Genomic DNA, 56449 nt, shown 5'->3' on the forward strand with positions numbered 1-56449 from the left:
AACCTCGGTTAAGCCCACTTCGGCTTCGGCCTGCATGCGCCGCTGAAGCTTCTCAGGCACAAAGTGGCCAGCTTCAACGGAGTCGCGGTTCAGCCGCTCCGCAGCTTCGATGAGGCTGCGCTGCCGGGCGTCAGGCGTGAATCCAACTCCAGGCTGCTGTCCGGCCGGCTCAGTTGGGTCATCCTGTGTTGCCATCAGCGGTCTCCAGCTGTGCTTCACTGCGCATGGTTCATCGCGGCCTGGACAGCGGGTTCCATACGCTGCGTGGACCAAACGGCGTTCGGATGGCAGCACGCGCCGCTTCCAACAAGCCGTCGTGAAAACCCACGCCTTCCCTGCATAGCAACACGTGACCCTGCCGCATCCACTGCGTCTCCACTAGCGTGGCTCCTGAACACTCATCGTCGAGGATGAGGAAGCTCTCGCCACGACTGTGCTTGGCGAACCAACGCTGTATCGACGCCCCGCGGCCAAGGCCGTACAACTCTGGCGTGCCCCAGACCGGATGAAGGTCGGCGGCCCCGATGCGGACGCCACCAAGCTCGAACAAGGACAGGAAGCCGTTTCTCTCGACGAGGCGAAGCCACGACGTCGCAAGCACCACGCGAGGCCGGAACTCGGACATCAGCTGGTTCAACGCTGCGACAGCATGCCGCGCAAACAGACGTTCGTGAAAGTCCGCCGGCACCTTCGCAGGCTGATTGACTGCCCGCGCCGCGTCGCGCCCGTTGTAATGGGTGTTGAGTGCGAGGACGTCATCCAAATCCAAGAACAGCAGCGGCGAGGCTGGCGCCTTGACTATCGCTCCGCCGTCAACCGTCGACTTCATTCCACGTCGCCTCCAGCACCTGCCTCAACCGTTTAACCACGCTAGGGTCGGACAGACCCATTGCCGGGTCGCACTTCACCAGGCGCGCGCATGACCTTGTCGTACTGCCAGCCCTCGTCGTCATCATCCAGCGCGGCCCACCATCGCAGGCAGTGCGTCTTGACGTAGTTGCGAACGACACCGCAGCTTGAGTTCAGCTTCCGCGACTCGTAGAGGGTGAGCCAGACGATGGTGTCCCCTGTCGCGCCCACGATTCGCGCTTTCAGCCAATCGGGCGCTATCGCCTTGACCTTCTCAAAACCCAGAACCATCGTTGCAGAGGTGCGGAGAACCACGTCTGCATTCAGCTCTTCGACCACCGGCTGAAGAGCACCGACCCATTCGAAGGGCTTGGGGACACCCGGGCCGGAGATGCCCATTGGCAGCAGATACGCCATCTCTGCCCGATGGGCCACTCCATCCAAATTCAAGAAAAGGGTGGGACGCTCCTCAGCGCTCATGACCCGCCTCCGTCAATCGGCGGCTCGCCAGGCCTCCGCCCGATAGAGAGACTCGAGCCCCTTGAGCTGAGAGACCTCAACCGAGTTGTCTTGACACCCGACAGTCACGGAAACCCCGCTGCCGAACCGCACGACGAAGACCTCGACACCGGTGAATCGCAGCACCTCGACGACCTCACCAAACAAGTAGCCAGGAGTGGCCTTGGGGGTGAAAACGCCGACGAATAGCGAGAAACGGACGACGCCGTCTCCGCGGCCAAAACGCAGCGCTTCGATGAAGTCACGCGTGAGCCATTGGCGGGTCTCGTACTCCCCGTTGGCACCCAACTCAGTGCGTCGCGCTTGAATCCAATGCCTTGCCGGCATTTCGACGGCTGACCATCCACGTTGCCCACGGGCATCTGGGACGCCAGGACCAGCGAGTTTGATTTCATCTCGGATGGCAGTACGAAGGGCGTGACTGGGCATGACAGCTTGAATCTGCAGACAGTGAGAGGGGTAGCGCGGCGACACCCGAAGAGCAGGCCTACTGGCGGACGACCTCGGATTGCTTGCGGTTCCCGGGAACCACGACGCGGCACGGCGGAAATAGATGTCACTCGTATCGGCGCGAGAGGAGCGGTCAGTTTTCTAGCGCCTTTTGCGACAAAAGCTTGCGTTAAATGCGTTCAGAATTGCGGCAATTGGTGTCCTGCACACGTCACCCGCACTGCCCCACGAACCCGCACGCCGTGCAGAACTCGCAGCCATCCCGATGGATCAGCGTGGAGTTCCCGCATTCCGGGCAGCGCTTGCCGGCCATGGCCGGGACCCCGGTCGGCGGGGCCGCGGTGCGGACCTTCGCCGCCGGCGCCTGTTGCAGCAGGCCCATGTCGACCAGCGGAAAGCCCTGTTCGTCGAGCACGCCCAGCATCGCGTAGCGGTGGATCACCAGCCGCGCGACGTAGGCCACCGTGGACGGCCACACCTGTTGGCGGCGCTCGCCGGAGAGCGTCGGCACCGGCGCCATGAAGTGGCCCAGCGGCTCGCCGACGTTGAGCAGCTTGCGCAGCTTCATGCCGATCCAGCCCGGGTCCAGCACCCGCATGTCCAGCGACAGCAGGCGCGCCAGACCGTCGAAGGCGCGCGGGTAGTTGCCCGAGAACCCCATCGCGCACGGCCGCGTGACGCTGCCACCGTCCGGCGTGGGCAGGCTCACCTCCTTGAGCGTCAGCGTGAACAGCTCGCCGGTCGCGGGGTTGTCGACGTCCACCGCCCAGGCCAGGGTGCCGGCGGTGCCGGTGCGCGGCTCCTCGCGCGAGAACATCGCGTCCAGCACCGGCGTGGGCCCGCCTTCCTGCAGCGCGCCGAGCTGCTCGCAGCGCCAGCGGATCACCGCCGCCGTCGCCGCGACCACGCCCGGGAACAGGCGCGGCTCGCCCTGCGGCGGCATGGGCATTTCGAAGGACCGTTCCTCGGCCACCGTCGCCAGCGCGTCCAGCTTGAGCCTCAGCCAGGCCGCGTCGTTGGCGCGCAGGTCCATCGACAGCGTCTTGGCCATCGCGCCCAGACCGCGGGGCTGCTCGGCGCCGTTGACCCAGACCTCGAAGGGCAAGGTGCGGCCGAAGAGCCCGGCTTCCGGCCCCTCGGCCGGCAGCTCCCCGACGAAGAGCGCGAAGTCCCCATGCGGGTGCCGGATCATGGTCGACCAGGCCGGATTGCCGCCGGGCAGCTCGGGCCGGCTGGGCCAGCGCAGCGAGGCCAGCACCGGCTTGGGCACGCGCTCCACGCGCAGCCGCTGGTTGGGCCCGGTGTCGGGCTTGAGCGGCTCCGGCCGGGCGACCGGCTCGACGCTCAGCACCGCGCCGAGCACGCTGTTGGGCCGGTAGGTCGCGAGCCCCTTCAGCCCGCTCTTCCAGGCCCAGGCGTACAGGTCCTGGAAGTCGGCATAGGGATAGTCGGCCGGCACGTTGACGGTCTTGGAGATCGAGGTGTCGACATAGGGCGCGACCGCCGCGACCATGGCCTCGTGGTCGGCCGCGCGCAGCTCGAGCGCGGTCACGAAGGCCTCGGTCAATGGTGCGTCGGCGCCGAACAGATGCCGATACAGCCGCCACGCGTGGTCCTCGACCGCGTACTCCTTGAAGCTGTTGTCGGGCATGCGCTTCTTGCGGGTGTAGCTCCAGGAGAAGGCGGGCTCGATGCCGTTGCTCGCGTTGTCGGCGAAGGCCAGCGAGATGGTGCCGGTCGGCGCGATCGACAGCAGATGCGAGTTGCGCAGCCCCTGCGCGCGGATCTTGTCCTTGAGCCACGGCGGGAGGCGCGAGGCGAAGTTGCCGCCGGAGAGATACAGGTCCGCGTTGAAGAGCGGGAACGCGCCGCGCTCGACCGCGAGATCCGCCGAGGCCTCGTAGGCGGCGTCGCGCATGAGCTCGCTGATGCGCCGCGCCATCGCGCGAGCGGGCTCGCCGTCGTAGCGCAGCCCCAGCATGACGAGCGCGTCGCCCAGCCCGGTGAAGCCGAGCCCGACGCGCCGCTTGTTGGAGGCCTCGAGCGCCTGCTGCGGCAAGGGCCATGGCGTCACGTCGAGCACGTTGTCCAGCATGCGCGTGGCGACCTTGCAGACGTCGATGAAGCCTGACTCGTCGAACGTCGCCTTCGCGCCGAACGCGTCCTCCACGAAGCTCGCCAGATTGACCGAACCGAGGCAGCAGCACCCGTAGGGCGGCAGGGGTTGCTCGGCGCAGTTGTGGACCATGAGGCCATTCGCGTCGAAGGCATGCACCTGCTCGACGGTCACGTCGTAGACCGGCTCGACGCCGTCGGCCTCGACCGAGGCGACGGTCGCCACGAAGCGCTCGCGATTGGGCGCGCGCTTCTGGGCAGCCAGTCGATCCGCGAGACGCCGTGCCTTCGCGGTGTCGGCGAAGCCGATGCGATCGGCGAAGACCTGCAGGTTGTCGCGGGCGATAACGAGGTCGTGGAGTGCCTGGTGCGGATACTCCCGCATGCCACCTCGCCCGTCAGGCAGGGGGCGGACACCCGCGCCCCGCCGGTCCGCATAGATCGTGGCAACGATGCCGAAGCGCAGCAGCATCCGCTGGACGGCTTGCAGCACGCTGAGGTCGACCTGCGTCAGGCGCACGCTCACGCCTTTGTCCTGCGTGCCCTGCACGGAGCCATCCGCATCGAACAGCCCTCGCAGGAAGGCGCTCTGGAACTCGGACGATGCCGATTCGATGGCCGGAGTGACGCCCTTGCCGCCAACCCCGGACCGAAGGCCCAGACGCAACGCCAGGTCGCGCAGCGGAGCCGAAGCCATGCGCATGGAACCCTGGCGAGCGATTGGCTTCTGCCATCCACGGAAATCCGCGCGATGTGGCAGGGTGGCGATCGCCTCGGAGATCGCCGCCGCGATCCCCTCCGCCGAGTGGGCGGGAACCTCGCCATTGGCGGCCAGCTTCAACTCAGGCGCCCACACCGTGAGAAGCGCCTTCTCCTGCTTGATATGACCATCGCCGAGCAGCGCGCCGATCAGATAGCCCTCGGCCGCCGTGAATGGCCCCGACCATCCTTCGAAGGACCGATGGTCCTGCAGCACCACCTCGTCCCCGGGCTGCAATGCGCCGGCGGCGACCCAAGCGGTCTCGGTGACGTAGCGAGTACGTTTGAGGACTCGCCGGACCGGATGGTCTGCCGTCAGCCGCAGCGCATGGCCCTCCTTCGTCTTCAGCGCCAGCACGGGCTTGATGCCCGTCGAGAAGAAACCGGCGGACTCCGTGCGATAGGCCTTGCCATCCACGATGGCCAGGAACGGCATGCCGATCAGATCGCTCACCTGCCGCGGCCCGTCGGCCGTCAGCACCCACGTGTCCGCCGTGACGCACGGATTCGTCGCGCTGATCGTCTCGCAGTAATGGAGGTTGTTGTCGGCGTTGATGCGGTCGAGGAAGAGCACGCCCGGCTCGGCGTGGTCGTAGGTGGAGCGCATCACCAGGTCCCACAGCTTGCGCGCGCGCATGCGCCGGTAGATCCACAGCCCGTCCGCCCGCTGCACGGCACCGGCCGCGCGTTGTTTCTCGCCTGGCATCGCCTTGTGCACCAGCTCGAAATCGGCGTCCGCCTCCACCGCCTGCATGAACCCGTCCGTCACGCCGATCGAGATGTTGAAGTTGCGCAGATCCCCCTGGTCCTTGGCGTGGATGAAAGCCTCGATGTCCGGGTGGTCGCAGCGCAGCACGCCCATCTGCGCGCCCCGCCTGGAGCCCGCGGACTCCACCGTCTCGCAGCTGCGGTCGAAGACGCGCATGTAGCTCACCGGGCCCGACGCGCTCGATTGCGTCGACTTCACGTACGCGCCCTGGGGCCGGATCCGCGAGAAGTCGTAGCCCACGCCGCCGCCGCGCCGCATGGTCTCGGCCGCCTCCGTCAGCGCGGTGTAGATGCCGGGATGGCCGTCCTCCTCTTCCGCGATCGCGTCGCCCACCGGCTGCACGAAGCAGTTGATCAGCGTGGCCGACAAGCTCGTCCCCGCGGCCGACGCGATCCGACCCGCCGGCACGAAGCCGCGCCGCTGCGCGTCCAGGAAGCGCGCCTCCCAGTGCGCGCGCTGCTCCGGCGACTCCGCCGCCGCCAGCGCCCGCGCCACCCGCGCCCGCACCTCCTCCAGGCTGCGCTCGCCCCCCTTGGCGTATTTCTCCAGCAGCACCTCGGCGCTGATGTCCTGCGCGGGGAGGCTCTCCACGCCCACCCGCGCGGGCGTCGCCGAGGACGACGAACTCTGGGACGACTGGGAATCGGTCGAGGGATTCATGCGCCACGCCTCCTGCAACGCCGGCCCCGGCCGGCGACGAACACCCGGGAACGGACCATCCTAGTCCTGACCTCCTCGCGCCGCCGGACGGGTCCCTCGAATCCGTCATCCCGTCATCACGGGCCCGCCATCACGGCGTCATCGGCCCTCAGGCTCCGTGAGCGCGCACTTGCCGCGCAGGCGTTGCCGCGCATCCGGCTCGCCCCGCCGTTCATCGGTTTTCCCACTGGTAAGCCCGCATGGGATGTCCGGATCTCGGACGCTATCCTTTTCCGCCATGAACCTTGACAAGGTCTTGCGTGCCAGCCCCGGAACCCTGGGCGATCTGGAACAAGGCTGCGCCGATGCCCGCCGTCTGATCGTGGACGGCCAGATCGACGCGGCCCGGGCTCGCCTGGACGAGCTGCGCAAGACCCATGGCGACGACCAGGCCCCGCTGCAGGAAGCCCTCAGCGCCGCGGCCGAGGCGCAGGGCGATCTCGCCGCCGCGCTGTCGCATCACAAGCGTTTCCACGCGCTGGCCATGGCCGCCGGCGCCTCGTCGCCGCTGGCCTCGCGCGACCAGTTGCTCGCGCGGCTGGTCGAGCGCCAGCAGCAGAACTCCCCCGACATGGCCTGGTGCCTGGTGGCGCTGGCCGCCGCGCGCGCGCCGGCCGGCGCGCTGCCGCACATGCTGCGCCAGCAGTGCCGCGCGCAGGACGTGCTGGCGCTGGGTCAGGGCGAGGCCATGCTCATGCTGCTGCATGACGTGGACCTGCCCACCGGCCGCAAGGTCTGCGAGCGCTTCCGCGCCGTGTGGATGCAGCAGCAACCGATCGCCGGTCCGCTCAGCATGGGCCTGACCGCCTGGCGCGGTCCGGGCGACACCGGCAGCGGCCTGCTCGGCCGCGCGGAACACGCGCTGGCGCGCAGCCAGCGCGAAGGCGCCCCGCTGCGCACCGGTTGAGCGCGGCCTCCCGCCGCGCCCCCTCCGCCTCGCCCTCGTCCGACGAGCCCCGCTCGCCGGACACCGTCGGGGGTCCGGATCGACCGGATCGCCCGATCAGAACGGGTTGATCGTCTTCTCGCGGCGATAGTGGATATAGCCCACGCTGGCCCCGGCGCGCAGGCCCACGCCCAGGCGGATCGGCGCCAGGGTGATGCCGTTGGCGCGCTGGTAGTTGATGCCGGCGCCGCCGATGTAGTACAGGCTGCCGTCCACGCCGGGGAAGCGTCGATAGATGGCGCTCGGCTTGGGCAGCTTGTAGACCAGCGTGAACACCTTGGACGCGTTGCCGCCGATGTCGAACCCGATCGACGGACCGGCCCAGTAGACCTTGGCGGCGCCGCCGTGCTTCATCAGCAGGTCGCCCTCGCCGTAGCGCAGGCCCACGGTCACCGCGCCGCCGGCCTCCTGGCCCTTGATGTAGGCGTTCGGGCGGCCCTGCTCCTTGAAGGCCTTCTCGATCACCTTGGCCAGGCCCTCGGTGGTCTCGCCGAAGAAGTCGGTCGCGGCCTTCAGCACGGAGTCCTGGTCGTAGGTGTCGTCCTCGTTCTCCGCCGCCAGCGCCGGCAGCGCGCCCAGCCCCGCCGGCAGCACCAGGCCCGCGGCCGTGTATCGGCCCAGGCGGCTCAACGCGTCGCGGCGCGCCAGCAGCGGCTGGCCGTCCAGGTCTTGCAGGTCGGTCGATTCAGTCATCTCGGTCAGGGGCACTTGGCGGTTCATGCGGATCTCCGGGTTAGTCGGAATGGCGTCGGGTTCAGCCCGTCAGGCAATCGGGGTGCCCGCTCTCCGAACAGACGAATGCTACGCCGCCGAGTGACGGACGGCATGGCGGATCGACAGGTCGCGCCTATACACTGCGCGAACGCCGAGACAGAGGGATCCCCGAAGACCAACAAGGAGCGGCGATGCATGCAAACAGCAGTCGTGACAAGAGTGCGTCAAGGAGGACATGCAGTGAGCAGTGACCTGCCCCGTCTGGCCCGAGCGCTGGAGTATCTGGACATGGCGTCCGCGCTGTACCTGGCCGGCGGCGCCGACCATTCGGCGCAGTTGCTGGCCGCCGCGGGCGAACGCCTGCTCGGCGACCTCGCCCGCCTGATCCAGTCGCCGGAGCACGGCGCCGAGGTCCAGCAACTGCTGGCCCGCCTCGCCCAGCACCACGTCAGCCAGCCCGTGCCGGACGTTCCCGGCCACAACCAGTCGCGCCAGCTGCAAGCCATGCTGTCGCGCCAGGAATCGCCCGAGGCGACCGAGCTGCGCCAGGCCACGTCCGCGCTGCTGCGCGCCGCCTGGTACCTGCTGGAGACCATGGGGCTGGAACCGCTGGCCCCCTCGCGTTTGCATCAGGCCATCGAGAAGAGCACGATCTACGCCGAGCTCTGATCCGAGCCCACCGCGCCGCGGCGCCCGATCTGGTGTCGGACCCGCGAGCTCCCTCCACGCCGACCGCCGCGAGCCCACGCCCATGAGCACCACCGACTCCGAACGCCGTCATTTCTCGCGGATCGCGTTCGCGGGTCCGGCCCAGCTCGTCTCGGTCGAGCAGCGCCTGCCGGTGCAGGTGCTGGACCTGTCGCTCAAGGGCGCCCTGCTGCTGCTGCCCGAGGGGGCGGCCATCGAGCCCGGCGCGCTGTGCCTGCTGGATCTGCCGCTGGCCCCGCATGAGGGCCGCATCACGATGGCCGCCCAGCTGGCCCATGTGAACGGTGACCGCGCCGGTCTGCTGTGCCTGGGCATCGACATCGAGAGCATCACCCACCTGCGCCGCGTCATCGAGCTCAACCTCGGCGACGCCACGCTGGCCGAGCGCGACCTCAAGGCGCTGGCCGCGCTCTGACGCGGCACCCGCCGCGCCGCCTCGGGCGAAGGGGCCGGCCGGCGCCCGCCCCGCCCCCCGCGGTCACTCGGCGATGAAGCGCCGCAGCACCGCGAACGCCGCTTCCGGATCGTCGCGCCAGGCGCCATGGCCCACGCCGGGGAAGCGCGCCAGCTGACGCCATGGCTCCGGCAGCGCCGCATGGATGTCCAGCGCGTCCTCGAGCGGGCACACCGGGTCGTCCTCGCCCACCATCACCAGCACCGGGCATTGCGCCTTCTCCAGGCCGCGCAGCAGGCCCAGGTCCTGCTTCTCGCCCGCCACGAAGTGCAGCAGGATGTCCAGGTTCACCAGGGTGCGCGAACCCGCTTCCGGATCGGCCGCCGGCTTCGTGTTGTAGAGGTGGCGCACGCCGGACCAGTAGGCATCGAAGGTCGCCCGGGACGGGCGGGCCCAGAAGTCCTCCGCCAGCCGGCGGGCCTCGGGACCGCCGCGGCGCTCGAAGGCGGCGAGCTTGCGCTCCAGGCCCATGTGGTGCGAGGTGCTGGACAGGATCACCTTGGACGCATGGCCAGGATGCCGCGCGATGTAGCGCTGCGCGACGAAGCCGCCGAAGGACTGGCCCAGCACGATGGGCTTCTCGATGCCCAGCGCGTCGCACAGGCGCACGATGTCGTCGGCCCACATGTCCAGGGTCCATTCGGACGACGGCCGCGGATCGCTGCGGCCGTGTCCGCGATGGTCGTAGTAGACGATCTGCGCCAGGTCCGCGAGCCGGCTGAAGGCCGGCTTGTAGGCCGAGTGGTCGAAGCCCGGCCCGCCGTGCATGCAGATCAGCGTGGGTTTTTCCCGCATGGTCGCGCCGTCCGGCACGAGGCCCGGCCCTTCCACGTCCACGAACAGGCGAGCGCCGCCACCGAGATGGATCTTCATGGCCGGCGAGTATGCCGCCCCGCTCCGCCCGCGCGGTGGCGTCCCGGCGACGGGCGGGCGATGGGCGGGACGACGCGCCCCCGGACCCTCGGTCCCCCGAGGCCCGGACTCGTCCCGCCCTGGGCGGCTTCGTCGCATGGGCGGTGGCGACCCGGTCGGCAGGCGGACAGAATGCCGCCCATGTCCGATGAGTCCTCGTCCCCCGCGCTCGCCCCGAAGGCGCCGGTCCGCCCCGCGCGCGAGGCCGCCCTGCAGCTCTTCAACCTGCGCATGATCGCCGCGGCCTTCTACTTCTGCCTGGCGATGGCGGGGGCGCGCTCGCTCACCTGGATGACGCAGACCGACGGCCTGTTCGACTGGATCCTGGAGTGGGCCACCTTCACCCGCCAGACCTTCCTGACCGCGCTGAGCGTGCTGGCCATGCTGGCCTTGGCCGAGGCCTGGCTGGTGCGTTCGCCGCGGGCGCCGGTGGTGGTGCGCGGCGCCGCCATCGCGGTCGGGGCCGCGGTCGGCACGCTGCTGCGATTCAAGGTCGCCAACATGGGCGATCCGCAGGCGCCGCTGCATTGGGCCTGGCTGCTGTCGACCACGCTGCTGTGGCTGCTGCTGGGTTGCCTCTTCAGCGCGCTGCTGCAGACCCTGCGCGAGGAGCGCCGCGCCCAGGCGCACCTGGTGGAACTGGCCCGCCAGCACGACCGCCTGCAGGCGCAGCAGATGGAGGCGCAGTTCTCCGCGCTCAACGCGCAGATCGAGCCCCACTTCCTGTTCAACACGCTGGCCAACGTCAAGCGTCTCTACGAGACGGCGCCCGAACGCGGCCGGGACATGCTCGCCAGCCTGATCGCCTACCTGCGCGCCGCGCTGCCCAGCATGCGCCAGGGCATGTCGACGCTGGGGCAGGAGCTGGAGCTCGCGCGCAGCTACCTGACCATCCTGCAGATGCGCATGGGCGACCGGCTGCGCTTCGACATCGTGGCCGACGCGGCGCTCTTCGCGACGCCACTGCCGCCCATGGTGCTGCCGACGCTGGTGGAGAACGCCATCAAGCACGGCCTGTCGCCGCTGCCCGAGGGCGGCCGCATCGACATCAGCGCCCATCGCGAGCCCGGCGGCGAGGGACTGACCCTGGAGGTGCGCGACACCGGCCAGGGCTTCGCCGCCAGCGGCGGGAGCGGGGTCGGCCTGGCCAACACGCGGGCGCGGCTGAGCGCGATGTTCGGGCGCGACGCGTGGCTGGAGCTCGAGGCCGCCGCGCCGCGCGGCGTGGTCGCGCGGGTGCGGGTGCCGCTGCGGGACGCGCGCCGCCCGGTCGGCCGCGCCGTGCCGGTCGACGCCCGGGCCGCCACATGAGCGCGGCGCCGATGCCCCCCGTCGTCCGCTGGTCCGCCCTGCCCGCCCATGCCTGGCGCTCGTGGGGCTCGCTGCGTCGCGAGGAGCTGACCTGGTTCCTGCTGATGGGCGTGTTCTACGGCCTGGTGGACGTCACGTCGATCGCCTACGTGATCGACAACCCGCGCTGGCCGGCGGCGCTGGCGAATCAGCTGCTCACGCCGCTGCTGGTGGCGCTCGTGATCCTGATGGCCTGGCTGCCGGCCAACCGCAGCGCGGTCGACAGCCCCTGGCGCGTCGCGCGCCTGGCCGCGGCGGTGCTGCTGGGCGCCGTCGCGGCCAAACTGCTCTACGACTGGCTGATGCCGCTGCTGCACCTGCCGTCCATCGGCGACCTCGCCCGCGAGCGCAAGGGCGAGATGCCCTATGAGCCTGTGCACTGGCTCAACTTCATCGGCGAATGCCTGTCCATCTGCGTCACCGCCAGCCTGTCGGTGGCCTGGTACGAGGCGGTCCTGCGCCGGCGCCGCACCCGGGCCCGGCTGGAGGGCCTGCTGCGCGAGCAGAGCGCCATGCAGCGGGACGCCGCCGCGGCGCGCCTGGCCACCCTGCAGGCGCAGGTGGAGCCGCAGTTCCTCTTCGACACCCTGGTCGACATCGAGCGCGCCTACGAGCACGGCGAGCACGAGGCCGCCGAGCAGATGGAGCGGCTGATCCGCCACCTGCGCGTGGCCCTGCCGCGCTTGCGCGAGAGCGGCGTGACGCTGGAATCGGAGGGCGCGCTGCTGGACAGCTACCTGGCCGTGGTGGCGGGCCGGCAGCGGCGCGCGCTGACCCTGTCGACCGACTGGCCGGCCTGGCTGTCCTCGCGGCCGGTGCCGCCGATGCTGCTGCTGCCGCTGGCCCAGCTGATGCTGCGCGACGCGACCCGGCTGCCGACGCAGGCGCGCCTGAGCGCCAGCGAGACCGCCGGCGGCGGCCTGCGTCTGCGCCTGGCCTTCGACCGGGGCGGCCTGATCGGCGAGGATGGCGCCCTGCGCGCGCTCGGCGAGCGGCTGGAGCGCCTGGAGCGCGCCAGCCCTGTCGAGGGCGTCGCGCGCCTGCATTGCCGCAGCAATGCCGACGACACCGAATTCACCCTGGAGTTGCCCGCATGAGTCCGAATCCCGCCGCCCCGACCGCGGTCGTCGCCGAGGACGAGGCGACGCTGCGTCACGAGCTGATCGAGCGCCTGTCCCAGCTCTGGCCCGAGCTGAGCGTGGTCGGCGAGGCCGCCGACGGCGTGCAGGCGCTGCGGCTGCTGCACGAGTGCGAGCCCGACGTGCTCTTCCTCGACATCCAGATGCCCGGCGCGACCGGGCTGGAGGTCGCGCGTCAGGTCCGCGGCCGCAGCCACGTGGTCTTCGTCACCGCCTACGACCAGTACGCGGTGTCGGCCTTCGACGAGGGGGCGGTCGACTACCTGCTCAAGCCCTTGGAGCCGGCGCGCCTGTTCACCGCGATCAACCGCGTCAAGCAGCGTCTGGCGGGACCGCCGGTCGACCTGGGCGCCGTGCTGAGCCAGCTGGGCGCGCACGGCTCGAGCGCGGCGCCACGGCAGTTCCTGCGCTGGATCAACGCGTCGGTGGGGCAGTCGCTGAAGCTGATCACGGTCGACGAGGTGCTGTACTTCCAGTCGGACAACAAGTACACCCGCGTCGCCACGCGCCAGGGCGAGGCGCTGATCCGCAAGCCGCTCAAGGAACTGGTGGACGAGCTCGACCCGCAGCAGTTCTGGCAGATCCACCGCTCGACCCTGGTGAACGCCGCGGCCGTGGCCGGCGTGTCGCGCGACTTCCGCGGCCGCATGCAGGTCAAGCTCAAGGAGAGCGACGACGCACTCATCGTCGCGGAGAGCTACACCCACCTGTTCCGGCAGATGTAACGCGCCGACGCTCGAGTCGCTCGAGTCGCTCGAGACGCGCGCTGGCCCGCGCCGCAAGCGCCGCAAGCGCCGCAAGCGCCCGAGCGCCCGCGTGCCCGCGTGCCCGAGTGCCCGAGTGCCCGAGTGCCCGAATGCCCGAGCGATGGTGCCCCCTCTCCCGCTGCGCGGGAGAGGGCTGGGGTGAGGGCCGTGGCACACCAGAGCCTCCCCTGTCGCCTACATGACCACGGCCCCTGGATCGTCCTCCCACAATCGCCGGCATTCCCGGCACCCCGGGACCGACGAGAGGGGGAGACCGCCATGGCCACCGACGCCACAGCCGACCGCAGCGACACCGGCGAGCAATCGCACTTCCGCATCTGCCCGCTCTGCGAGGCCTGCTGCGGCCTGGAGATCCGCACCCGCGAGACCCCGCAAGGCCGCGCCATCGTCTCCATCCGCGGCGAGGCCCGCGACCCCTTCAGCGGCGGCTACCTCTGCCCCAAGGGCGTCGCCCTCAAGGACCTGCACGAGGACCCCGACCGCCTGCGCCAGCCGATGAAGCGACGCGCCGATCGCAGCGGCTTCGATCCGATCAGCTGGGAGGACGCCTTCGCCGAGGTCGCCGCGCGCCTGCCCGCGCTGCGCGAGCGCCACGGCAACGACGCGGTCGCGCTGACCATCGGCAATCCGGCCTCGCACAAGATCGGCCTGTTCAGCTACTTCCCGCATCTGGCGCGCGCGCTCGGCACCCGCAACCTGTTCTCCGCGTCGACGCTGGACCAGATGCCCAAGCAGCTGGCCTGCGGCCTGATGTACGGGCACTGGCTCAGCGTGCCGGTGCCGGACCTGCCGCGCACCGACCTCCTGATCGTGCTGGGCGCCAATCCGATGGTGAGCAACGGCAGCATGTGGACCAGCCCCGACTACCGCGGCAAGGCCAAGGCCCTGCGCGCGCGCGGCGGCCGCATCGTCGTCATCGACCCGCGACGCAGCGAGACCGCGCAGGCCGCCGACGAGCACCTCGCCATCCGTCCCGGCGGCGACGTCTTCCTGCTGCTGGGGCTGCTGCACACGCTGTTCGACGAGGACCTCGTGAAGCTCGGCAAGCTGGCCGACCACGTCGACGGCCTCGACGCGCTGCGCGCCGCCGCGGCGGACTTCCCGCCGGAGCGCTGCGCCGCGCATTGCGGCATCCCGGCCGACGCGCAGCGCCGCCTGGCGCGCGAGTTCGCGACCACCGAGCGGGCGGTGCTCTACGGCCGCATCGGCACCTGCACGCAGCGCTTCGGCTCGATCAACAGCTGGTTGATCGACGCGCTGAACATCCTCACCGGCCATTTCGATGTCGAGGGCGGGCTGATGTTCCCGAAGGCGGCGGCCTTCGCGGCCAACACGCTGGGCCGTCCCGGCCAGGGCAAGGGCGTGAGCACCGGGCGGCGCCACAGCCGCGTCAGCCGCGCGCCCGAGGTCATGGGCGAGCTCCCCATCAGCTGCCTCGCCGAGGAGATCGAGACGCCCGGCGAGGGCCAGGTCCAGGCCCTGATCACGATCGCCTGCAACCCCGTGCTGTCGTCGCCCAACGGCGAGCGCCTGGCACGCGCGCTGGACTCGCTGGACTTCATGCTCAGCCTGGACCCGTACATCAACGAGACCAGCCGCCACGCCGACCTGATCCTGCCGCCGCCCTCCCCGCTCGAGGACTGGCACTACGACATGGTGTTCGCGCAGCTGTCTTGGCGGAATCACGCGCGATGGTCCGGCGCGGTCATTCCGACCGGATCCTCGATCGCCGGGAAGCACGATGAACACGGAGATCCCGTCGATCCGCGCGATCCCGACGAGCGCATCGGCGACGAGCGGACCGTCTCCCCGGCGCCGCATCCCGAGTGGCGCACGCTGCTGCGGCTGGCCGCCATCCTCAACGGCCTGCCGCACGACGCCGACCTGCAGCCGATCGACGACGCCGCGCTGATGGCCGAGCTCAAGCGCCAGGCCGGCGATCGCGCCGAGGTGCTCTTCGCGATGCTCGATGGCGACGAGGGGCCCGCACGCTGGCTGGACCTGGGCCTGCGCGCCGGCCCCTACGGCGATGGCTTCGGCGCGCGGCCGGACGGTCTCTCGCTGAAGAAGGTCCAGGCGGCGCCGCACGGCATCGATCTGGGAGAGCTCCGGCCCCGCGTGCCCGAGCTGCTGCGCACGGCCTCGGGCCGCATCGAGCTCGCGCCGCCGCCGCTGCTGGCGGACCTCGCGCACGCCGAGGCCGCGCTGCGCCTGCCCCCGGGCGACGAGCTGCTGCTGATCGGCCGCCGCGAGACCCGCAGCAACAACAGCTGGATGCACAACCTGCCGGTGCTGGCCAAGGGCCGCGAGCGCTGCACGCTGCTCGTGCATCCCGACGATGCGGCGCGCGCCGGTGTCGCCGACGGCGAGCCCGCGCGGCTCAGCAACGCGCGCGGCAGCCTGATCGCGCAGATCAGCATCAGCGCCGACATGCGTCCCGGCGTGGTCAGCCTGCCGCACGGCTGGGGCCACGACCTCGCCGGCAGCCGGCTCGGCGTGGCCGCGCAGCACCCGGGCGTCAACATGAACCGGCTGCTGGACGAGGAAGCCCGCGATCCGGTCTCCGGTACCTCGATCCTCAGCGGGATTCCCGTCCGCCTGAGCGCGACGACCCCAGCGCCGGGCGCGGCGCCTCACTGACCGACAGCCCGGGCGGCGGCGACGCCGTACGCCCGAGCAGGTCCTCCGGCACCCGCGCGGGAAAGGCGCCGGCGAAGCGGCCCGTCAGCAGGCCGCTGACCAGCTCGAGGTGATGCATCACCTCCCACTGCTTGCTCAGCGCGCGCGAGGGCGGCGTCGTCGTGATCATGCTGCCGAGGTAGCGCCGCACCGCCTCGGTCGGACCGAAGGAGGCGTCGGGCCGGTCCAGCGATTCGCGGAAGCCCTGCAGCGCCTGCCGGAATCGGCCGCCGGCGCCGAGGTCCTCGGCGCCGCGCGGGCCGGTGAAGTGCTCGGTCCAGATCGAGTCGCCGGCCAGCTTGTCGTGATGGATGAAGCTCATGCGGAAGCACTCCGCCCGCGGCGTCGGATCGGGCGCGTCCGGGCGTGACGGCAGGGTCGTGTAATCCGAGAAACCCGCGAACCCCTCGGCGCGGTAACGCAGATGCCGGTCGGAGAACGGATGGCGGTCGCGCTGGCGCAGGTCGGCGGCCTCGGGCAGCCGGCGGTCCTCGACCCAGACGCAGCCGGCCGGTCCGGCCGCCGCGCGTGCCTGGGGCGCGGGCTCCGCGTCGCGGAAGAAGACCCGCCGGACATCCACGCCGCCCAGCAGCGCCATCACGTCGTGCAGCGGCGGCGCGTCATGGCCGACGACCAGCCCCACCGGCCGCGTGCCGAAGACATGGGCGAAACGCCGCACCGCGTCCGGCGTCAGCGCCGGCCCCAGCATCAGCACCGGATGGATCCATTGACGCGCCGGCAGCGAGCCGTAGAAGTGGCGCCCCCATTCCATCGCCTGCGCCGGTCGCAGCGGCTCGAAGTCCTGCCGCATCGGGTTGATCACCAGCCAGACCTGGAGCCGATGCGCCTCGCAGGCCTCCAACGTGTGGCGCAGCGAGGTCGCCGCCTGCCGCATCGGCTCGATCACCGGCTGCACGACGGCTTCCGTGCCGAGCAGGGGCGCGAGGTGCCGCAGCGCCAGCACCTCCTTCTGTTTGCCATGGAGATAGGGGTGGTACATGGTGGGGACCTCTGCGCGATGCATCCGGGAAGGGGCGCCGATGATGCGCAGGCCCTGCCCGTTCGTCAGCAGCGATCGCGGTCGTCCCTGCGGCAAGTCAAAGGATCCCGAAAAATCGGACAGCCTCCCGCTCGGCCGCCGCACCAGCCCGGCGACCCGAGGCACTGATCCGCCCCCTCGCGAATCCCGCCCGCCCGTGCCGCCTCGGCGCATGGCGTCCTGGCCGATGCGGGCTGGTCAACGCAGGCTGTTCGGCGAGGGGGGCCGCGGACGCCCAAATGACAACGGCGCCGGCCGCTGTCGCGAACCGGCGCCGTGAAGCGTCGACGGATCGAGCCGTCGATCAGGAGGGTTGACGCGAGGCGTCCTGTCCGCCGCCCAGCACCTTGTAGAGCTGCACCTGGTTCTGCAGCTGCGCCAGGCGCACCTGCAACGCGGCCTGCTGGGCCGCGAAGCTGGAACGCTGCGCGTCCAGCAGGTCCAGCGTGGACGCGGCGCCGTTGCGGTAGCTCAGGTCCACCAGCTGCAGTCGCGTCGCCTCGGCCGCGGCCTGCGCGTCCTGGGCGCGGAGCTGCTCGTCCAGCGTGGCGCGACCGGCCAGCGCGTCGGCGACTTCCTTGAAGGCCGTCTGCACGACCTTCTCGTACTGCGCCACCGCGATCTCGCGATTCGCCTTCGCCGCCGCGACGTTGTTGCTCACGCGGCCCGCGTCGAAGATCGGCATCAGCGCCGAGCCCGCGATGCTCCACGCGCTCTGGCTGAACAGATCGCGCAGCGCGCTGCTCGCCGTGCCCACGCTGCTGGTCAGCGTGATGCTCGGGAAGTAGGCCGCGCGGGCGACGCCGATGTTGGCCTCGGCCGACACCAGCTGCTGTTCGGCCTGGCGCACGTCGGGACGACGCACCAGCACTTCCGACGGCAGGCCCGCCAGCAGCGCGCCCATGGTCTGGTCGCCCAGCTTCCGGGCCGCGGGGAGCGACTCCGGCAGCGGCTGGCCGACCAGCAGGGTCAGCGCGTTCAGGTCCTGCTGGCGCGTGCGCTCGGCCTGGGCCAGCGTCGCGCGCGCCGACTCGTACGAGGACTTGGCGGTGCTCAGGTCCAGGTTGGACGCGGCGCCGTTGTCGAACTTCAGCTGCATCAGCTTGAGGCTGTCCTCGCGCGTGGCCAGCGTCTGGCGCGTCAGCGCCAGCAGTTCCTCGTCGGCCTGCACCGCCAGATAGGCGGACGCGACGCCCGACACCAGGCTGATCTGCGCCGAGCGCGCCGCCTCGCCCGTGGCGAGGTAGGTCGCGAAGGACGCGGCGCTCTGGTTCTTCACGCGGCTGAACAGGTCGATCTCGTACGAGGTCACCTGCAGGCCCGCCTGATAGACGCTGACGACCTTGTTGTCGCCGTTGCTGGTCGTCTGCGGACCGCGCTGGGCCGACAGGCCCAGGTTGACCGTCGGCCAGCGGTTGGCGGCCGTGACGTTGGCCTGCGCCCGCGCCACGTCCACGTTCAGCAGCGCGATGCGCAGGTCGCGGTTGTTCTTCAGCGAGAGATCGATCAGCTGCTTGAGCCGGTCGTCACGGAAGAACTGCTGCCATTGCAGCTCGGTGGCGACCTGGGCGTCGGCGGCTTCCGCGCCGGGGCCTTGCGGCCACTGCGGGGACACCGGCGCCTCCGGGCGCTGATGCTCGGGCGCGAGGTTCACGCAACCGGCCAGCAGCGCGACCGTCGCGGCCGCCGCGGCCATCACAGAGAGTTTTCTTTTCATCATCGTCAGACTCCGTCGGCGTTCTTGGCGGCTTCGATCGCCTTGGCCGGACTCGGGCCGTCCAGCTCATGCGTGTACATCTTGCGCTGGCGTTCGCTGCCCTTGAAGAAGCGGCGCACCACCAGGAAGAACACCGGCACGAACACCACCGCCAGCAAGGTCGCGGTGATCATCCCGGACAGCACGCCGGTGCCGATCGCGCGCTGGCTGGCCGAACCGGCGCCGGTCGCGAAGAACAGCGGCGCCACGCCCAGGATGAAGGCCATCGAGGTCATGATGATGGGACGGAAGCGCAGGTGCGCCGCCTCCAGCACCGCCTCGACCAGGCCCTTGCCCTGCGCCTGCAGGTCCTTGGCGAACTCGATGATCAGGATCGCGTTCTTCGCCGACAGGCCGATGATGGTGATCAGGCCGACCTTGAAGTACACGTCGTTGGGCATGCCGCGCAGCGTGGCGCCCGCCAGCGCGCCCAGCAGGCCCAGCGGCACCACCAGCATCACCGACAGCGGAATGGACCAGCTCTCGTACAGCGCGGCCAGGCACAGGAAGACGGCCAGCAGCGAGAACGCCAGCAGGATGCCCGCCTGCGACCCCGACAGCTGCTCTTCGCGCGACAGGCCCGTCCACTCGTAGCCGATGCCCGGCGGGAGCTGCGCGATCATGGACTCGAGCTCCTTCATCGCCTGGCCCGTCGAGGCACCGGCCGCGGCGTCGCCGGCCAGGCGCATCGCCGGATAGCCGTTGTAGCGCGTGGCCTGCATCTGGCCGGTGATCCAGTGGCTGGTCGCGAAGGCCGACAGCGGCACGTTGGCGCCCTGCGCGTTGGTCACGTTGATGGCCAGCACGTCCTCGGGGGTCATGCGCTTGGGCGCGTCCGCCTGCACGACGACACGCTGCATGCGGCCGGCGCTCGGGAAGTCGTTCACGTAGGCCGAGCCCAGCTGCGTGCCCAGGGTGCGGGAGATGGTGTCGTAGCCGACGCCCAGCGCCTGCGCCTTGTCGCGGTCGATGTCGACCTGCAGCTGCGGCGCGTCCTCCAGACCGTCCGGACGCATGCCCGTGATGATCTTGCTCTTCTGCGCCATGCCCATCAGCTGGTTGCGGGCCTGCAGCAGCGCCTCGTGGCCGAGGCCGCCGCGGTCCTGCAGACGCAGCGCGAAGCCGGTGGCCGTGCCCAGTTCAGGGATGGGCGGGGGCGACAGCGGGAAGATGAACGCGTCGCGCACCCCCACCATCATGGCGCCCATCACCCGGCCCGCCAGCGCCTGCGCGCTGTGCGCCTGGCCCTTGCGCTCGTCCCAGGACTTCAGCGGCACGAACACCAGCGCGGCGTTCTGGCCCTGGCCCGAGAACGAGAAGCCGATCACGCCGATGGTGTCGGCCACTTCCGGCTGCTTGTGCAGGAAGTCCTCGACGGCGGCGACGGCGGCCTCGGTCCGGTTGGACGTCGCGCCCGGGGGCAGCTGCACGTTGACGATCAGGTAGCCCTGGTCTTCGTTGGGCAGGAAGGACGTGGGCATGCGGACATACAGCCAGCCCACCACCGCGACGACGGCGACGAAGGCCGCCATCATCGAACCGCTGCGCTTGAGCAGCTTGGCGACCCAGCCCTCGTAGCCCTTGGCGGTGCGCGAGAAGCCGCGGTTGAACCAGCCGAAGAAGCCGCGCTTCTCGTGGTGGTGACCCGCCTCGACCGGCTTGAGCAGCGTGGCGCACAGCGCCGGCGTCAGCGACAGCGCCATCAGCGCCGACAGCGCCATGGAGGCCACCATCGCCAGCGAGAACTGGCGGTAGATGTTGCCCACCGAGCCCGCGAAGAAGGCCATCGGGATGAACACCGCGATCAGCACCGTGGTGATGCCGATGATGGCGCCCGAGATCTGGCCCATCGCCTTCTTGGTCGCCTCACGCGGGCTGAGGCCCTCCTCGCTCATGATGCGCTCGACGTTCTCGACGACGACGATCGCGTCGTCCACGAGGATGCCGATCGCCAGCACCATGCCGAACAGCGTCAGCACGTTGATCGAGAAGCCCAGCGCCAGCATGACCCCGAAGGTGCCCAGCAGCGCCACCGGCACCACCAGCGTCGGGATCAGCGTGTAGCGCCAGTCCTGCAGGAACAGGTACATCACCAGGAACACCAGGATGACCGCCTCGATCAGGGTCTCGACCACCTGCGAGATCGAGATCTTCACGAACTTGGACGAGTCGTACGGGATCACGTAGTCGACGCCGGCCGGGAAGTACTTCTTGAGTTCCTCCATGCGGGCCTTGACCGCGGTCGCCGTGCCCAGTGCGTTGCCGGTGGGCGAGAGCTGCACGCCGATGCCGGTGGACGGCTTGCCGTTCAGGCGGGTGTAGGTGCTGTAGCTCTGGCCGCCCAGCTCGATGCGGGCCACGTCCTTGAGCAGGACCTTGGAGCCGTCGGTGTTGGCGCGCAGGACGATCTTCTCGAACTGCTCCTTGTTCTCCAGCTGGCCCTTGACGACGATGGTCGCCGACATGGTCTGGCTGGAGGTGTTGGGCCGGTCGCCCAGCACGCCGGCCGGGACCAGCGCGTTCTGGGCCGACACCGCGGCGTTCACTTCAGCCGGGCTGAGGTTGAACGACTGCATCTTGGCCGGGTCCAGCCAGATGCGCATCGCGCGCTCCGAGCCGAACAGCTGCGCCTGGCCGACGCCGGCGATCCGCTGGATCTCGGGGACGACGTTGCGCGCGGCGTAGTCGCCCAGCGCGATCGGGTCCATCGAGCCGTCCTTGGACGCCATCGTCACGAACAGCAGGAAGTTGGAGCGCGACTTGTCGACGCGCACGCCCTGCTGCGTCACGGCCGCCGGCAGGCGGGGCGTGGCGCGCGAGAGGCGGTTCTGGATTTCCACCTGGGCCAGGTCGATGTTGGTGCCGGACTCGAAGGTCACGGTGATCGAGCCGGTGCCGTTGGCCTGGCTGATCGATTCCATGTAGGCCAGGCCGGGGGCGCCGTTGAGCTCCTGCTCGATCACGGAGACGACCGCCTCGTCCAGGGTCTTGGCCGAGGCGCCCGGGTACGCGACCGAGATCACCAGCGACGGCGGTGCCACGGTCGGGTACTGCGCCACCGGCAGCTGGGTGATGGCCACCCCGCCGAAGACCAGGATGAACAGGGCGATCACCCACGCGAAGATGGGGCGATCAATGAAAAAACGTGCCATGTCTTGGATCCTTCCCGAGCGTCAGACGCTCAGCGGCTCGCCGCCGAGGCGGCGGGCGCGGCGCCCGAGGCGGCGCTGGCCGGGTTGAACGGCACCGGATTGACCGGCGCCCCCGGCACGAACATCTTCTGGAAGCCGTCGGCGATGACCTTCTCGCCGGGCTTCAGGCCGTCCAGGACGACCCACTGGTTGCCGATGGCGTTGCCGATCTTGATCGGGCGCGGGGCGGGCTTGTTGTCGGCGCCGACCACCAGCACGGTGTCGCCCGACGAGCCGCGCGTCACCGCCTGCTGCGGCAGCAGGATGGCGGAAGGCAGCTCGGCCTGGGCGACGCGCACGCGCACGTACTGGCCGGGCAGCAGCTGGCCGTCGGTGTTGGGCACCTCGGCGCGCAGGGTGACCTGGCCGGAGGTGGGGTCGACGGTCAGGTCGGTGAACAGCAGCTTGCCGGTGCGCACGACCTTGCCGTCGTCGCCCAGCACCTCGACCTGCGCGGCGTTGGCGCCGGCGCTGCGCAGCTGGCCGGCGGCCAGGGCGCGGCGCATGTTCTGCACCTCGGTGGCGGACTGGGTGAAGTTCACGTAGACGCTGCTGACCTGCTGGATCAGCGCCAGCTGGGTGGCGTCGGAGGCGCCGACCAGGGCGCCCTCGGTCACCAGCGCGCGGCCGATGCGACCCGAGATGGGGGCGTAGACGTGGGCGTAATCGACGCTCAGCTTCGCTTGCGCGACGGCGGCCTTGGCGGCGGCGACGTCGGCGGTGGCCGACTTGGCCGCGGCGACCGAGCTGATGTAGTCCTGCTGGCTGATCGCCTTGGCGTCGGCCAGCGGCTTGTTGCGGGCGGCCTGGGCGGCGGCCTGCGCTTCATTGGCTTGCGCCTTGGCCAGCGTGGCGTTGGCGCTGTCCAGCGCGGCCTGGTACTGGGCCGGGTCGATCAGGAACAGCTGCTGGCCGGCCTTGACTTCCGAGCCTTCGGTGAACAGGCGCTTGAGCACCACGCCGTTGACGCGGGCGCGGACCTGGGCGGTGCGCAGGGCCTCGACGCGGCCCGGGAGCTCGGTCGCCAGGGCCACCGGCTGGGCGCCCACCGTGACCACGCCGACGTTGGCCGGCGGCATGCCGCCGCCGTGTCCGCCGCCCGCCTGTTCTTCCTTGCCGCAGCCGGTCAGCACGGCCGCCAGCGACACCACCAGGGGCAGCAGATAAAGCACGCGGGCACCGACCTTCAGGCCCGGACGCTCCGTCCCCGGCAGTTCTTTTGTCAGAGGGCTAGACATCACGATGGGATTCCTCTCGCAGTACATGTGATTCGAGTGAGCGGTCGGACCGACCCACGGACGACGGACGCGGCGCATCTTCTGGCAAGTCGCGACCCTTCGGCAACGACGGGTGAGGTCGTCGCGGATCGACAGCGTTGGCGGGAAGGCGGGAACGGCCCACTCCGGGTAGACCCGAAAGGCGTGGAGTATATACATACATTCGCGTATGTATGTTTCTCCCGTGTTCTAGAATCCGCCCATGGCCCGCCGAACCAAACAAGAAGCCCAGGAGACACGCGCCCGTCTGCTCGACGCGGCGGAACTGCTGTTCCATGAACGCGGCGTGTCCCGCACCTCGCTGCAGGACATCGCGCAAGCCGCCGGCGTCACGCGCGGCGCGGTGTACTGGCACTTCGAGGACAAGGTGCAGCTCTTCAACGCGATGATGGAGCGCGCCACCATGCCCCTGGAAGAGGGCTTCGACGACGCCCTGTCCGGCTACGCCGACCGCCCATTGGACGAGTTGCGCCTGCGGCTGATGAATGTCATGCACTGCGCCGTGTTCAATGCGCGCACACGCCGCGCCTTCGAGATCGCCAACCTGCGGGTGGAGTTCGTCGGGGAGATGGCCTCCATCCACGGCCGCAAGGTCGCGGCGCATCGCGAGTGGACCGCCCGCAACCAGGAGACCTTCGAGCGCGCCATCGCGCTGGGCCAGTTGCCGCGCGACCTGGACACCCACCAGGCAGCCATCGGGCTGATGGCGCTGATCGGCGGCCTGCTGCACCACTGGATCATGGACCCCGCGTCCTTCGACCTGATCGAGGTCGGGCAGGCGCGGCTGGAGCATTTCCTGTCCAGTCTGACGGTGACCGTGCCCAACCGGTTCGCCCCGCTGACCGCGACCGAGCGCCTCACGCTGGGCCGCCAACCGCTGTGCGACGGCGGACGATCCCCCTTCGGCTCGGACGCGGATCCGCCGGCCGACCCGCCCGGGGCCGAGCCGCTGGCCAGCACCCCGACGCCCGACCCGACCGGCGATCACCCCCCTCGCTGAAACAATCCCGGGCGAAATCCCCGCGAATGTGAGGTCTCCCCTGGGGTGAACCCGGGTGTGCGGCGACAATACGCGGTTGCCCACGCCCGAGCCGCCGCCGTGTCCATTGCCCCGCCCCCGACCCGTCCCCTGTCCGATCTGAAGAAGACCGGCCAGAAGGCGCTGACCGCCTACCGCCCGTTCTGGGCCAAGCGCTTCGGTCCCGCCCCCTTCCTGCCCATGTCGCGGGAGGAGATGACGCAGCTCGGCTGGGACAGCTGCGACATCATCATCGTCAGCGGCGACGCCTACGTGGACCACCCGAGCTTCGGCATGGCGGTCATCGGGCGCACGCTGGAGGCGCAGGGCTTCCGCGTCGGGATCATCGCGCAGCCGGACTGGAACTCGGTCGACCCGTTCCGCGCGCTGGGCAAGCCCAACCTGTTCTTCGGCGTGGCGGCCGGCAACATGGATTCGATGATCAACCACTACACGGCCGACCGGAAGATCCGCTCGGACGACGCCTACACGCCGGGCGGCGAGGCGGGCAAGCGGCCGGACCGGGCGACCCTGGTCTACACGCAGCGCTGCAAGGAGGCGTTCAAGGACGTCCCGGTGATCATCGGCGGCATCGAGGCCTCGCTGCGCCGCATCGCGCATTACGACTACTGGCAGGACAAGGTCCGCCGCTCGATCCTGGTGGACTCCAAGGCCGACCTGCTGGTCTACGGCAACGCCGAGCGCGCCATCATCGAGATCGCCCATCGCCTCTCCCAGAAGAAGCCCATCGAGTCCATCACCGACGTCCGCGGCACCGCCTTCATGCGCAAGCCGGACGACGAGTCGCTCAACGGGTGGTTCGAGATCGACTCCACCGAGGTCGACGTCCCCGGAAAGATCGACGCGCTGCTCAGCCCCTACATGACGACCGAGGAAGCGGCCGCCGACCAGGGCACCGACTGCTCGAAGCAGCAGGCGCAGGCCGCGGGCGCCGACGGCACCACGGGCGCTGCCGCGACCGCCCCGGCCCCGGCCGGCATGGCCGAGGTCAAGCCGATCAAGATCATCCGCCAGACGCTGTCCAAGACGGGCGGCGACGGCCGCGCGCTGGTCACCCCGCGCGACCGCACCGTCATCCGCCTCCCGGCGTACGAGCAGGTCAAGAGCGATCCGGTGCTCTACGCCCACGCCAACCGCGTGCTGCACCTGGAGACCAACCCGGGCAATGCCCGCGCGCTGGTGCAGCGTCACTCGTCCAGCGGCGTCGACCGCGACGTGTGGCTGAACCCGCCCCCGATCCCGCTGACCACGGTCGAGATGGACCACGTGTTCGACCTGCCCTACGCGCGCAGCCCGCATCCGGTCTACGCGGACCAGGACGGCAGCCACGACCACGGCACGAAGATTCCCGCCTGGGAAATGATCCGCTTCAGCGTGAACATCATGCGCGGCTGCTTCGGCGGCTGCACCTTCTGCTCGATCACCGAGCACGAGGGCCGCGTGATCCAGAGCCGCAGCGAGGACTCGATCATTCGCGAGATCGAGGACATCCGCGACAAGGTGAAGGGCTTCACCGGGATCATCTCGGACCTGGGCGGCCCGACGGCCAACATGTGGCACATCGGCTGCAAGAGCCCCGAGATCGAGGCCGCCTGCCGCAAGCCCAGCTGCGTCTATCCGGGCATCTGCCCCAACCTGCACACCGACCACGGTCCGCTGATCAAGCTGTACCGGCGCGCGCGCGGGCTGCGCGGCGTCAAGAAGATCCTGATCGGCTCGGGCCTGCGCTACGACCTGGCGATCGAGTCCCCCGAGTACATCCAGGAGCTGGTGACCCACCACGTCGGCGGCTACCTGAAGATCGCGCCCGAGCACACCGAGGGCGGCCCGCTGTCCAAGATGATGAAGCCGGGCATCGGGACCTATGACCGCTTCAAGCAGCTGTTCGAGGTGGCGAGCGCCGCGGCGGGCAAGAAGCAGTACCTGATCCCCTACTTCATCGCCGCGCACCCCGGCACGGCCGACGAGGACATGATGAACCTGGCGCTGTGGCTGAAGCGGAACGGCTTCCGCGCGGACCAGGTGCAGACCTTCTATCCGAGCCCGATGGCCACCGCCACGGCGATGTACCACTCGGGCAAGAACCCGCTGAAGAAGGTGGGCCGCGACACCGAGTCCGTCGACATCGTCAAGGGCGAGCGCCGCCGGCGCCTGCACAAGGCCTTCCTGCGCTATCACGACCCGAAGAACTGGCCGCTGCTGCGCGATGCGCTCAAGGAGATGGGCCGCGCCGATCTGATCGGCAACGGCAAGCATCACCTGATCCCGACCTTCCAGCCGGTGGGCGAGGATGCGGCGTATGAATCGGCGCGTCGGAAGAACTCGACGAAGGCGGGTCAGAAGGTCGCGCCGAACAAGCCGCGCGCGGGTCAGATCCTGACCCAGCACACCGGCCTGCCCCCGCGCGAGACCGGTGCCGCGCGCACGCCGCAGCGACCCGCCGGTGCCAGCGCGCGTCCCGCGACGGGCGCGAGCGCGCGTCCGGGCTCGAACGCGAAGCCGGCGGCGGCCGGCGGTCGGCCGGGCGGCCGCCCCGCCACGAAGCGCGGCCCGCGCTGAGCCTCAGCGCGACGGCGTCTCCCCGTGGGCGCCGCTCGCCGGGGCCGCGGCGGAGGTCGTCGCGGTCGTCGCGGTCGTCGCGGTCGGTGCGCTCGATGCGCTCGATGCGGCGGTCGGTGTCGACGCGGCGGCGGGAGAGGACGGCTCGCCGTCCGGCTTGAGCCACCGCCAGACCTTCCAGCCCAGGCTGACCCAGGCCCAGATCCGGGCGACACGACCGGGCGAGCGCTCCGAGCCCTCCTCCGCGTCGCCGTCGCGCCGGTTGAAGCGCCGCATCAATCCCGCGAGGCCTCCCGCCGCGGCCATCGCCGCCACGGTCCGCCACAGGCGCGGCATGCTGCCGGCCAGTCGCCACAGCGCCTGGCCGCGATCGGCCCAGCGCATCGGGCGCTCGAAGGCCTCGGCGTCATGCAGCAGTCCCAGACGCAGTTCCGCGCTGCGCAGCTGCAGCTCGAGCTGCCGCAGCTTCAGCCGTTGACGGGCGTCGCGCCACATCACCAGCGCTCCCCGCCGCGAGCGGCGTCGGCGTCATCCTCGGGCGCGACCGCGCGGCGATCCCGCGCCAGCTCGGCGACGCTGGCAGCGAAGGGGCGCCCGGTCGACAGCTGCCGCTTCGCCCATTGCCAGCACAGCACCGCCGCGATCGCGAAGACCGCGCCCAGTCCCGCGCCCACCGGCGCGCGCCACTCGGCCGGCACCCACAGCAGGCCCGCGAAGATCAGCATCACCAGCGCCGCCACGCCCATCAGCAGCGCCAGCAGCAACGCGGTCAGCGCGCCGAACAGCCGCAGCAGCTCGGACTGCAGCTCCACGCCCAGCAGCTCCAGCCGCACGCGCGCCAGTTCCAGCGCCCGCTCGGCCATCCGGCGCAGCCGGTCCGCCAGGCTCGGATCGTGTGCATCCATCGATTGTTTCTCCTCTGTGACGCGCCCCTCGGAGTGCGGAAGCTATCACTGAATCGGGGGAAACGAGGGCGATCTTTGGGGATGCGGCCCGCAGGCGTTGGGCTACAGTGCGCAGTAACGCTTGGTTGCGCCCCGCGCCGCCGGACAGACAAGGTCCTCTCAATGCCTGATCGCCAGCCCATGCCGCACACCGCCGTCGTCGAGGACGACGACCTGCTGCAGTTCCTGGACGACCACGAGCACGCCCACGACGAGCCCCAAGCCCCGCGCACCCCGTGGCGCGTGCTGATCGTCGACGACGACACCGACGTCCACAAGGCCACCGAGCTGGCCATGCAGGGTCTGCCCATCGAGGGCCAGCCGCTGACCTTCCTCCACGCCAAGTCCGCCGCCGAGGCCCGCGCGCTGCTGGTCGCCGAGCCCGACATCGCCGTCGTGCTGCTGGACGTGGTCATGGAATCCGACGACGCCGGCCTGCAACTGGTGCGCCACATCCGCGAGGAACTGCGCCAGCGCGCCGTGCGCATCGTGCTGCGCACCGGCCAGCCCGGCTACGCGCCGGAGATCGAGACCGTCCAGGCCTACGACATCAACGACTACAAGACCAAGTCGGAGCTGACCCGCACGCGGCTGTACACCGTGCTGACGGCGGCGATCCGCTCGTACCGCCAGATCCGCGCGCTCGAGGCCAACCGGCAAGGCCTGGAGATGATCGTCGAGGCCAGCACCGAGCTCGGCCGCCAGCACGGCCTGCACCGCTTCGCCGAAGGCGTGGTGACCCAGCTGTGCGCGCTGCTGGGCACATTGCCCGAGGGCCTGGTCTGCGTGCAGGCGCACAACGACGCCAGCGGCGACGCCCGCGTCATCGCGGCCGCCGGCCAGTACAGCTCCCTGATCAACCGACCGCTGCACGCGGTGCCCGTCGCCAAGGTCCGCGAGCTGCTGGCCCGCTGCCTGGCCGCCGGCCACAACCTGCACGAGGACGGCTGCACCGTCCTGCACTTCGGTCTGCCCAGCGGCCGCGCGATGGCCGCGCTGGTCGAGGTGCAGCGCGAGCTCGACGACCTCGACCGTCAGCTGCTGCGCGCCTTCTGCTCCAACATCTCGGTGGGCTTCGAGAACGTCATGCTCTACACGCAGCTGACGGACCAGGCCTACAACGACCCGCTGCTGCAGCTGCCCAACCGCACCCGCTTCATCGAGCTGCTCGAGCACAACCTCAAGAGTCCCGAGGGCATCACCCTCGCGCTGATCGACCTGGACGACTTCGCCGACGTCAACGACGCCTTCGGCCATCGCTTCGGCGATCAGGTGCTGCAGGCGGTGTCGCAGCGGATGGCGCAGCGCCTGGGCTTCAACACCGCGATGGCGCGGATCTCGTCCAACGCCTTCGGCCTGCTGGGTCCGGACGAGATGGTCAACGGCCAGCGCATCGGCGCGGTCTTCGACGACCCCTTCACCGTCGCCGGCGAGCGCCTGCAGCTCTCCGCGACCTCGGGCCTGGTGCGGCTCGCGCAGTCGCGCGCGCTGGGCTCGGAACTGCTGCTGGACGCGCAGATCGCGCTCAAGCGCGCCAAGGCGGGCAACCGCGGCGCGTCGCAGTACTTCTCCCCGGAGATGGGCATCGACGCCCGCGAGCGCTTCAAGCTGCTCAAGGGCCTGCGCGCCAGCTTCGAGGAACGCCGCCTCTTCGTCGTGTACCAGCCGCAGGTGGAGCTGAGCACGCTGCGCGTGATCGGCGCCGAGGCGCTGCTGCGCTGGCGCACGGCCGAGGGTCAGTTCGTGCCCCCCGACCAGTTCATCCCGCTGGCCGAGCAGTCCGGCCTGATCGTCCCGATCGGCGAATTCGTCCTGAGGACCGCCTGCTACCAGGTGCGGCAGCTGCGCGAGAGCGGCTTCGCGGACTTCCGCATCGCTGTCAACATCTCGCTGGCGCAGTTCCGCCATCCGGCCTTCATCGACACGCTGCGGCGCGCGCTGGCCGATGCCGACGTGCCCGGCTCCGCGCTGGAGCTGGAGATCACCGAGTCCATGGCGATGGAAGAGGTGTCGGCCGTGCTGCGGGTGCTGGCGGAGATCCGCGGCACCGGCGCGTCGGTGGCGATCGACGATTTCGGCACGGGCTTCTCGTCGCTCAGCCAGCTGCGGCGGCTGGACGTGGAACGGCTCAAGATCGACCGCGCGTTCGTGCGCGAGGCGCAGAGCTCCGCCGCGGGCGCGACCATCGCGCAGATGGTGGTGAATCTGGGATGCAGCCTGGGGATGCGCGTCGTCGCCGAGGGCATCGAGACCGAGGAGCAGCGCCAGCACCTGCTGGCGCTGGGCTGCCACGAGGGTCAGGGCTGGCTGTTCGCCCGGCCCATGCCCGCGGAGGACCTGGAGCGCTGGCTCGCCGCGCCCAAGTCCTGGGAAGCCGGTGCCGGCGGCACCGCCGCCCCATCCACGGCCGCCTCGCAGCCGCAGACGCGCGCGAGCTCGCCGATCAGCGGCGGCTGAGCAGCAGGCCCACCAGCAGGCCGACGCCGGCCGCCACGCCGATCGACTGCCAGGGGTTGTCGTGCACGTAGTCGTCGGTCGCCTTGCCGGCGGCCTTGGCACGCTCGACCGCGACGGACTGGAACTCTCCCAGGCTGGCCTTGGCGCGATCCAGCGTCGACTGCACGCGGGCGCGCAGCTCGGACGCGCCGGCGCTGGTCTGATCGGCGGTCGCGCGCAGCAGCGATTCGGCGTCCGTCACCACCTGGTGCAGATCCGTCAGCAGGCGATCGGAAGGGGAAGTCTTGGCCATGAGCAGCACTCCTGTTTCGGGTTGATGGTCGGGTGCGGCGCCGGGGCGACCCGGCGCCGGAACGTCCGGTTGTACGTCTATCGAGCAATCACCGGCAAGTGGGCGCCTTAGTCCGAGCGCGCCGCGCGGTCTTGCCGACGCCACGATCCGGCCCTAGGGGCACATGGCGCTCCCGGGGTTCGCCGGACCGCCCTCAGGCCCAGTCACCGTCCGCGCCGGCGGGTTCATCATCGACGCGCACGCGGTAGCGACGCACCAGGAAATGACTGCCGCGGCGTTCCCCTTCGACGATCAAGACCTGACCCTCCAGGGCCGCCAGCTCGGGATCGTGGAAGGGATTGGCGCCCTCGCGGCGCAGGACGAGGCGCTCTGGCGGCGCGCTCCGACCCTCGCCGGCCTCTCCCCCCGCCTCAGCGCCCGCACCGACCTCCAGCACCGGGGCGACCCGCTCGCTCTTGCTCCCGGGCGAGCGCAGCGCGAGGACCAGTCGGCCGCACAGGCGCTCCGGCCCGGGCGCGGCGGCGTCCCCGGCATCGCGGACGTGATCGGGATCGCGGGGGTCAGCGGGCATGCATGCGCCTCACATGCAGCAGGCGGCCGTCCTGCTCGGTGGCGACCAGCGACAGCGGCAGCGCGGCGTCGCCCTCGGCCGCCTCGCCCACGGCGGTCGGCCGCAGCGCCGTGTAGACGTGCACGGTGCGGTGATCCGGCGCACCGACGATGCGGTAACTGACCCGCCGACAGTCCTTGGGCTTGAGGCCCGATTCCTTCAGCATGGGCGTCACCGCCTTGACGACGGCCGCGGCCGGCGCCGCGTCGGTGCGTTGCAAGCGGGGCAAGCTGCGTGCCAGATTGCGGCCCTCGCGCGCCAGACGCTCGCGCCGCAGGCCGCGCACGCCACGGTCCTGCACCGCCGAGAAGGCCTGCTTGAAGGCCTTGGTCCGGGTCAGCGCGTGGCCCTGGAAGGTCACCGGCTGCACCGAGGGGTCGCCCAGCAGATAGAACTGCGCCAGCGTCTTCAGGTCGACCGGATCCAGGTGGGTGCGCTCGCCGGCGAACTTCTGGCGCGCCTCCAGCAGCGCGCGGCCGGTCGAGGCCCCCGCCAGCACGCGTTGCAGGAAATACTGGCAGACCAGGTCGGCCGAGCCGTTGCCCGCACTGGGCCCGTAGGCCACCGTCGTGCTGCCGACGAAGGCGATCGCGCCGTCGCCCAGGTAGCGCAGCGAGATCGGCCAGGCCCCCGGCCGCCCCTTCGCGTCCGGCGTCGGCGCGAAGACCTGCGCGCCGTAGCAGCACTCGGCCGCGACCACGGTGCCCGGCGTGACCAAGCCCTTCACCGTGGCCGAGGTCATCGCCTCCGGATAGGACTGGCCGTGCTGCCCGTAATAGGTCGGGTCCTGATCGGCGCCATGGCAGTTGATGAAATGCATGCGCGGCGCCAGGTCCGCCTTCTTCCACTTGGGGCCGCTGGGCGGCGAGAGCCGCAGCTGTTCGGCCGTGCCGAAGGTGTTGGTCAGGCTCATGCGGGTCGAGTCCTGCCAGACCTCGGCGGACAGGCCGAAGCTCTCGAGGTAGGACGCGCGCGGGAGCGGCTTGTGCGCGGTCGCGGCGGCGATCAGCGAGAGCAGCAGCGCGGGATCCTCCGCGCCCGGCAGGTCGGGCAGGCGGCCGACGACGCGCGTCGGACCGAGGAAGCGGTTCGGGTCGGTCCCGTAGGGCGCCTCGCAGGCATAGGGCAGATCGCTGGGGACGAGCTTGTCGTCGTCGTCGGGCGCCGGGTTCTTCAGCGGGACCATGGGCAGCAGGTCCGGACCGCCGAGCAGCACGATGTAGTGCGGGTGGCGCGCCTTGTCCAAGGCATCGATCACGGCCTTCAGCGACTTCGCGTCCGCCGGCGTGGGCAGCGGCTTGGCGCCGAGGGGCTTCATCGCGGCGGCCTGGTCGGCGGCGACGAGGCGGGTGTCGATGCCGCGTCGCTCGTCGGCCTTGATCAGCGCCTTGAGCGCCGCGTCGATCTTCGTCAGCCCCTTGGCACCGTACTTCGCGCGCAGCGCGCCGCGGTGCAGGACGATCAGCTTGTCCATCTTGGAGTCCTCCCTGGTCATTGGCCCGAACGAGTCATCGGCACCCGCGCGTGGCGCCGGTGCACTCGGGCCGCCCGATTGTGGACATCGCATCGCCGTGCGGCAACGCACGCTTTAGGGAGAGCGACCGCGATCTGTCATCAAGCCTGCATCCCGCCTGCGCAACATCCGCCCGCCATGCACGCCACCGCCACCCCGCCCCGCAAGACCGACCGCGCGCGCGAACTGCTCGCGCAAGGCCAGCGCCAACTGCCCGGCGCGCTGCGCGCCTTGCTGATCACCGTCGACGGCAAGCGCGACGCGGACGAACTGCGCCGGCTCGGGCGCGGCCTGGGCCTGGAAGACGGACTGGAGCGCCTGGTCGACCAGGGGCTGGTCGAACTGCCGCGCGTCGTCGACACCCGCGCGACGATGGAGCGCGCGCGGCGCCTGGTGTCGACGAAGTTCTTCGCGCTGGACCTGGTCACGCGCATGCTGGCGGGTCGCGAGGGCGAACTGCGCGACCTGGTCCGCCAGGCCGACACCGAGAGCCGCTTCATGGCGTGGGTCGACCTGTGCTGCGAGCACATCGAGGCCCAGTCCGACGCCGAACGCGCGACCAAGTTCCGCACCAGCGTCACCCAGACACTGGCCGGCGCCTGAGCGCCCCGGAGGGGCTCGGATCTCCTTCCCCGCTGCGATCGGCGCGGCCCCCGCCTCACTCGAACATGCGCGCCTGCGCTTGCGCCTGGCGCATCTCGTGGAGGCGCTCGGTGAGGCGGAGCTTCTCCTCGGCCTTGCGGCGCGCGGCGTCGGACATGAGGTCGGCGAGCTCCCGCAGCTGGTCGGGCCGGGCGACGATGCGGAAGTCGCGCCGCGGATGCAGGAAGACCACAGTCTTCTTGCCGCGCGCGAGCAACTCCAGGATGTTGTTCAGCGTGCCCGTGCTGCGGCCATCCCAGACCATCAGGCCGAAGTCGGCGACCTCGGCCAGGCGCCGGTCCTTCGCGGTGAAGTAGGCGCGCGAGCCGACCGCATGCGGCGACTCGACCGCCTCGACGGGCCAGTCACCGAGGTTGTGGCGCGGCGAGCCGGAGCAGTAGACGGTGACGCGCGCCTGCGGCAGCGCGAGCAGCATCCGCTGCACGGCGGCGTCCACGCCGTCGGCATCGCCGATGACGATCGCCATCCGCTGCGAGACGATGTTCTCGATGCGCGAGCGCACCTGCGCGTCGAGCTTCCGGATGCTCAGCGAGCCGGCGATGAAGACGCGCGGGGGCGCCGCGCCGGACTCGTCGAGGGCGCCATCGCCAGCGGGCGCCGTGGCGGCATCGGGCGCAGGACCGGGGACAGGGGGGACGGTCATGGCGGTCATTTCCAGGTGAGCGCGGCCACGTAGACCTGATGGACCTTCGCATAGCCCGCCAGCGCCACGCTCGCGGCCTCCAGCGAGGCGCCGCTGTCGAAGAGATCGTCGATCAACAGGGCGTTCCAGCGCCCCTGGGCGCGGATCTCGTCCTGCAGGAAGAAAGCGCCGGAGAGCGCCTCCAGCTTCTCCTCGCGCGAGGTGAGGTCCTTGAGCGGCCGCGCGAGCGGGGACTTCATCAGCAGACGCTCGAAGGTCGGCACGCCCAGCCGCCGCGACAGTTCCCGCGCGACGACCGCCACCGGCTGCCAGGGCCGCGCGCGGCTGGGCGGCATCGGCACCAGGAAGCCGATGGGCGCGAAGCGGGGGCAGACGTGTTCCAGCAGCGCCTGCGCCAGCGGGCCGGCCTGGGCGGGATCGAGGCGGTACTTGAGCTGGAACAAGGCCTCGCCGACCTCGGTGCGCGTGCTCTCGAACTGTGGGCGCCCCTGCGCGTCGTCGCCCAGGTACACGCTGCTGAGCATGTGCTTGTCCAGGACGTAGCCCTCGGCCCAGGGGCCGTCGATCTTTCGGAGGGAGACCTTCATCGGGATGACTTTCCGCGGTTGAAAGGCCCGTAGTTGCCGGGCGGGTCCGGGAAGGTTCGACATGCCCATGCCAGTCCATGGCTTGCGATACGCAGTGACCGGGGCCTATGCTGAGCTTTTCTGTCTGTCGATCAGGAGCCCCCATGAAGCCCACGCCCGCCGGTTGGCCGCGCCTGTCCGCCGCCCTCTATTACGAACGCGCCGCCCAGGCGATTCCCTGGCTGTGCGAGGCCTTCGGGTTCGAGGTGCAGCTGAGGGTGGACGGGGAGAACGGGTCGGTCGTCCACAGCCAGCTGATCTACGGGGAGGCGCTGGTGATGGTGAGCGAAGGCGGCAAGGATGAGCAGTCGCAGCGCTTCGGCATTCCGCTGCGGAGTCCGAAGGCGCTGGGCAGCGCCAACACGCAGAGCGTGATGATCTTCGTCGACGATGCCGAGGCCCATTGCGCGCGGGCGCGCCAGGCCGGCGCCAAGATCGTCCGCGAACCCCAGGTCGACGATTACGGCCCCGAGTACTGGGCCGACAAGACCTACGGCGCGCTCGACCTGGACGGCCACCTGTGGTGGTTCGTGGAGCGGGTCAGGGGCTGAGCCTCCCGGCTCGCCCTTCGTCGGATCGCGCGACCGCGTATGTGAGAGCGCCCCGACCTGCGGGGCGCTGGCAACGGGTGGTCGCGGCCGGTGCTGGTGGTCAGCCCTGGCGCTTGGCCAGGATCGCGCGGCCGACGCGCGACACCGGCGGACGGCCCAGCACGCCGGAGATGAAGGCACCGGCGTCGACCAGTTGGTCGAGATCGATGCCGGTCTCGATGCCCAGGCCGTTCAGCAGGAACACCACGTCCTCGGTCGCCACGTTGCCCGTCGCGCCCTTGGCATAGGGGCAGCCCCCCAGGCCCGCGACGCTGGCATCGAAGGTGTGGATGCCCATCTCCAGGCAGGCGTAGATGTTGGTCAGCGCCTGGCCGTAGGTGTCGTGGAAATGGCCGCTGACCTCGACCAGCGGGTAGTGCTTGAGCGCCCGCTCCATCGCGGCCTGCACCTTGCGCGGCGTGCCGACGCCGATGGTGTCGGCCACGCCCAGGTGGTCCACGCCGATGTCCTTCATCAGCTTCACCACGCGCTCGACCTCGTCGGCGGACACGTCGCCCTGATACGGGCAGCCGACCGAGCACGACAGCGCGCCGCGCACCTTGATGCCGGCCTCGTGCGCGGCGGCGACCACGGGGGCGAAGCGCTCGATGCTCTCGGCGATCGAGCAGTTGATGTTCTTCTGCGAGAAGGCCTCGGAGGCCGCGGCGAAGACCACGATCTCATCGGGCTTCGTGGGAAGCGCGCCTTCCAGGCCCTTCATGTTGGGCACGAGCACGCTGTGGCGCACACCGGGGCGGCGCTCGATGGCCGCCATCACCGCGGTGTTGTCGGCCATCTGCGGCACCCACTTGGGCGAGACGAAGCTGGTGACCTCGATCTCCTTCAGGCCGGCCTCCTGCAGCATCCCGACGAGCTTGGCCTTGTCGGCGGTGCCGACGTTCTCCTTCTCGTTCTGCAGACCGTCGCGGGGGCCGACGTCCACCAGCGTGACGCGATTGGGCAATGAGCTCATGACTTCTCCTTTGGTCCTTCGATTCGACGGGGCGGCAGAGCCGACCGAGGCGTGCAACCCTCCCACCCTCACCCCTGCCCTCTCCCGCCCCGCGGGAGAGGGAGTCAAAAGGCATCGCGCTGCTTACTCCCTCGCCCGCTTGCGGGAGAGTGCTGTCTTACTCCCTCGCCCGCTTGCGGGAGAGGACTGTCTTACTCCCTCGCCCGCTTGCGGGAGAGGGTGGGGGTGAGGGTCTTTCTCCCGCTCAACCCACGGTCTGCAGTCGCAGCAACTCCGCGCCATCCCCCACCTGATCGCCGATGCCGAACAGCAGTTCCGCCACCACGCCATCGCGCGGCGCGGTGATGGTGTGCTCCATCTTCATCGCCTCCATCACCGCCAGCGGCTGGCCCTTGGTGACCGTGTCGCCCGGCTGCGCCAGGAAGGCGACCAGTTTGCCGGGCATGGGCGCCGTGAGGCGACCGCCTTCGGAAGTCCCCTCGCCGGCATGGGCGATGAGGTCGACCTCGGTGACCAGCGCCGACCCATTCGCACCGAACACCGCGACCTGCTCGCCGACCTTGTAGGTCGTCACCACGACGCGATGTCCGTCCAGATGCAGCTCATGCCGCTCGGTGCCGGTCGAGCGCAGCGCCAGCGGCAGCACACGGCCCTGCACCGTCAGCGCCAGGCTGCCCTGATGGTGCCGTGCCAGCAGCACCTGCTGCCGCTCGCCGTCGACCTCCAGCTCGAAGCGACGCTGCGCCGCGCCGAACAGCCGCCAGCCGTCGCGGCGGCTCCACGGATCGGCGGACTCGGTCATGCCCTCCTCCGCCAGCGTGTGCGCGACGACCGCCGCGGCGGCCTCCGCCAGCGGCAGTCCGGGCTGGCCGAACAGCGCGTCCTTCTCGCGCTCGATCAGCGCGGTGTCCAGATCGGCGTTGGTGAACGAGCCCGTCGCCGCGCAGCGGCGAAGGAAGGCGACGTTGGTGTGCAGGCCCACGATGTGCGTGTCGCGCAGCGACGCGTCCAGCAGCGCCAGCGCCTGCTCGCGGGTCTCGCCCCAGACGATGAGCTTGGCGATCATCGAGTCGTAGAAGGGGCTGATCTCGTCGCCCTCCCCCACGCCCGAGTCGATGCGCACCGCCGCCGTGCGGAAGGCCGCGTGGTCCGGCCAGCGCGCCACCGACAGCCGGCCGGTCGCGGGCAGGAAGCCGCCTTCGGGGTTCTCCGCGCAGATGCGGGCCTCGATCGCGTGGCCGTGCATGCGCAGCTGGTCCTGCTTCAGCGGCAGCGGCTCGCCGGACGCGACGCGCAGCTGCCACTCGACCAGATCCTGCCCGGTGATCGCCTCGGTCACCGGATGCTCGACCTGCAGCCGCGTGTTCATCTCCATGAAGTAGAAGCGGCCGTCCTGCTCGGCGATGAACTCCACCGTGCCGGCGCCCTGATAGCCGACCGCCTTCGCGGCGGCCACCGCGGCGGCGCCCATCTCGGCGCGGCGCTCGGCGCTCATGCCGGGCGCGGGCGCTTCCTCGAGCACCTTCTGATGGCGGCGCTGCACCGAGCAGTCACGCTCGAAGAGATAGACGCACTCGCCGTGGCTGTCGCCGAAGACCTGGATCTCGATGTGGCGCGGCCGCTGGACATAGCGCTCGATCAGCACCGCGTCGTCGCCGAAGCTGTTGATCGCCTCGCGCTTGCAGGACGCGAGCGCGGCGTCGAACTCCTCATCCGCCAGCACCGCCCGCATGCCCTTGCCGCCGCCGCCGGCGCTGGCCTTGATCAGCACCGGATAGCCGATGCGCCGGGCCTCGCGGCGCAGCAGCGCGGGATCCTGATCAGCGCCGTGATAGCCCGGCACCAGCGGCACGCCGGCCTGCTCCATCAGCCGCTTGGACTCGGCCTTCAGACCCATGGCCTGGATGGCCGAGGGCGGCGGACCGATGAACACGAGGCCCGCGTCGGCGCAGGCCTGCGCGAACTCCTCGTTCTCGCTGAGGAAGCCGTAGCCCGGGTGCACGGCCTGCGCGCCGGTCGCCTTCGCGGCGTCCAGGATGCGCTGCCACTGGAGGTAGCTGTCGCGCGGCGCGGGGCCGCCGATGCGCACGGCCTCGTCGCAGGCGTGGACGTGGCGCGCCTGGGCGTCCGCGTCGGAATAGACGGCCACGGTCTTCACGCCGAGACGGCGCGCGGTGGCGGCGACGCGGCAGGCGATTTCGCCACGGTTGGCGATCAGGATCTTCTTGAACACGGGTGTCTCCTCATGCGGTCAGGTCCTCGGCGCGTCGCGGCTTGTGGCCGCTGCGGCGCCGGGTGCGACCGGACCTCGGCGCGATGCGCGGGTCCGGGGCCGCGCGGCGGTGCGTGCCGCCGCGCGCGTTCAGGGTCGGTTCAGGGTCGCGTCAGATCGGCGCGGATCGGCTCAGTGCCGATGGCCGCAGGACGCCGCGGCGCCCTCGCCCGCCGGGGCGCAGCCGTCGCCGGACTCGGCGCTCAGCTCGGCCTCGGTCGCGCAGTGCATGCCCAGACGCTCGATCAGCTGGCGGTCCTTCTCGGCCTGCGGGTTGCTGGTCGTGAGCAGCTTGTCGCCGTAGAACATGCTGTTGGCGCCGGCCAGGAAGCACAGCGACTGCATGGTCTCGGGCATCTCCTCGCGACCCGCGGACAGGCGCACCATCGCGCGCGGCATCGTGATGCGCGCCACCGCGATCGTGCGGATGAACTCGAAGGGGTCCAGCGCGGCGGTGCCCGCCAGCGGCGTGCCCTCGACCTGCACCAGGTTGTTGATGGGCACCGACTCCGGATACGGATCCAGGTTGGCCAGCTGCGCGATCAGGCCGGCGCGCTGGCGGCGGGTCTCGCCCATGCCGACGATGCCGCCCGAGCACACCTTCAGGCCCACGCCGCGCACGCGCTCCAGCGTGTCCAGGCGGTCCTGGTACGTGCGGGTCGTGATGATCTGACCGTAGAACTCGGGCGAGGTGTCCAGGTTGTGGTTGTAGTAGTCGAGGCCCGCCTCGCGCAGCTGCTCGGCCTGGCCGTCGCCCAGCATGCCCGCGGTCAGGCAGGTCTCCAGGCCCAGCGCCTTGACCTCGGTGATCATCTCGCCGATGGCCTCCAGGTGGCGCTCCTTGGGCGAGCGCCAGGCGGCGCCCATGCAGAAGCGGGTCGCGCCGTTGGCCTTGGCGGCGCGGGCGGCTTCCATCACTTCCTGCAGCGGGATCAGCTTCTCGGCCTTCAGGCCGGTGTCGAAGTGGGCCGACTGCGGGCAGTACTTGCAGTCCTCCTCGCAGCCGCCGGTCTTGATCGACAGCAGCGTGGACAGCTGCACCGCGTTCGGGTCGAAATGCTCGCGGTGCACTTGCTGCGCGCGGAACAGCAGGTCGTTGAAGGGCAGCTCGAAGAGCGCGGCGATCTCGTTCACGGTCCAGGGCGTGGCGTTGCGGCGCTGCTCGTCGGTGGTCGGGGTCAGCGTCTGGATCTGGTTGACGGTCTGCTTCATGGTCATGCTTTCCTGGCCCTCGGAAGGACGTTCAAGGGAATCAAAGGGCGTTCAAGGCGGCCAGCAACTGCGGCTGCGCGAGGTGCGCGGCGACGGCCGCGGGAGAAGGATCGGAGAGCCGGGGCACATGGCCCCAGCAGGGAGCGCCGAGCGCATCGTCGATGCGCGCGCGCAAGGCGGCGAGATTGTCCGCCACATGCGGTTGATGGGGATCGGCGGTGTTGGCGACCCAGCCGGCCAGGCGCAAGCCGCGCGCCAGCACGGCCTCGGCCGTCAGCAGCGCATGGTTGATGCAGCCCAGCCGCAGGCCGACCACCAGCACCACCGGCATCGCCAGGTCCACGGCCAGATCGGCCGTGTCCCAGTCGTCGGTCAGGGGCACGCGGAAACCGCCGACACCCTCGACCAGCGCCAGGTCGCCCTTGGACGCCGAACGGCGGATGTCGGTCAGCAGCGCCTCGCGATCGATGCCGCGGCCTTCCAGCCTGGCGGCGATGTGCGGCGCGCAGGGCTCGCGGAACTGCAGCGGGCCGACCTCGTCCATCGTCATGCCTTGCGATTGCGCGGCGTGCAGCTGGGCGACGTCCTCGTTGACCCAGACGCCGTCGGCGTTCCGGGCCTGCCCCGCCGCGAGCGACTTGATCGGCGTGACGTAGCGGCCCAGCGCGTCGAAGGCGCGCGTCAGGCCCGCGGTGACGCAGGTCTTGCCGATCTCGGTGTCGGTGCCGGTGATGAAGAAGCCGTGCAGCGGCCACGGGGTCGTCGCCGGATTCGGTTCTCGATTCGCCAGGGTCTTCATGCGCAGGCCTCCAGCGCGGCGACGAGGCGATCGACGTCCGCCTCCTCATGCGTCGCGCACAGCGTGATGCGCAGGCGCGCCTCGCCCTTGGGCACGGTCGGCGGCCGGATGCCCGGCACGCGCAGGCCCTCGCGCTCCAGCGCGGCGGCCAGCGCCATCACCTCGGCGTTGCCGCCCACGATCAGCGGCTGGATCGGCGACTGCGAGTCGGCCAGCTTCCAGCTCAGCGCCGGATGCCGATCCAGCATCGCGGTGATGCCGGCTCGCAGCCTCGCCTGAAGCGCACGCAGGCGCTCGCGGCGCTGATGACCGACCTCGCCGCGGATCAGGTCCAGGCTGGTCAGCAGCGCGTGCTCCACCGCCGGCGGCGAGGCCGTCGAGAAGATGTAGTTGCGCGCCGCCTGCAGCAGGAAGTCGGTGATGGTCGGATGCGCGACGACGAAGGCCCCCGCCAGTCCGGCCGCCTTGCCCAGCGTGCCGACCATGATCAGGCGCTCGCTGCGCAGCTTGAAGTGCTCGATCGTGCCGACGCCGGTCGCGCCCAGCACGCCCAGCCCATGCGCGTCGTCGACGATCAGCCAGGCGTCGAACTCCTCGGCCAGCGCCAGCAGCTCGGGCAAGGGGGCGATGTCGCCGTCCATGCTGAACACGGCGTCGGTGACGATCAGCTTGATGCGGGCGCGGCTGGCGGCCAGCAGCGCGCGCAGTTCGTCGACGTTGCAGTGGCCGTAGCGCGCGACACGCGCCTTCGCCAGCCGCGTGCCGTCGATCAGCGAGGCATGGTTCAGCGTCTCGCTGAAGATCTCCGCGTCGGCGTCGCCCAGCGCGGTGACCACCGCCAGGTTGGCCATGTAGCCGGTGCAGAAGCCGATGGCCTTGGCGCCGGGGATGTGGGGCTCGAACCAGCGGCCCAGCAGGGCCTCGACCTCGTGGTGCGCGCGGGAATGGCCGCTCACCAGCGGCGACGCGCCGGAGCCGCCGCCGTAGCGGCGCGCGCCCTCGGCCAGCGCCTCGGCCACGGCCGGATGCGCGGCGAGGCCCAGGTAGTCGTTGGCGCAGAACATCGTCAGCTCGCGCGCCACGCCGTCGGCGCCGCGCACGGTCTGACGCGGCGCGGTGCCGGTCTCCGCGATGCGGGTGAAGCGGGTCAGGTCTTGCGCGCGGATCGCGTCGAGCTTGGCTTGCAGGTGATCAAGCAGCATGGACCACCTCCTCCAGCGTCGCCGTCACCGCGGCCGCGAGGAACTTCGCCGCGGCCTCGTCGATCAGATAGGGGGGCATCAGGTACACGGTCTGGCCGATCGGGCGAATCAGCAGCTCGTGCTGGCGGGCGGCGAGATGGAATTTCTCGGCGAAGCGCTCGACCGGGAGCGTCGTCCTCGGGTTGATGTCGAAGGCCAGGATCATGCCGCGCTGACGCAGATGCATCACGCGCGGATCCGAGGCCAGCGGCGCGAAGGCCGCGGTGAGCCACGCCGCCTGCTGCTGGTTGCGCTCGAGCTGGCCCGCGTCGAAGCGATCCAGCACGGCGTTCGCCGCGGCGCAGGCCAGCGGGTTGCCGGTGTAGCTGTGCGAGTGCAGGAAGCCGCGCGTCACGTCCTGCGACCAGAAGGCCTCGTAGACCGCGTCGGTGGTCAGCACCAGCGACAGCGCCATCGTGCCGCCGGTGATGCCCTTGGACAGCAGCAGGAAGTCGGGCCACTCGGCCTTCGTCGCGGGCGCGGTCTGCTCCCACGCGAAGAATGTTCCGGTGCGGCCGCAGCCCACCGCGATCTCGTCGGCGATCAGGTGCACCTCGAACTCGGTGCACAGCGCGCGCAGCGCCTGCAGATAGCTCGGCGCGTACATCGACATGCCGGCGGCGCCCTGCACCAGCGGCTCGACGATGACGGCGGCGATGTGGTCATGGCGCTCGGCCAGCAGCGCGCGCATCTCTTCCAGCGCCTGCGCCTCGTTGCCCAGGCGCTGATCGGGCGAGCTCACGATGTGGCTGTGCATCAGCAGCGGGTCGTAGGCGTCGCGGAAGATCGCCACGTCGGTGACGGCCAGCGCGCCGATGGTCTCGCCGTGATAGCCGTTCTTGAGGCAGACGAACTCGCGCTTGTCGGCGCGGCCGCGATTGCGCCAGCTGTGGAAGCTCTGCTTGAGCGCGATCTCCACCGCCGAGGCGCCGTCGCTGCCGAAGAACAGGTGGCCCAGCGCGCCGCCGGTGCGCGCGGACAGGCGCTCGGCCAGACGCACGGCGGGCTCGTGGGTGCAGCCGGCCAGCATCACGTGGGGCAGCGTGTCGAGCTGGTGCTTGATCGCGTCGTTCAGGGCCTTGTCGGCATGGCCGAAGAGGTTGACCCACCACGAGCTGTTGGCGTCGAAATGGCGGCGCCCTTCGTGGTCGATGAGCCAGGGGCCCTCGCCACGGGCGATGGGCAGCGGCGGCACGTCCTGCGCGCGCGCCATCTGCGTGCACGGGTGCCAGACCGCCGCGAGGCTGCGGCGCTGCCAGTCTTGTCGTACTGCTTCAGACATTCGGTTTACTGCTGAGGGGAAACATCGTCGCGACGCCGATTCACGCGCGTCGCGTCAGGCCAGCCACGAGGGCTTGGCCTTGGAAAGGAAACTCTGCACGCCGTCGCGGCCCTCGTCGCTGGCGCGGATGTCGGCGATGCGGCGCGCGGTGTCGTCGCGCAGCTGCAGGGTGATGGGCGCATGGGCGACGTCCTGCACCAGTCGCTTGCAGGCGCGGACCGCCGCCGGACCGTTGGCCAGCAGGGCGACGGCCAGCGCGTCGACCTTGGCGTCGAGCGCCTCGGCGTCGGCGGCCAGCTCGTGCACCAGGCCGAGTCGATGGGCCTCGGCGGCGCTGAAGCGCTCGGCCGTCACGAAGTAGCGGCGCGAGGCCTGCTCGCCCAGCGCGCGCACGACGTAGGGGCCGATCGTCGCGGGCAGCAGACCCAGCTTGGCCTCGGACAGGCAGAAGCCCGCGGACTCGACCGCGACGGCGATGTCGCAGACCGCGACCAGGCCCACGCCGCCGGCGTAGACGTCGCCCTGCACCCGCGCGATGACCGGCACCGGGCAGCTGTAGATCGTCCAGAGCATGTGGGCGAGGCGGCCGGCGTCGGCATGGTTCTCGTCCCAGCTGTAGCCGGCCATGGCCTTCATCCAGTTCAGGTCGGCGCCGGCGCAGAAGGCCTTGCCCTCGGCCGCCAGCACGATGGCGCGCAGAGAGCCGTCGCGGCCCAGCGCCTCGAAGACCGCGGTCAGCTCGGCGATGACGGTGTCGTTGAAGGCGTTGCGGACGTCGGGGCGGTCCAGCGTGACGCGGGCCACCGCGCCGTGGCGCTCGACCCGCAGCGTGGTCGGGCCGTCGAGGAAGGGATCGGGATGGCGGGTCGAAGCGGTCATGGCTTGCTCCAGACGACGGTGCCGTTGACGGCGTAGAGCCGGCAGCGTTCGGCGGCGTCGGTGTGTTGATCGCACAGGGCGAGCGCGCGCGATTGCGCGTCGTCGCCGATGGCAAAGCCCCAGTGGCGGCCGTTGGTAGCGAAGGCGCGCGGCGCCTTCGCGGCGAGGAACTTGCGGTAGCCCGCGCTCAGGCGCGCGGCAGGCAGCGCGGACTCGTCCTCGATCGCGATCGTGCCGCCGGTCGGGAAGGGCAAGGCGCCGGGAATGTCGAAGCCCAGGGGCTTGAGGAACTCGTCGACCAGCGGCTGCCAGATGTCGTTGCCGCGCGCGAAGAGCTGATGGCCGTCCTCGCCGAAGGCGGGCAGCTCGCGGGTCTGGGCCAGGCCGCCGGCCTCGCGGTAGGCCTCGGACCAGCGGCGCTGATGGCGGGGCGAGATGAAGCGGTCGTTCTCGGTGAAGACCCACAGCGTGGGCGGTGGGTGACCGTCGGCCGCGGCGCGGCGACCGAAGTCGGCGAAGCGGCGCGCCAGCTCGTCGGGCCGGCAGGGCTCGCCGGTGCGCGTGTCCGGATTGCCGCCGTGGCCGCCGGCGAAGTCGATCGCCGCGATCACGCCGGGCAGGCGCTCGCCGGTCGTGGCCATGGTGGCGAAGCCCCCCAGCGACTGGCCGATCAGCACGACGCGGCGCGCGTCGATGTCGGCCACGCCCTGCATGAAGCGCACCACGGCGGACAGCTCGGTCGCGGCGGCCTTTGCCGCGGACTCGTAGCGGGGCGCGTCGCAGCGGACGCTGGCCTCGGGATCGCCGATGGCGGCGAGCTCGCCGTAGCCGATGCGCAGCGGCACGGCGACGGCGAAGCCCTTGCGGATGAAGAAGCGCGCGGCCGATTCGAATCGGGGACGCTGCATCGCGGCGCGGTCCTGCTCGGACACGGCGCGGCCGTGGCTGATGACGACCAGCGGGAAGGGCCCCGGCCCCGCCGGGCGATAGGTCGTCACGACCAACTGGCCGTCGAGCTGCCGGCCGATGGCGTTCTCCACCGACACCGGCACGCGGACGACGGCCTCGCGGATGTCGGTGGCGACGCGCGGCGCCGTGACGGCGGCGGTCGACGCCGCGGGCGCGGGTGGCTCGTCGCCGACGGAGGGGTCGCGCCAGGACGACGCGGATGCCGGCGCGGTCGCCGCGGGCGACGCCGACTGCGCGAGGACCGAGGCGGCGGCGAGCAGTTGAAGCGCCGCGCCCACGCACAGCGCCGCGGCGGAGATCGACCGACGGGTCATGCGCGGCCCTCCCGCGACAGGGTGTCGCCGGCCATGGCCGCCGGATCGGCGGCGGCTGGCGGCGCCGCGGTGGCCGGCGTGCCTTCGACCTCGCCCAGCGCCTTGCGCATCAGCACGCTGCGATAGGTCTTGCCAGCCCATTGGACGTCGCCGATCAGCGCATAACCGCGGCGTTCGTAGCGGCGGCGCAGGGCCTCGGCGGGCACGGCCGTGTCGAGCGCCACCTGGGCATAACCCTGCGCGCGGGCCCAGCCTTCGGCCAGGTCCATCAGGCGCTCGGCGACGCCTTGCCCGCGGCAGGCCGGATGCACCGCCAGTTGCGCCAGGATCGCCGTGTCGGCCTGCGTGTAGCAGTCGGGCACCGGGTCGCCGAGGTAGCGCCCCTCCGGCCGCTTGGGCGGCGCGATGGTCACCGTGCCCACCAGCGCGCCCTCGCCCGTCAGCGCGACGAAGGCCTGTCCCGCGGCGACGCGCTCACGCGTGGTCTGCACGCTCTGGTCGACGGCGGTGAAGTTCCAGCCCTGCGCCGCCAGCGACGCGTAGGACGCGTGCAGCAGCGCGGTCAGCGCCTCGATGGAGTCCTCGGCGGCAAGCGGTCGCAGGACCAGCCCGCCCCCCGGCGCGCTCGTGGCGGCGGCCAGCGGGGGCGTCGTCGCGGGCGTGGTCGGAGCGGTCATCGAGGAGATCGTGGCGGGCGTGGCGGTCATGGGCGTGGCGGCGACTCGGCGTGGATGTCGGAACCCCGGAGTCTTACATCCGGAACACGCCGAATTTCGTCTCGGGGATCTCCGCGTTCAGCGACGCGGCCAGACCCAGCGCGAGCACGCGGCGGGTATCGGCCGGATCGATGACGCCGTCGTCCCACAGGCGCGCGCTGGCGTAATACGGATGACCCTGGTCCTCGTACTGCTGACGGATCGGCGCCTTGAAGGCCTCTTCCTCGTCGGCGGACCACTGGCCGCCCTTGCCCTCGATGCCGTCGCGCTTGACGGTGGCCAGCACCGACGCGGCCTGTTCGCCGCCCATCACCGAGATGCGCGCGTTCGGCCACATCCAGAGGAAGCGGGGCGAGTAGGCGCGGCCGCACATGCCGTAGTTCCCGGCGCCGAAGCTGCCGCCGATGATCACGGTGAACTTGGGCACCTGCGCGCAGGCCACCGCCGTCACCATCTTGGCGCCGGCGCGGGCGATGCCCTCGTTCTCGTACTTGCGGCCGACCATGAAGCCGGTGATGTTCTGCAGGAAGACCAGCGGGATCTTGCGCTGGCAGCAGAGCTCGATGAAGTGGGCGCCCTTGTTGGCGCTCTCCGCGAAGAGGATGCCGTTGTTGGCGACGATGCCCACCGGCATGCCCTCGATGTGGGCGAAGCCGCAGACCAGCGTGTTGCCGTAGCGGGCCTTGAACTCGTCGAACTCGCTGCCGTCGACGATGCGGGCGATGACCTCGCGCACGTCGAAGGGCTTGCGGGTGTCGGTCGGGATCACGCCGTGCAGCTCGGCCGCGGGATGCAGCGGGGCGCGCGGCGTCTGCGTGAGCAGCTCGCCCTGCTTGCGCCAGTTCAGGCGCGCGACGGACTGGCGCGCGATGGCCAGCGCGTGGGTGTCGTCCTCGGCCAGATGGTCGGCCACGCCGGAGAGCCGGGTGTGGACGTCGCCGCCGCCCAGGTCCTCGGCGCTGACGACCTCGCCGGTCGCGGCCTTCACCAGCGGGGGGCCGCCCAGGAAGATCGTGCCCTGGTTCTTGACGATGACGGTCTCGTCGCTCATCGCGGGCACGTAGGCGCCGCCGGCGGTGCAGGAGCCCATCACCACGGCGATCTGCGGGATGCCCTTGGCCGAGAGATTCGCCTGGTTGAAGAAGATGCGGCCGAAGTGGTCGCGGTCGGGGAAGACCTCGTCCTGGTTCGGGAGGTTGGCGCCGCCGCTGTCGACCAGGTAGATGCAGGGGAGCCGGTTCTGATCGGCGATCTCCTGCGCGCGCAGATGCTTCTTCACCGTGACCGGATAGTAGGTGCCACCCTTGACGGTCGCGTCGTTGCAGACGATCACGCACTCGACGCCGGACACGCGGCCGATGCCGGCGATCACGCCGCCGCCCGGGGCGGCGTTGTCATACATGTTCAGGCCCGCGAGCGGGGCGATTTCCAGGAACGGGGTGCCGGGGTCCAGCAGCATCTCGACGCGGTCGCGCGGGAGCAACTTGCCACGCGCGACATGCTTGGCGCGAGCGGCCTCGCCGCCGCCCTCGGCGATCTTCGCCAAGCGGGCGTTGAGGTCGTCGATGAGGGCGCGCATCGCGTCCGCATTGGCCTTGAAATCGGCCGAGCGGGCGTTGAGCTTGGTGGACAACGAGGGCATGAGGTCTCCTGATGGCTTTTTGCGGGTTCGCGTTCGACGCTGTTGGCGGCGGTTCGCGACAACTGGCCTCATCTTCGGCCAGCTGGCGGCATCTCCACGAGTCATGAGCCCGGCTCAACTTCTTCGCGTCCGGGCGACTCGCGCAGGCCGGCCGGGATCGCCGGACGGCCGCAAGGCGCGAAGCATACGGCAGATGGGCGAGGTCGCCAAGACGACTTGAGCCCGGCTCAAGAAATGGAGAGAATGCGCCCCACATGAGTGCCAACGCCCGGACCGCGAGGTCCACCTCCCCTTCCCCGTCCAGCCGCGCCGCCCTGCCGGCGCAGCGGCGCGCCCCCGTGAGCGCCAAGTCGGAGCAGCGCGTGCGCGACATCCTGCGGGAGAGCCGCGCGGTCTTCGCCGAGCGCGGCTACGAGCGCGCGACGACGACCGAGATCGCGCAGCGGCTGGGGATCTCGGAGGCGACGGTCTTCACCTACTTCCGCGGCAAGCGCGAGCTGTGCATGCGGGTGATCGGCGACTGGTACGACGAGATCATCGAGGCCATCGAGACGGGGCTGCCGCGGGAGCGGTCGATCCGCGACCAGCTGGAGTTCGTGGTCCACACGCATCTGCGGCTGTTCCTGATCCACGGGACGGGCTTGTGCGAGCTGGTGCTGTCGGAAGGCCGCAAGCGCGAGGCGCTGCCCGCGCGCGGCGAGGCGCAGGAGGACTTCGGCGCCGCCTTCGTCGATCTGCAGCGGCGCTACACGGCGCCGCTGATGGACCTGCTGGCGCGCGGCCAGGCCAGCGGCGAGGTGCGGCAGGACATTCCGCTGCGGCTGCTGCGATCGCTGGTGTTCGGGCCGATGGAGCACATGCTGTGGGAGGTCATCATCGCGGGCCGGCAGATCGTCGTGGACGACGCGGCGCGCGATCTGGTCGCGCTGCTGTGGCCGGCGCTGCAGGCGCCGGATCAGGAACTGCACGCGCTGCGGCGGATGAAGGCGCGGGTGGTGGAGGCGTTGATGGAGCGGGTGGCGACGCACGGCACCGGCGGTGACGTCGACTGACCCAAACCATGGATCGGTGACGTCGACAAGGCGGACCGCGGTCGAATTCCCAGCAGTTCCTGCTATCGCCATCAGACCCGCGAAAGAGAACGATGAGCACCCTCGGATCGTCAACGAGACCTGTCGATGAGCCCACCCTGGTCGGTTGGGCGAGCACGGGTCTGCCGATGAAGGCCGAGGCTGCCGCCCAGGGTCGTGTCTGGCACCTGCGCGTGGCGCGACAAGGGGTTTGGCACTTGCTGGTCACCGCCAACGGTGCGCCGCGGAGATTCCGGAGCCTCAAGTCTTTGGCCAGACGCCTGCTGGAGCTCAACATCGTGGACCTCGACATCATTCACCCCGCCCTCCCCGCCCAGTCGGGGCGCGCCACTGCCCCGACCTTCAGGTCACGCCTCGACGCCGGCCCCGACGACCCGACATCCTGGGATGACTGGTTCAAGGAGCAGATCGAGCTGTCGCTCCGCGACCATCGCCCCGGGACGGACTATCGAGAGGTTTGGCGCGAAGCGGACGAACGGATTCGCAAGATCGGGGGGCTGCATGCCCGCCCGAAGAAGTCTTGAATGGAGCCCCAGGGCGCGACGTTCGTACGACACCTTCCTCGATGAGCTCGCGGAGAAGAACGCATGGGCTGCATTGGCGTTCAACGACGACGTCCTCGAGAAGCTCTCACTGATCCAGACCTTTCCCCATCTCTATCGGGAATCGGCGCGCGTCAAGGGCGTGCGCGAGATGGTCATCCGGCCCAACTTCTTCATCGTCTATCGCGTGTCGCGCGTGTCGCTGCGCATCCTCAACTTCGAGCACTCGCGGAGGATCTGGCCCCAGCCTGCTCTCGAAGGTCGTGAGCGTCGCAAGAAGTGATGCGGGCGGGCCGAGGGTGGTCGACAGACCACCCTCCTGACGACTCATCGCGCCCGACGCTCCAGCACCACGCTGACCGCCGCCAGTCCCAGCCCCACCACCGCCAGCGCGGCCCCGGCCACCGGCAGCGCCCGCAGCGACGCGCCGTGGTCGAGCATCCATCCACCCAACCACGCCCCTCCGGCGTTACCCAGGTTGAACGCGGCGATGTTGAGCGTCGACACCAACGCCGGCGCGTCGGGGGCCTGCTGCATCATCCGCATCTGCAGACCCGGCACCGTCGCGAAGGCGGCCACGCCCCAGACGAAAACGGCTGCGATCGCCGCCCACGGTGAGCTCAACACCGCCGCCAGCACCAGCTGGATCAGCGCCAGCACCACCAGCACGCCCATCAACGAAGGCATCAGCTTCCAGTCCGCGAGCTTGCCGCCCAGCGTGTTGCCCAGGGTCAGGCCCAGGCCGAACAGGAACAGCACCCCGGTCACCGCACCCGCCGACAGGCCGGTGACGTCCTCCAGCATGGGCGCGATGAAGGTGAAGGCGGTGAAGACGCCGCCGAAACCGACCGCCGTCAACGCCAGCGCGATCAGCACCTGCGGCCGCTTGAGCACCGACCAGTCGTTGCCCGTCGACGCCTCCTCGTGCGACGCCGCCGGCCTCGGCAGCAGCGCCACCAGCGCGACGGCCGCGATCACGCCCAGCAGCGCGACGCCGGCGAAGCTGGCGCGCCAGCCCCAGGCCTGGCCGATCAGGTTGCCGAGCGGCACGCCCAGCACATTGGCCAGCGTCAGCCCAGTGAACATCAACGCGATCGCGCCCGCCTTGCGGTCGGGGGCGACCAGCTCGCTCGCCAGCACTGCGCCGATCCCGAAGAAAGAGCCGTGCGCCAGCGCGGCGACGATGCGCCCCGCCATCACCAGCCCATAGCCGGTCCCGATCGCCGACAAGGCATTGCCCGCGATGAACAGGCCGATCAGCACCAGCAGCGCCCGCTTGCGGGGCCAGCCGGCGCTCAGGGCCGCGAGCGGCGGCGCGCCCAGGGCCACGCCCAGCGCATAGCCCGTGACCAGCAGACCCGCGCCCGGCAGGCTGACCGCGAGGTCCCTCGCCATGGCGGGCAGCAGCCCCATGATCACGAACTCGGTCGTGCCGATCGCGAAGGCGGCCAACGCCAGCGCGAGGATGGGCAGCGGGAAACCGCTGGACGACGGCACGCGGGTGTCGCTCGCGCCGTCCTTCGGAGAAAGGACCGCGCTCATGGCGTCACCACGCCCAGTTGCGCGAGCAGCGCGAGGTTGTCCTCGAGATGCCAGTTCTCCGCGATGCGTCCCGACCCGTCGATCCGGTAGATGTCGGTCGCGATGAAGGAGATCGCCCGGCCGTCACCGCGCCGGGCGTGCTCGCCCGCGCCGAAAGTGCCGCTGAAGTGCCCGCTGAAGCGCAGACGCCCCACGACGCGGTCGCCGACGACCAGCATCTCTTCCACCGTCACCCGCAGATCCGGCACCGCCGCGCGGAACTGGCGCGACGCCAGCACCGGTCCCTCGACACCTTGCGGCCGCCCCGGGGGCAGCGCGCGATCCAGGAAGTCCGGCGCCAGCGCGGCCCGCGCCAAGGCGGCGTCGCCACTGTCCCAGAAGCCGTAGTACCGACGCGCCGCCAGCGTCATCGCCGCGACGCGCTCCGCGCTCAAGCTGCCGTCGACCTGCCGCCGCGCGGGCAGGGGTAACGCCGCGTCGTCCGTGATGCCCGCGCTCATCTCGGCGGGCGCATCGGAAAGCGCGGGCGTCGGAGCGGCCGTGGCGCGAGTCGCCGCGAGCGCGGCCAAGGCCGCGAACACCATCGCCACTGCGGTCTTCACGCGGCGCGAGCGTCTGGGAGAGAGGGTCATGGAAGCCTCCGGCTGAGGGAAATGCATGACCGGCACTGTGATCTGAAGCGGATCGGATGAGAATCCGTGCCGTTGCACAACCATCTGTTCCCAAACGGAAAAGATCACCATGAACGAACTCGACGACATGCGCCTGTTCGTGCGCGCCGTGGCGGCCGGCAGCCTCTCCGCGGCGGGACGCGAGCTCGGCTTCTCCCCGGCCGTCGGCAGCAAGCGCTTGACGCGACTGGAGACGCGGCTCGGCGTGCGGCTGCTGCAGCGCAGCTCGCGGCGGCTGGCGCTCACGGACGAGGGCGCGCTCTATCACGAGCGCTGCCAGGTCATCCTGTCCGACATCGACGACGCCGAGGCGGAGCTCGCCCAGGGCCGGCAGCAGGTGCGCGGCCTCGTGCGCGTCACCGCGACCGTGGCCATGGGCCGCCGCTGCATCGGCCCGCTCGCCGCCGAGTTCATGCGGCGCCATCCCGAGGTCACCGTGCAGCTCTCGCTGTCCGACTCCCTGGTCGACCTGATCGAGGACGGCTTCGACTGCGCCATCCGCATCGGCGGCCCGCAGGACTCGCGCCTGGCGGCCCGCACGCTGGGCCCGAATCGCCGCGTGCTCTGCGCCTCGCCGGCCTATCTGAAGCAACGCGGTCGCCCGCGCTCGCTCGAGGACCTGGCCGATCACGACTGCATCCTCCAGGAACGCATCGCCACCCGCCGCTCCGAATGGCGCTTCGAGCCGCGCGACGCGGGTGTCGCCGCGGGAGCGCGCACGGTCGACGTGACGGGCCGGCTCGTCACCGACAACGGGGAGCAGGCGCATGACTGGGCCCTGGCCGGCCTGGGGCTGGTGCGACGCTCGGTGTGGGACGTGGTGGAGGAACTGGACGACGGCCGGCTGGTCGAGCTCCTGCCCGAATGGGCCGGCAACAGCGCGCCCTTGCAGCTGGTCTTCCCCTCGCGCCGGCTGCTGCCGCCGCGCACGCGGCTGTTCATCGATGCGGTGGCCCGCAAGTTCGAGGGCTCGCGGGATCAGGCCCGCATCCTGCCGCCGGTCGCGCCGAGCCGGAAGCGACGCTGAGCGGGTCGCTCCGGAGGAGGCGTTCCCGCGGCTTCGCGCGCCCCAATGAAAAACGCCTTGGATCGCTCCAAGGCGTTCTGGCCTTCCGGGGCGGACCGCCGGCTCGCGCCGTCGGGTCCGCCCGTCCGATCGGGCCGGCCGAGGCCGGCGGCGATCACTTGAAGGTGTAGCTGGCGGTCAGCGTCCAGTAGCGGCCGGTCGGGTTGTGCATGCCCGAGTTGTAGCCCTGCGTCACGGTCGTGCTGGTATTGACGGCCGGGTAGTACGGCGCCTTCTCGTCCAGGAAGTTCTGGATGTTCAGCGTCAGGGCCAGGTCCTTGAAGCCCGTGTAGGTGTAGGCCAGATCGAAGGTCATCCACTTGCCCACCGCGCAGTTGGGATAGCGGTTGATGTACAGGTCGCGGCCATTGGTCGCCGTCGGCGCGGCGCCCAGCGACGTGCGTCCGGTGATGCGCGGATCCGAGCTCGGGCCGCCCCAATGGCAGGTCGTGCCGTTGCCGTTGTAGACCAGCGCCGGGTTGCTCGAGCCGTCCTGCACGCGGTAGAACGACACGCCGCTCACCCAGTTCATCGCGCCCGTCAGCGTGTGCTTCCCGTCGATCTCCAGCGTCGAGGTGGCGCGGAACTTCAGGCGGGGAATGTCCCCCACCGAGGTCGACCAGTCATACAGGCCGCCGTTGGTGCCGACCAGGTTGTTGTCCGCGAAGCCGGGCTGCTCCTGGCGGCTGTACTTGGTCTGGTAGGTGCCGCGCACCTGGTTGACCCAGCGCAGGCCCTCCTTGGGCACCATGTTGGTCTTGATCTCGAAGTCGATGCCCGAGACCTCGGTGCTGCCCTGGTTCACCCACGGGGTCTGCACGAACAGCAGCGGGCCGGAGTTGGCGATGCCCGGCAGCTGCAGCGCGGGGTTGCTGTCACGCTGGATCAGGCCGGGATAGCGCTCGGGGTGATCCACCACGCTCTGCACGTCCAGCAGGGCCACTTCGGCCTTCTTGCGGATGTTGAAGTAGTCGACCAGGATGTCCAGGTGCTTGTTGGGCGAGAAGATGAAGCCGAGCGAATGGCTCTTGGACTTCTCGGGCTTGAGCTGCGGGTTGTTCACGCCCACGCCGGCCACGCTCTTGTTGCAGTCCGACAGCGCGCCGCCGGGCACCGGGTTCGCGCCGTCTTCCGAGCAGCGCAGCGGGTCGATGACGCCGTTGACGAAGTACTGGGCGCCGCCCGGCGCGACCTGCGACACGGCCGGGGCGCGGAAGCCTTCCGAGTAGGTGCCGCGCAGCGACAGGGTCGGCAGCACGGTCCACTTGGCGCCGACCTTGGGCACGAAGTTGGTCTTCAGGCTGGGGTACTTGTCGGCACGGCCGGCGAAGTCCATCTCGAAGTTCTTCAGCCAGGGCGTGCGGAACTCGAAGAAGGCCGACTTGACGTTGCGCGACGCATCGTTGATGTAGGTGTTGGCCAGGCCCAGGATCTTGCCGGCCGCGTTCAGCGGATCCGGCGTGATGTTCAGGGACTCGCGGCGCAGTTCCACGCCGAAGGCCGCGCCGATCGCGCCGCCGGGCAGCGAGCCGAACTCGGTCGCGACCTTGGCATCCCATTGCGTGATCGAGGCGTCGGCGTTGTTGGTCAGGCCGCGCGACAGGTTGGGATCGGCGGCGACGGCGGCCAGCGTGCGGCCGTTGGGGCCGAGCAGCGAGCGCACCACGTCCAGGTTCAGGAAGCCGTAGCTGGTTTCCTCGCGCTTGGCCTTGTTCCACAGGATCGCGGTTTCCCAGTCCCAGGCGCCGAAGGTGCCCTTCACGCCGCCCAGCGCGCGGTACTGCTGGTTGACCAGCTCGCTGCCGCCCGGGGTGTTCTCGAAGCGCAGTTGCACCGCGGCGCGCGAGTTGGGGAACGGGTTGTCCGGATGGCCGACTTCCAGGATCGCCTGGTAGGGGGCCGCCACCGTGCCCAGCAGGAAGTTCAGCGACGGGCTCAGGCCGCTGATGGTCCGCGGGGGCGCCAGGTAGGTGCGCTGCGAGCGCGAGTAGCCGGCCTCGGCGAAGGCGGTGATGTCGTTGTTGACGCGGAAGGTCGCGCGGCTGATCAGGCTGCCGTCGGTGCCCTTGTTCTGCGCCTCGTTGTAGTCGTCGAGGTTGAAGTTGCAGAACTTGCGGTTGAGCAGCGGCGAGCTCGTGATGCCGTACTGCGCGCCACCGATGAGCTGGCGCGAGGGATCGCAGTTCGTCAGGTTGACGACGTTGTTCGTGTTGGTCTGCGGGAAGGCGTTGCTGCCCGGGGCGGACTCACGGGTGAAGAACGGCGAGGACGAGACCGACGAGCTGTACGGATTCAGGCGCAGGTTGATCGCGCGGTAGTCGTCGGCGTGGATGTCCTTCATGTCGCGCGTCATCGTGCGACCGCGGCCGGTGATGTCGCCGCTGACCAGGACGTTGAAACCGTCCTTGGCGAAATCGCCGAAGCCGAACGAGCCGTTGACCGTGCGGCGCGAGAAGTCGCCGTCGTCGTTGGCGCCCACCGTGGCCGACATCTGCGCGCCCTGGTAGTCGTTCTTGGTGATGAAGTTGATGACGCCGCCGACCGCGTCGGAGCCGTACACCGCGGACGCGCCGTCCTTGAAGACTTCGACGCGCTCGATGGCCGACACCGGGATGGTGTTCAGGTCATACAGCGTCGAGGTGCCGTTGTTGGGGTTGGCGTAGGCGGCCGGGGTCAGGCGGCGGCCGTTCAGCAGGATCAGGGTCGAGGTCGAGCTCAGGCCACGCAGCGAGGCCGTGGCCACGCCACGGGAGAAGCTGTTCTGGGCCGGCGTGTCGCTGAAGCCGTCGGTGCCCATGGCGGGCAGCATCTTCATCAGCTCCAGCGCCGTCTTGGCGCCGCTGGCGCGGATCTCGGTGGCGGTGATGCGGTCAATCGGCGACGTGCCTTCGGCGGCGGTGCGGCGGATGTTCGAACCGGTGACCTCGACGCGCTCCAGCTGCGTCGACTCCTGCGCGATCGCCAGGGTGCACGACAGCGTCGCGGCGATGGCGATGCTGGTCAATGCCAGCGGCTTCCCTCGGGTGTAAAGACGAGACATTCAGGTCCTCTTTTGGTCGTCGCGCCGGATACGGCGCCGTTTGGTAGACGCCACCCCAAGCCGCGCGATCACGCAAGGCGGGCCAGCGAGCGTCAATTGTTTCCATCGCGCAAAGTTCCGATAAGTGCCTGCAAAGAATCACAAGCTCTTGACACCTGAAAGCGACACACCAATAGGCGCTAACCCTTCCTTGCTAACAAAAAGAGGGGGTCACGCGCGGGTAAACCCCCGACGCGGGGGTCGGGACTAACACCAATTTCTGAGCACCACAAAGGGGCAATGCCATGACTTCCGGCATGAGAAATGACGGCCGGAAATCGCCGGAAAGGGTTGGCCGAAACGGCCACATACCCCTTGAACAGGGGACATCCGGGCCGCGCGAGGGATCCGACGCCTCCACGGGCGGTGTCCGAGGGCTTCCGGGCGGCCGCTCTCACGTTCGCATCGTGAAAGCGCTAGGCTCGCCGGGTTCCCACCCGTCGATCCCCCCAGGAGGAGACCCCCATGTCCATTTCGTTGACCGTGAACGGCAAGGCGGTGACGCTGGATGCCGATCCGCAGATGCCGCTGCTGTGGGCGCTGCGCGAGGACCTGCAGCTGACCGGCACCAAGTTCGGTTGCGGCATGGCGCTGTGCGGCGCCTGCACCGTGCACCTGGACGGCCAGCCGGTGCGCGCCTGCCAGACGCCGCTCGAGGCCGCCGCCGGCAAGAAGATCACCACCATCGAAGGCGTCGGCGCGACGCCCGCCGGGCGCGCCGTGCAGGCGGCCTGGCTCAAGATCGACGTGCCGCAATGCGGCTACTGTCAGAGCGGCCAGATCATGAGCGCGTGCGCGCTGCTGGCCGGCAAGAAGAAGCCCAGCGACGCCGACATCGACAACGCCATGAGCGGCAACGTGTGCCGCTGCGGCACCTACAACCAGATCCGGGCGGCGATCCACGACGCCTCGGCCACGCTGGCGAAGGGAGGCTGATCATGGGCATCACCTTCGAACACGCCGCGCGCCTCGCGCCGGCCGCCTCCGCCGATCAGGCCTCGCGCGACGAGACCGCATCGTCGGCAACGGCCGCGACCTCGCGTCGCTCGCTGCTCAAGGGCGGCGCGGCCTTGACCCTGTCCTTCGCGCTGCCGCTGACGGCGGGCCGCGCGCTCGCGCAGGCCGCCGACA

The 56449-nt window shown here is 70.5% G+C and carries 49 protein-coding genes (1 of these 49 cut by a window edge); 18 read left to right on the forward strand and 31 right to left on the reverse strand.

Annotation, left to right across the window (positions count from 1 at the left end):
- The 5 genes from MCHT01_RS27195 to MCHT01_RS23705 all read right to left on the reverse strand — a co-directional run.
- Positions 1 to 195: hypothetical protein (locus MCHT01_RS27195; protein WP_218017940.1), on the reverse strand; the 195-nt coding region annotated here is incomplete at its 3' end.
- A 34-nt stretch (positions 196 to 229) separates the two neighbouring features.
- Complete coding sequence (locus tag MCHT01_RS23690; RefSeq protein WP_067069688.1) at positions 230 to 829, reverse strand: HAD domain-containing protein; 600 nt, start codon at positions 827 to 829, stop codon at positions 230 to 232.
- Positions 830 to 870: 41 nt separating this feature from the next.
- On the reverse strand, positions 871 to 1329 hold the full coding sequence (locus MCHT01_RS23695) for an HAD domain-containing protein (protein WP_067069692.1): 459 nt from the start codon (positions 1327 to 1329) through the stop codon (positions 871 to 873).
- A 12-nt stretch (positions 1330 to 1341) separates the two neighbouring features.
- Positions 1342 to 1797, reverse strand: coding sequence for a hypothetical protein (locus MCHT01_RS23700; RefSeq protein ID WP_148661691.1), 456 nt, complete (start codon positions 1795 to 1797; stop codon positions 1342 to 1344).
- Positions 1798 to 2029: 232 nt separating this feature from the next.
- Positions 2030 to 6121, reverse strand: coding sequence for a ribonucleotide reductase barrel domain-containing protein (locus tag MCHT01_RS23705; RefSeq protein WP_084453288.1), 4092 nt, complete (start codon positions 6119 to 6121; stop codon positions 2030 to 2032).
- A 277-nt stretch (positions 6122 to 6398) separates the two neighbouring features.
- Between MCHT01_RS23705 and MCHT01_RS23710 the strand changes: the two genes are divergently transcribed.
- Positions 6399 to 7067 carry a GGDEF domain-containing protein gene (locus MCHT01_RS23710; protein WP_067069696.1) on the forward strand — a complete coding sequence of 223 codons (669 nt, stop codon included), beginning with the start codon at positions 6399 to 6401 and terminating at the stop codon, positions 7065 to 7067.
- A 96-nt stretch (positions 7068 to 7163) separates the two neighbouring features.
- Here MCHT01_RS23710 and MCHT01_RS23715 read toward each other — a convergent pair whose 3' ends face one another.
- Complete coding sequence (locus tag MCHT01_RS23715; protein ID WP_084453289.1) at positions 7164 to 7826, reverse strand: DUF1134 domain-containing protein; 663 nt, start codon at positions 7824 to 7826, stop codon at positions 7164 to 7166.
- Between the two features lie 234 nt (positions 7827 to 8060).
- On the opposite strand from MCHT01_RS23715, the gene MCHT01_RS23720 reads away from it, so the two are divergent.
- Positions 8061 to 8489, forward strand: coding sequence for a hypothetical protein (locus MCHT01_RS23720; protein ID WP_148661692.1), 429 nt, complete (start codon positions 8061 to 8063; stop codon positions 8487 to 8489).
- Positions 8490 to 8571: 82 nt separating this feature from the next.
- A complete protein-coding gene (locus MCHT01_RS23725; protein WP_067069700.1) occupies positions 8572 to 8943 on the forward strand; it encodes a PilZ domain-containing protein in 372 nt (123 codons plus the stop codon).
- A gap of 63 nt (positions 8944 to 9006) precedes the next feature.
- Here MCHT01_RS23725 and MCHT01_RS23730 read toward each other — a convergent pair whose 3' ends face one another.
- Positions 9007 to 9855, reverse strand: a complete 849-nt coding sequence (locus MCHT01_RS23730) for an alpha/beta fold hydrolase (protein ID WP_067069703.1) — start codon at positions 9853 to 9855, stop codon at positions 9007 to 9009.
- A gap of 180 nt (positions 9856 to 10035) precedes the next feature.
- Between MCHT01_RS23730 and MCHT01_RS23735 the strand changes: the two genes are divergently transcribed.
- From MCHT01_RS23735 to MCHT01_RS23750, 4 genes are all read left to right on the forward strand, one after another.
- Complete coding sequence (locus MCHT01_RS23735) at positions 10036 to 11205, forward strand: sensor histidine kinase (RefSeq protein ID WP_067069705.1); 1170 nt, start codon at positions 10036 to 10038, stop codon at positions 11203 to 11205.
- Positions 11206 to 11216: 11 nt separating this feature from the next.
- A complete protein-coding gene (locus tag MCHT01_RS23740; RefSeq protein WP_067069708.1) occupies positions 11217 to 12341 on the forward strand; it encodes a histidine kinase in 1125 nt (374 codons plus the stop codon).
- Positions 12338 to 13108, forward strand: a complete 771-nt coding sequence (locus MCHT01_RS23745) for a LytR/AlgR family response regulator transcription factor (protein WP_067069711.1) — start codon at positions 12338 to 12340, stop codon at positions 13106 to 13108. The genes MCHT01_RS23740 and MCHT01_RS23745 overlap by 4 nt, the downstream gene beginning before the upstream one ends.
- Positions 13109 to 13408: 300 nt before the next feature.
- On the forward strand, positions 13409 to 15790 hold the full coding sequence (locus MCHT01_RS23750) for a molybdopterin-dependent oxidoreductase (protein ID WP_067069714.1): 2382 nt from the start codon (positions 13409 to 13411) through the stop codon (positions 15788 to 15790).
- Here the strand turns inward: MCHT01_RS23750 and MCHT01_RS23755 are convergent.
- The 4 genes from MCHT01_RS23755 to MCHT01_RS23770 all read right to left on the reverse strand — a co-directional run bounded on the left by MCHT01_RS23755 (position 15729) and on the right by MCHT01_RS23770 (position 23053).
- Positions 15729 to 16829 (reverse strand): sce7725 family protein, encoded by a 1101-nt coding sequence (locus MCHT01_RS23755; RefSeq protein ID WP_169806199.1) that lies wholly within the window; start codon positions 16827 to 16829, stop codon positions 15729 to 15731. The genes MCHT01_RS23750 and MCHT01_RS23755 overlap by 62 nt on opposite strands.
- 343 nt (positions 16830 to 17172) lie before the next feature.
- Complete coding sequence (locus MCHT01_RS23760) at positions 17173 to 18588, reverse strand: efflux transporter outer membrane subunit (protein ID WP_067069720.1); 1416 nt, start codon at positions 18586 to 18588, stop codon at positions 17173 to 17175.
- 2 nt (positions 18589 to 18590) lie between these two features.
- Positions 18591 to 21776: an efflux RND transporter permease subunit gene (locus MCHT01_RS23765; protein WP_067069723.1), complete on the reverse strand. Its 3186-nt coding sequence runs from the start codon at positions 21774 to 21776 to the stop codon at positions 18591 to 18593.
- Between the two features lie 29 nt (positions 21777 to 21805).
- Positions 21806 to 23053: an efflux RND transporter periplasmic adaptor subunit gene (locus MCHT01_RS23770; RefSeq protein WP_084453312.1), complete on the reverse strand. Its 1248-nt coding sequence runs from the start codon at positions 23051 to 23053 to the stop codon at positions 21806 to 21808.
- 241 nt (positions 23054 to 23294) lie between these two features.
- On the opposite strand from MCHT01_RS23770, the gene MCHT01_RS23775 reads away from it, so the two are divergent.
- Positions 23295 to 24092 (forward strand): TetR family transcriptional regulator, encoded by a 798-nt coding sequence (locus MCHT01_RS23775; RefSeq protein ID WP_067069729.1) that lies wholly within the window; start codon positions 23295 to 23297, stop codon positions 24090 to 24092.
- Positions 24093 to 24191: 99 nt separating this feature from the next.
- Complete coding sequence (locus tag MCHT01_RS23780) at positions 24192 to 26690, forward strand: YgiQ family radical SAM protein (protein ID WP_439956185.1); 2499 nt, start codon at positions 24192 to 24194, stop codon at positions 26688 to 26690.
- 3 nt (positions 26691 to 26693) lie between these two features.
- Here the strand turns inward: MCHT01_RS23780 and MCHT01_RS23785 are convergent, their stop codons facing one another.
- Together MCHT01_RS23785 and MCHT01_RS23790 are read right to left on the reverse strand one after the other, a co-directional pair.
- Positions 26694 to 27185 carry a hypothetical protein gene (locus MCHT01_RS23785; protein ID WP_067069732.1) on the reverse strand — a complete coding sequence of 164 codons (492 nt, stop codon included), beginning with the start codon at positions 27183 to 27185 and terminating at the stop codon, positions 26694 to 26696.
- The gene (locus MCHT01_RS23790; protein WP_067069735.1) at positions 27185 to 27595 is read right to left on the reverse strand and encodes a phage holin family protein; all 411 of its coding nucleotides are present in this window, start codon (positions 27593 to 27595) and stop codon (positions 27185 to 27187) included. Before MCHT01_RS23790 ends, MCHT01_RS23785 begins: the two co-directional genes overlap by 1 nt.
- Before the next feature lie 180 nt (positions 27596 to 27775).
- On the opposite strand from MCHT01_RS23790, the gene MCHT01_RS23795 reads away from it, so the two are divergent.
- Positions 27776 to 30091 carry a putative bifunctional diguanylate cyclase/phosphodiesterase gene (locus MCHT01_RS23795; RefSeq protein WP_084453291.1) on the forward strand — a complete coding sequence of 772 codons (2316 nt, stop codon included), beginning with the start codon at positions 27776 to 27778 and terminating at the stop codon, positions 30089 to 30091.
- On the opposite strand, the gene MCHT01_RS23800 is transcribed toward MCHT01_RS23795, so the two are convergent.
- From MCHT01_RS23800 to MCHT01_RS23810, 3 genes are all read right to left on the reverse strand, one after another.
- Complete coding sequence (locus MCHT01_RS23800) at positions 30078 to 30383, reverse strand: ElaB/YgaM/YqjD family protein (RefSeq protein ID WP_067069738.1); 306 nt, start codon at positions 30381 to 30383, stop codon at positions 30078 to 30080. The genes MCHT01_RS23795 and MCHT01_RS23800 overlap by 14 nt on opposite strands.
- A gap of 193 nt (positions 30384 to 30576) precedes the next feature.
- Complete coding sequence (locus tag MCHT01_RS23805) at positions 30577 to 30954, reverse strand: hypothetical protein (RefSeq protein WP_067069741.1); 378 nt, start codon at positions 30952 to 30954, stop codon at positions 30577 to 30579.
- Positions 30944 to 32467, reverse strand: coding sequence for a C25 family cysteine peptidase (locus MCHT01_RS23810; protein WP_067069744.1), 1524 nt, complete (start codon positions 32465 to 32467; stop codon positions 30944 to 30946). The genes MCHT01_RS23805 and MCHT01_RS23810 overlap by 11 nt, the downstream gene beginning before the upstream one ends.
- 177 nt (positions 32468 to 32644) lie before the next feature.
- Between MCHT01_RS23810 and MCHT01_RS23815 the strand changes: the two genes are divergently transcribed.
- Positions 32645 to 33109 (forward strand): hypothetical protein, encoded by a 465-nt coding sequence (locus tag MCHT01_RS23815; protein WP_067069747.1) that lies wholly within the window; start codon positions 32645 to 32647, stop codon positions 33107 to 33109.
- Between the two features lie 55 nt (positions 33110 to 33164).
- On the opposite strand, the gene MCHT01_RS23820 is transcribed toward MCHT01_RS23815, so the two are convergent.
- Positions 33165 to 33812: a hypothetical protein gene (locus tag MCHT01_RS23820; RefSeq protein ID WP_245643606.1), complete on the reverse strand. Its 648-nt coding sequence runs from the start codon at positions 33810 to 33812 to the stop codon at positions 33165 to 33167.
- 5 nt (positions 33813 to 33817) lie between these two features.
- Complete coding sequence (locus MCHT01_RS23825; protein ID WP_067069750.1) at positions 33818 to 34399, reverse strand: ComF family protein; 582 nt, start codon at positions 34397 to 34399, stop codon at positions 33818 to 33820.
- 143 nt (positions 34400 to 34542) lie between these two features.
- Between MCHT01_RS23825 and MCHT01_RS23830 the strand changes: the two genes are divergently transcribed.
- Entirely contained in the window at positions 34543 to 34989 is a 447-nt protein-coding gene (locus MCHT01_RS23830; protein WP_067069753.1) for a VOC family protein, read from the forward strand.
- Between the two features lie 100 nt (positions 34990 to 35089).
- On the opposite strand, the gene MCHT01_RS23835 is transcribed toward MCHT01_RS23830, so the two are convergent.
- From MCHT01_RS23835 to MCHT01_RS23880, 10 genes are all read right to left on the reverse strand, one after another.
- Positions 35090 to 36001 (reverse strand): hydroxymethylglutaryl-CoA lyase, encoded by a 912-nt coding sequence (locus MCHT01_RS23835; RefSeq protein ID WP_067069756.1) that lies wholly within the window; start codon positions 35999 to 36001, stop codon positions 35090 to 35092.
- A 244-nt stretch (positions 36002 to 36245) separates the two neighbouring features.
- Complete coding sequence (locus tag MCHT01_RS23840) at positions 36246 to 38234, reverse strand: acetyl/propionyl/methylcrotonyl-CoA carboxylase subunit alpha (protein WP_067069759.1); 1989 nt, start codon at positions 38232 to 38234, stop codon at positions 36246 to 36248.
- A 171-nt stretch (positions 38235 to 38405) separates the two neighbouring features.
- Complete coding sequence (gene bioB, locus MCHT01_RS23845; protein WP_084453293.1) at positions 38406 to 39491, reverse strand: biotin synthase BioB; 1086 nt, start codon at positions 39489 to 39491, stop codon at positions 38406 to 38408.
- 34 nt (positions 39492 to 39525) lie between these two features.
- Positions 39526 to 40284, reverse strand: a complete 759-nt coding sequence (gene bioD, locus MCHT01_RS23850; RefSeq protein WP_067069762.1) for a dethiobiotin synthase — start codon at positions 40282 to 40284, stop codon at positions 39526 to 39528.
- On the reverse strand, positions 40281 to 41486 hold the full coding sequence (gene bioF, locus MCHT01_RS23855; protein ID WP_067069765.1) for an 8-amino-7-oxononanoate synthase: 1206 nt from the start codon (positions 41484 to 41486) through the stop codon (positions 40281 to 40283). Before bioF ends, bioD begins: the two co-directional genes overlap by 4 nt.
- Positions 41476 to 42807, reverse strand: a complete 1332-nt coding sequence (bioA, locus tag MCHT01_RS23860) for an adenosylmethionine--8-amino-7-oxononanoate transaminase (protein WP_084453294.1) — start codon at positions 42805 to 42807, stop codon at positions 41476 to 41478. The genes bioF and bioA overlap by 11 nt, the downstream gene beginning before the upstream one ends.
- Before the next feature lie 54 nt (positions 42808 to 42861).
- Positions 42862 to 43686: an enoyl-CoA hydratase/isomerase family protein gene (locus MCHT01_RS23865; protein ID WP_067069772.1), complete on the reverse strand. Its 825-nt coding sequence runs from the start codon at positions 43684 to 43686 to the stop codon at positions 42862 to 42864.
- A complete protein-coding gene (locus MCHT01_RS23870) occupies positions 43683 to 44969 on the reverse strand; it encodes an alpha/beta hydrolase family protein (RefSeq protein WP_067069775.1) in 1287 nt (428 codons plus the stop codon). The genes MCHT01_RS23865 and MCHT01_RS23870 overlap by 4 nt, the downstream gene beginning before the upstream one ends.
- A complete protein-coding gene (locus tag MCHT01_RS23875) occupies positions 44966 to 45676 on the reverse strand; it encodes a GNAT family N-acetyltransferase (RefSeq protein WP_067069778.1) in 711 nt (236 codons plus the stop codon). Before MCHT01_RS23875 ends, MCHT01_RS23870 begins: the two co-directional genes overlap by 4 nt.
- A gap of 43 nt (positions 45677 to 45719) precedes the next feature.
- Positions 45720 to 47327 (reverse strand): carboxyl transferase domain-containing protein, encoded by a 1608-nt coding sequence (locus tag MCHT01_RS23880; protein ID WP_067069781.1) that lies wholly within the window; start codon positions 47325 to 47327, stop codon positions 45720 to 45722.
- A 254-nt stretch (positions 47328 to 47581) separates the two neighbouring features.
- Between MCHT01_RS23880 and MCHT01_RS23885 the strand changes: the two genes are divergently transcribed.
- From MCHT01_RS23885 to MCHT01_RS25865, 3 genes are all read left to right on the forward strand, one after another.
- The gene (locus MCHT01_RS23885) at positions 47582 to 48379 is read left to right on the forward strand and encodes a TetR/AcrR family transcriptional regulator (protein WP_067069784.1); all 798 of its coding nucleotides are present in this window, start codon (positions 47582 to 47584) and stop codon (positions 48377 to 48379) included.
- A 92-nt stretch (positions 48380 to 48471) separates the two neighbouring features.
- Entirely contained in the window at positions 48472 to 48942 is a 471-nt protein-coding gene (locus tag MCHT01_RS26940; RefSeq protein WP_169806200.1) for a hypothetical protein, read from the forward strand.
- Positions 48920 to 49243, forward strand: coding sequence for a type II toxin-antitoxin system RelE/ParE family toxin (locus tag MCHT01_RS25865; RefSeq protein ID WP_169806201.1), 324 nt, complete (start codon positions 48920 to 48922; stop codon positions 49241 to 49243). Before MCHT01_RS26940 ends, MCHT01_RS25865 begins: the two co-directional genes overlap by 23 nt.
- Positions 49244 to 49287: 44 nt before the next feature.
- Here the strand turns inward: MCHT01_RS25865 and MCHT01_RS23900 are convergent, their stop codons facing one another.
- Complete coding sequence (locus MCHT01_RS23900; RefSeq protein WP_084453296.1) at positions 49288 to 50502, reverse strand: MFS transporter; 1215 nt, start codon at positions 50500 to 50502, stop codon at positions 49288 to 49290.
- Positions 50499 to 51086, reverse strand: coding sequence for an ester cyclase (locus MCHT01_RS23905; protein ID WP_067069792.1), 588 nt, complete (start codon positions 51084 to 51086; stop codon positions 50499 to 50501). The genes MCHT01_RS23900 and MCHT01_RS23905 overlap by 4 nt, the downstream gene beginning before the upstream one ends.
- A 157-nt stretch (positions 51087 to 51243) precedes the next feature.
- Here MCHT01_RS23905 and MCHT01_RS23910 point away from each other — a divergent pair, with 157 nt between their 5' ends.
- Positions 51244 to 52200, forward strand: coding sequence for a LysR family transcriptional regulator (locus MCHT01_RS23910; protein ID WP_067069795.1), 957 nt, complete (start codon positions 51244 to 51246; stop codon positions 52198 to 52200).
- A gap of 154 nt (positions 52201 to 52354) precedes the next feature.
- On the opposite strand, the gene MCHT01_RS23915 is transcribed toward MCHT01_RS23910, so the two are convergent.
- Positions 52355 to 55279, reverse strand: coding sequence for a TonB-dependent receptor plug domain-containing protein (locus MCHT01_RS23915; protein WP_084453298.1), 2925 nt, complete (start codon positions 55277 to 55279; stop codon positions 52355 to 52357).
- A 504-nt stretch (positions 55280 to 55783) separates the two neighbouring features.
- Here MCHT01_RS23915 and MCHT01_RS23920 point away from each other — a divergent pair.
- Both MCHT01_RS23920 and MCHT01_RS23925 read left to right on the forward strand, forming a co-directional pair.
- Positions 55784 to 56254 (forward strand): (2Fe-2S)-binding protein, encoded by a 471-nt coding sequence (locus MCHT01_RS23920; RefSeq protein ID WP_067069801.1) that lies wholly within the window; start codon positions 55784 to 55786, stop codon positions 56252 to 56254.
- Between the two features lie 2 nt (positions 56255 to 56256).
- On the forward strand, positions 56257 to 56449 hold the beginning of the coding sequence (locus tag MCHT01_RS23925; protein WP_084453299.1) for a xanthine dehydrogenase family protein molybdopterin-binding subunit. 2042 nt of this gene lie beyond the right edge of the window; the window shows 193 of its 2235 coding nt (coding positions 1–193); the start codon lies at positions 56257 to 56259; the stop codon falls past the right edge of the window.

Origin of the sequence: Mitsuaria chitosanitabida ATCC BAA-476 = NBRC 102408, assembly GCF_001598255.1 — a bacterium.
Taxonomy (GTDB): Bacteria; Pseudomonadota; Gammaproteobacteria; order Burkholderiales; family Burkholderiaceae_C; genus Roseateles; species Roseateles chitosanitabidus.

Bases quoted from the DNA above. Each gene is read 5' to 3' on its own strand.
- MCHT01_RS23690 (WP_067069688.1), bottom strand. From the start codon at position 829: ATGAAGTCGACGGTTGACGGCGGAGCGATAGTCAAGGCGCCAGCCTCG.
- MCHT01_RS23695 (WP_067069692.1), bottom strand. From the start codon at position 1,329: ATGAGCGCTGAGGAGCGTCCCACCCTTTTCTTGAATTTGGATGGAGTG.
- MCHT01_RS23700 (WP_148661691.1), bottom strand. From the start codon at position 1,797: ATGCCCAGTCACGCCCTTCGTACTGCCATCCGAGATGAAATCAAACTC.
- MCHT01_RS23705 (WP_084453288.1), bottom strand. From the start codon at position 6,121: ATGAATCCCTCGACCGATTCCCAGTCGTCCCAGAGTTCGTCGTCCTCG.
- MCHT01_RS23710 (WP_067069696.1), top strand. From the start codon at position 6,399: ATGAACCTTGACAAGGTCTTGCGTGCCAGCCCCGGAACCCTGGGCGAT.
- MCHT01_RS23715 (WP_084453289.1), bottom strand. From the start codon at position 7,826: ATGAACCGCCAAGTGCCCCTGACCGAGATGACTGAATCGACCGACCTG.
- MCHT01_RS23725 (WP_067069700.1), top strand. From the start codon at position 8,572: ATGAGCACCACCGACTCCGAACGCCGTCATTTCTCGCGGATCGCGTTC.
- MCHT01_RS23730 (WP_067069703.1), bottom strand. From the start codon at position 9,855: ATGAAGATCCATCTCGGTGGCGGCGCTCGCCTGTTCGTGGACGTGGAA.
- MCHT01_RS23735 (WP_067069705.1), top strand. From the start codon at position 10,036: ATGTCCGATGAGTCCTCGTCCCCCGCGCTCGCCCCGAAGGCGCCGGTC.
- MCHT01_RS23740 (WP_067069708.1), top strand. From the start codon at position 11,217: ATGCCCCCCGTCGTCCGCTGGTCCGCCCTGCCCGCCCATGCCTGGCGC.
- MCHT01_RS23745 (WP_067069711.1), top strand. From the start codon at position 12,338: ATGAGTCCGAATCCCGCCGCCCCGACCGCGGTCGTCGCCGAGGACGAG.
- MCHT01_RS23750 (WP_067069714.1), top strand. From the start codon at position 13,409: ATGGCCACCGACGCCACAGCCGACCGCAGCGACACCGGCGAGCAATCG.
- MCHT01_RS23755 (WP_169806199.1), bottom strand. From the start codon at position 16,829: ATGTACCACCCCTATCTCCATGGCAAACAGAAGGAGGTGCTGGCGCTG.
- MCHT01_RS23760 (WP_067069720.1), bottom strand. From the start codon at position 18,588: ATGATGAAAAGAAAACTCTCTGTGATGGCCGCGGCGGCCGCGACGGTC.
- MCHT01_RS23765 (WP_067069723.1), bottom strand. From the start codon at position 21,776: ATGGCACGTTTTTTCATTGATCGCCCCATCTTCGCGTGGGTGATCGCC.
- MCHT01_RS23770 (WP_084453312.1), bottom strand. From the start codon at position 23,053: ATGTCTAGCCCTCTGACAAAAGAACTGCCGGGGACGGAGCGTCCGGGC.
- MCHT01_RS23775 (WP_067069729.1), top strand. From the start codon at position 23,295: ATGGCCCGCCGAACCAAACAAGAAGCCCAGGAGACACGCGCCCGTCTG.
- MCHT01_RS23785 (WP_067069732.1), bottom strand. From the start codon at position 27,185: ATGTGGCGCGACGCCCGTCAACGGCTGAAGCTGCGGCAGCTCGAGCTG.
- MCHT01_RS23790 (WP_067069735.1), bottom strand. From the start codon at position 27,595: ATGGATGCACACGATCCGAGCCTGGCGGACCGGCTGCGCCGGATGGCC.
- MCHT01_RS23795 (WP_084453291.1), top strand. From the start codon at position 27,776: ATGCCGCACACCGCCGTCGTCGAGGACGACGACCTGCTGCAGTTCCTG.
- MCHT01_RS23800 (WP_067069738.1), bottom strand. From the start codon at position 30,383: ATGGCCAAGACTTCCCCTTCCGATCGCCTGCTGACGGATCTGCACCAG.
- MCHT01_RS23805 (WP_067069741.1), bottom strand. From the start codon at position 30,954: ATGCCCGCTGACCCCCGCGATCCCGATCACGTCCGCGATGCCGGGGAC.
- MCHT01_RS23810 (WP_067069744.1), bottom strand. From the start codon at position 32,467: ATGGACAAGCTGATCGTCCTGCACCGCGGCGCGCTGCGCGCGAAGTAC.
- MCHT01_RS23815 (WP_067069747.1), top strand. From the start codon at position 32,645: ATGCACGCCACCGCCACCCCGCCCCGCAAGACCGACCGCGCGCGCGAA.
- MCHT01_RS23820 (WP_245643606.1), bottom strand. From the start codon at position 33,812: ATGACCGTCCCCCCTGTCCCCGGTCCTGCGCCCGATGCCGCCACGGCG.
- MCHT01_RS23825 (WP_067069750.1), bottom strand. From the start codon at position 34,399: ATGAAGGTCTCCCTCCGAAAGATCGACGGCCCCTGGGCCGAGGGCTAC.
- MCHT01_RS23830 (WP_067069753.1), top strand. From the start codon at position 34,543: ATGAAGCCCACGCCCGCCGGTTGGCCGCGCCTGTCCGCCGCCCTCTAT.
- MCHT01_RS23835 (WP_067069756.1), bottom strand. From the start codon at position 36,001: ATGAGCTCATTGCCCAATCGCGTCACGCTGGTGGACGTCGGCCCCCGC.
- bioB (WP_084453293.1), bottom strand. From the start codon at position 39,491: ATGACCATGAAGCAGACCGTCAACCAGATCCAGACGCTGACCCCGACC.
- bioD (WP_067069762.1), bottom strand. From the start codon at position 40,284: ATGAAGACCCTGGCGAATCGAGAACCGAATCCGGCGACGACCCCGTGG.
- bioF (WP_067069765.1), bottom strand. From the start codon at position 41,486: ATGCTGCTTGATCACCTGCAAGCCAAGCTCGACGCGATCCGCGCGCAA.
- bioA (WP_084453294.1), bottom strand. From the start codon at position 42,807: ATGTCTGAAGCAGTACGACAAGACTGGCAGCGCCGCAGCCTCGCGGCG.
- MCHT01_RS23865 (WP_067069772.1), bottom strand. From the start codon at position 43,686: ATGACCGCTTCGACCCGCCATCCCGATCCCTTCCTCGACGGCCCGACC.
- MCHT01_RS23870 (WP_067069775.1), bottom strand. From the start codon at position 44,969: ATGACCCGTCGGTCGATCTCCGCCGCGGCGCTGTGCGTGGGCGCGGCG.
- MCHT01_RS23875 (WP_067069778.1), bottom strand. From the start codon at position 45,676: ATGACCGCCACGCCCGCCACGATCTCCTCGATGACCGCTCCGACCACG.
- MCHT01_RS23880 (WP_067069781.1), bottom strand. From the start codon at position 47,327: ATGCCCTCGTTGTCCACCAAGCTCAACGCCCGCTCGGCCGATTTCAAG.
- MCHT01_RS23885 (WP_067069784.1), top strand. From the start codon at position 47,582: ATGAGTGCCAACGCCCGGACCGCGAGGTCCACCTCCCCTTCCCCGTCC.
- MCHT01_RS26940 (WP_169806200.1), top strand. From the start codon at position 48,472: ATGAGCACCCTCGGATCGTCAACGAGACCTGTCGATGAGCCCACCCTG.
- MCHT01_RS25865 (WP_169806201.1), top strand. From the start codon at position 48,920: ATGCCCGCCCGAAGAAGTCTTGAATGGAGCCCCAGGGCGCGACGTTCG.
- MCHT01_RS23900 (WP_084453296.1), bottom strand. From the start codon at position 50,502: ATGAGCGCGGTCCTTTCTCCGAAGGACGGCGCGAGCGACACCCGCGTG.
- MCHT01_RS23905 (WP_067069792.1), bottom strand. From the start codon at position 51,086: ATGGTGTTCGCGGCCTTGGCCGCGCTCGCGGCGACTCGCGCCACGGCC.
- MCHT01_RS23910 (WP_067069795.1), top strand. From the start codon at position 51,244: ATGAACGAACTCGACGACATGCGCCTGTTCGTGCGCGCCGTGGCGGCC.
- MCHT01_RS23915 (WP_084453298.1), bottom strand. From the start codon at position 55,279: ATGTCTCGTCTTTACACCCGAGGGAAGCCGCTGGCATTGACCAGCATC.
- MCHT01_RS23920 (WP_067069801.1), top strand. From the start codon at position 55,784: ATGTCCATTTCGTTGACCGTGAACGGCAAGGCGGTGACGCTGGATGCC.